This is a genomic window from Flavobacterium bizetiae, assembly GCF_024271895.1.
Taxonomy (GTDB): Bacteria; Bacteroidota; Bacteroidia; order Flavobacteriales; family Flavobacteriaceae; genus Flavobacterium; species Flavobacterium bizetiae.
On record NZ_CP091861.1, the window covers coordinates 1,272,228 to 1,329,898 of the forward strand.

53 protein-coding genes and 1 tRNA gene (2 of these 54 cut by a window edge) are annotated in these 57,671 nt (G+C 34.5%); 44 read left to right on the top strand and 10 right to left on the bottom strand.

Going from position 1 to position 57,671, the window contains the following annotated elements; translation table 11 throughout:
* The 13 genes from L0669_RS05735 to L0669_RS05795 all read left to right on the top strand — a co-directional run.
* Positions 1–100, top strand: partial view of a RagB/SusD family nutrient uptake outer membrane protein gene (locus tag L0669_RS05735; protein ID WP_263761985.1) — the end only. Its footprint begins 1,463 nt before the window's first position; 100 of the gene's 1,563 nt are visible here — the last part of the coding sequence; its start codon lies off the left edge, out of view; the stop codon is at positions 98–100.
* A gap of 150 nt (positions 101–250) precedes the next feature.
* Positions 251–1,798, top strand: coding sequence for an alpha-N-arabinofuranosidase (locus L0669_RS05740; protein ID WP_263761987.1), 1,548 nt, complete (start codon positions 251–253; stop codon positions 1,796–1,798).
* 10 nt (positions 1,799–1,808) lie between these two features.
* Positions 1,809–3,431, top strand: coding sequence for an arabinan endo-1,5-alpha-L-arabinosidase (locus L0669_RS05745; RefSeq protein ID WP_263761989.1), 1,623 nt, complete (start codon positions 1,809–1,811; stop codon positions 3,429–3,431).
* A gap of 227 nt (positions 3,432–3,658) precedes the next feature.
* The gene (locus L0669_RS05750; RefSeq protein ID WP_263761991.1) at positions 3,659–4,615 is read left to right on the top strand and encodes a glycoside hydrolase family 43 protein; all 957 of its coding nucleotides are present in this window, start codon (positions 3,659–3,661) and stop codon (positions 4,613–4,615) included.
* A gap of 177 nt (positions 4,616–4,792) precedes the next feature.
* Positions 4,793–5,776, top strand: a complete 984-nt coding sequence (locus L0669_RS05755; protein ID WP_263761993.1) for an arabinan endo-1,5-alpha-L-arabinosidase — start codon at positions 4,793–4,795, stop codon at positions 5,774–5,776.
* A gap of 15 nt (positions 5,777–5,791) precedes the next feature.
* Positions 5,792–7,777 (top strand): glycoside hydrolase family 127 protein, encoded by a 1,986-nt coding sequence (locus L0669_RS05760; protein WP_263761995.1) that lies wholly within the window; start codon positions 5,792–5,794, stop codon positions 7,775–7,777.
* Between the two features lie 393 nt (positions 7,778–8,170).
* Complete coding sequence (locus L0669_RS05765) at positions 8,171–10,156, top strand: alpha-L-arabinofuranosidase C-terminal domain-containing protein (protein WP_263761997.1); 1,986 nt, start codon at positions 8,171–8,173, stop codon at positions 10,154–10,156.
* Between the two features lie 168 nt (positions 10,157–10,324).
* The gene (locus L0669_RS05770; protein WP_263761999.1) at positions 10,325–12,016 is read left to right on the top strand and encodes a ribulokinase; all 1,692 of its coding nucleotides are present in this window, start codon (positions 10,325–10,327) and stop codon (positions 12,014–12,016) included.
* Entirely contained in the window at positions 12,000–12,701 is a 702-nt protein-coding gene (locus tag L0669_RS05775) for an L-ribulose-5-phosphate 4-epimerase (RefSeq protein ID WP_099710228.1), read from the top strand. Before L0669_RS05770 ends, L0669_RS05775 begins: the two co-directional genes overlap by 17 nt.
* An 84-nt stretch (positions 12,702–12,785) precedes the next feature.
* Complete coding sequence (gene araA / locus L0669_RS05780) at positions 12,786–14,294, top strand: L-arabinose isomerase (protein ID WP_263762001.1); 1,509 nt, start codon at positions 12,786–12,788, stop codon at positions 14,292–14,294.
* A gap of 280 nt (positions 14,295–14,574) precedes the next feature.
* Positions 14,575–15,759, top strand: a complete 1,185-nt coding sequence (locus L0669_RS05785; protein WP_263762003.1) for an aldose epimerase family protein — start codon at positions 14,575–14,577, stop codon at positions 15,757–15,759.
* Positions 15,760–15,989: 230 nt separating this feature from the next.
* Complete coding sequence (locus L0669_RS05790; protein WP_263762005.1) at positions 15,990–16,451, top strand: OsmC family protein; 462 nt, start codon at positions 15,990–15,992, stop codon at positions 16,449–16,451.
* Positions 16,452–16,585: 134 nt separating this feature from the next.
* Complete coding sequence (locus tag L0669_RS05795) at positions 16,586–16,726, top strand: hypothetical protein (RefSeq protein ID WP_263762006.1); 141 nt, start codon at positions 16,586–16,588, stop codon at positions 16,724–16,726.
* 59 nt (positions 16,727–16,785) lie between these two features.
* Here the strand turns inward: L0669_RS05795 and L0669_RS05800 are convergent.
* Positions 16,786–16,865, bottom strand: a tRNA-Leu gene (locus tag L0669_RS05800).
* 230 nt (positions 16,866–17,095) lie between these two features.
* Between L0669_RS05800 and L0669_RS05805 the strand changes: the two genes are divergently transcribed.
* The 4 genes from L0669_RS05805 to L0669_RS05820 all read left to right on the top strand — a co-directional run bounded on the left by L0669_RS05805 (position 17,096) and on the right by L0669_RS05820 (position 20,635).
* A complete protein-coding gene (locus tag L0669_RS05805; protein ID WP_173968746.1) occupies positions 17,096–18,037 on the top strand; it encodes a ribose-phosphate pyrophosphokinase in 942 nt (313 codons plus the stop codon).
* 72 nt (positions 18,038–18,109) lie between these two features.
* Positions 18,110–18,721 carry a 50S ribosomal protein L25/general stress protein Ctc gene (locus L0669_RS05810; RefSeq protein WP_173968744.1) on the top strand — a complete coding sequence of 204 codons (612 nt, stop codon included), beginning with the start codon at positions 18,110–18,112 and terminating at the stop codon, positions 18,719–18,721.
* Between the two features lie 537 nt (positions 18,722–19,258).
* On the top strand, positions 19,259–19,885 hold the full coding sequence (gene pth / locus L0669_RS05815; RefSeq protein WP_263762009.1) for an aminoacyl-tRNA hydrolase: 627 nt from the start codon (positions 19,259–19,261) through the stop codon (positions 19,883–19,885).
* 138 nt (positions 19,886–20,023) lie between these two features.
* Positions 20,024–20,635, top strand: coding sequence for a superoxide dismutase (locus L0669_RS05820; protein ID WP_263762011.1), 612 nt, complete (start codon positions 20,024–20,026; stop codon positions 20,633–20,635).
* Between the two features lie 846 nt (positions 20,636–21,481).
* Here L0669_RS05820 and L0669_RS05825 read toward each other — a convergent pair.
* The gene (locus L0669_RS05825) at positions 21,482–23,380 is read right to left on the bottom strand and encodes an amidophosphoribosyltransferase (RefSeq protein WP_173968741.1); all 1,899 of its coding nucleotides are present in this window, start codon (positions 23,378–23,380) and stop codon (positions 21,482–21,484) included.
* Positions 23,381–23,462: 82 nt separating this feature from the next.
* Positions 23,463–24,386, bottom strand: a complete 924-nt coding sequence (locus L0669_RS05830) for a PfkB family carbohydrate kinase (RefSeq protein WP_173968739.1) — start codon at positions 24,384–24,386, stop codon at positions 23,463–23,465.
* Positions 24,387–24,631: 245 nt separating this feature from the next.
* Between L0669_RS05830 and L0669_RS05835 the strand changes: the two genes are divergently transcribed.
* Positions 24,632–25,201, top strand: a complete 570-nt coding sequence (locus L0669_RS05835) for a hypothetical protein (RefSeq protein WP_263762013.1) — start codon at positions 24,632–24,634, stop codon at positions 25,199–25,201.
* A gap of 3 nt (positions 25,202–25,204) precedes the next feature.
* On the opposite strand, the gene L0669_RS05840 is transcribed toward L0669_RS05835, so the two are convergent.
* Both L0669_RS05840 and L0669_RS05845 read right to left on the bottom strand, forming a co-directional pair.
* On the bottom strand, positions 25,205–25,600 hold the full coding sequence (locus tag L0669_RS05840) for a hypothetical protein (protein ID WP_263762015.1): 396 nt from the start codon (positions 25,598–25,600) through the stop codon (positions 25,205–25,207).
* Positions 25,587–26,171 (bottom strand): RNA polymerase sigma factor, encoded by a 585-nt coding sequence (locus L0669_RS05845; RefSeq protein WP_263762017.1) that lies wholly within the window; start codon positions 26,169–26,171, stop codon positions 25,587–25,589. Before L0669_RS05845 ends, L0669_RS05840 begins: the two co-directional genes overlap by 14 nt.
* A 603-nt stretch (positions 26,172–26,774) precedes the next feature.
* Between L0669_RS05845 and L0669_RS05850 the strand changes: the two genes are divergently transcribed.
* Complete coding sequence (locus L0669_RS05850; protein ID WP_173968732.1) at positions 26,775–27,122, top strand: DUF6249 domain-containing protein; 348 nt, start codon at positions 26,775–26,777, stop codon at positions 27,120–27,122.
* 57 nt (positions 27,123–27,179) lie between these two features.
* On the opposite strand, the gene rnhA is transcribed toward L0669_RS05850, so the two are convergent.
* Positions 27,180–27,656 (bottom strand): ribonuclease HI, encoded by a 477-nt coding sequence (gene rnhA, locus L0669_RS05855; protein WP_263762019.1) that lies wholly within the window; start codon positions 27,654–27,656, stop codon positions 27,180–27,182.
* A gap of 143 nt (positions 27,657–27,799) precedes the next feature.
* Positions 27,800–28,363, bottom strand: a complete 564-nt coding sequence (gene purN, locus L0669_RS05860; RefSeq protein WP_263762021.1) for a phosphoribosylglycinamide formyltransferase — start codon at positions 28,361–28,363, stop codon at positions 27,800–27,802.
* A 175-nt stretch (positions 28,364–28,538) separates the two neighbouring features.
* Here purN and L0669_RS05865 point away from each other — a divergent pair, with 175 nt between their 5' ends.
* From L0669_RS05865 to L0669_RS05960, 20 genes are all read left to right on the top strand, one after another.
* A complete protein-coding gene (locus L0669_RS05865) occupies positions 28,539–28,775 on the top strand; it encodes an acyl carrier protein (RefSeq protein WP_007137004.1) in 237 nt (78 codons plus the stop codon).
* A 240-nt stretch (positions 28,776–29,015) separates the two neighbouring features.
* Positions 29,016–30,269, top strand: coding sequence for a beta-ketoacyl-ACP synthase II (fabF, locus tag L0669_RS05870; RefSeq protein WP_263762023.1), 1,254 nt, complete (start codon positions 29,016–29,018; stop codon positions 30,267–30,269).
* A 9-nt stretch (positions 30,270–30,278) separates the two neighbouring features.
* On the top strand, positions 30,279–31,019 hold the full coding sequence (gene rnc, locus L0669_RS05875; RefSeq protein ID WP_173968725.1) for a ribonuclease III: 741 nt from the start codon (positions 30,279–30,281) through the stop codon (positions 31,017–31,019).
* A gap of 125 nt (positions 31,020–31,144) precedes the next feature.
* Positions 31,145–31,633 (top strand): IPExxxVDY family protein, encoded by a 489-nt coding sequence (locus tag L0669_RS05880; RefSeq protein WP_173968723.1) that lies wholly within the window; start codon positions 31,145–31,147, stop codon positions 31,631–31,633.
* A 5-nt stretch (positions 31,634–31,638) separates the two neighbouring features.
* Positions 31,639–33,069 carry a pyruvate kinase gene (pyk, locus tag L0669_RS05885; RefSeq protein ID WP_263762025.1) on the top strand — a complete coding sequence of 477 codons (1,431 nt, stop codon included), beginning with the start codon at positions 31,639–31,641 and terminating at the stop codon, positions 33,067–33,069.
* A 521-nt stretch (positions 33,070–33,590) separates the two neighbouring features.
* Positions 33,591–35,237, top strand: a complete 1,647-nt coding sequence (locus tag L0669_RS05890) for an arylsulfatase (protein WP_263762026.1) — start codon at positions 33,591–33,593, stop codon at positions 35,235–35,237.
* Positions 35,238–35,309: 72 nt separating this feature from the next.
* On the top strand, positions 35,310–36,320 hold the full coding sequence (locus L0669_RS05895) for an HAD family hydrolase (protein ID WP_263762027.1): 1,011 nt from the start codon (positions 35,310–35,312) through the stop codon (positions 36,318–36,320).
* A gap of 230 nt (positions 36,321–36,550) precedes the next feature.
* Complete coding sequence (locus tag L0669_RS05900; RefSeq protein WP_263762028.1) at positions 36,551–37,381, top strand: hypothetical protein; 831 nt, start codon at positions 36,551–36,553, stop codon at positions 37,379–37,381.
* Positions 37,382–37,411: 30 nt separating this feature from the next.
* Positions 37,412–38,758: a DUF1214 domain-containing protein gene (locus L0669_RS05905; RefSeq protein WP_263762029.1), complete on the top strand. Its 1,347-nt coding sequence runs from the start codon at positions 37,412–37,414 to the stop codon at positions 38,756–38,758.
* 30 nt (positions 38,759–38,788) lie between these two features.
* Positions 38,789–40,264, top strand: a complete 1,476-nt coding sequence (locus L0669_RS05910) for a DUF1254 domain-containing protein (RefSeq protein ID WP_263762030.1) — start codon at positions 38,789–38,791, stop codon at positions 40,262–40,264.
* Between the two features lie 21 nt (positions 40,265–40,285).
* Positions 40,286–41,692: a DUF1254 domain-containing protein gene (locus tag L0669_RS05915; RefSeq protein ID WP_263762031.1), complete on the top strand. Its 1,407-nt coding sequence runs from the start codon at positions 40,286–40,288 to the stop codon at positions 41,690–41,692.
* Positions 41,693–41,839: 147 nt separating this feature from the next.
* Positions 41,840–42,541, top strand: a complete 702-nt coding sequence (locus L0669_RS05920; protein WP_263762033.1) for a DUF2490 domain-containing protein — start codon at positions 41,840–41,842, stop codon at positions 42,539–42,541.
* 5 nt (positions 42,542–42,546) lie between these two features.
* Positions 42,547–43,947 carry a DUF2252 domain-containing protein gene (locus L0669_RS05925; protein ID WP_263762035.1) on the top strand — a complete coding sequence of 467 codons (1,401 nt, stop codon included), beginning with the start codon at positions 42,547–42,549 and terminating at the stop codon, positions 43,945–43,947.
* Positions 43,948–43,976: 29 nt separating this feature from the next.
* Positions 43,977–44,717, top strand: coding sequence for a DUF2092 domain-containing protein (locus L0669_RS05930; RefSeq protein ID WP_263762037.1), 741 nt, complete (start codon positions 43,977–43,979; stop codon positions 44,715–44,717).
* 20 nt (positions 44,718–44,737) lie between these two features.
* Positions 44,738–45,490, top strand: a complete 753-nt coding sequence (locus L0669_RS05935) for a DUF6515 family protein (protein ID WP_263762039.1) — start codon at positions 44,738–44,740, stop codon at positions 45,488–45,490.
* 254 nt (positions 45,491–45,744) lie between these two features.
* Positions 45,745–46,329 (top strand): DUF4136 domain-containing protein, encoded by a 585-nt coding sequence (locus L0669_RS05940; protein ID WP_263762040.1) that lies wholly within the window; start codon positions 45,745–45,747, stop codon positions 46,327–46,329.
* 142 nt (positions 46,330–46,471) lie between these two features.
* Entirely contained in the window at positions 46,472–47,659 is a 1,188-nt protein-coding gene (locus L0669_RS05945; RefSeq protein WP_263762042.1) for a helix-turn-helix domain-containing protein, read from the top strand.
* A gap of 58 nt (positions 47,660–47,717) precedes the next feature.
* Positions 47,718–48,689, top strand: coding sequence for a SphA family protein (locus tag L0669_RS05950; RefSeq protein WP_263762044.1), 972 nt, complete (start codon positions 47,718–47,720; stop codon positions 48,687–48,689).
* Positions 48,690–48,766: 77 nt separating this feature from the next.
* Positions 48,767–49,951 (top strand): BamA/TamA family outer membrane protein, encoded by a 1,185-nt coding sequence (locus L0669_RS05955; protein ID WP_263762046.1) that lies wholly within the window; start codon positions 48,767–48,769, stop codon positions 49,949–49,951.
* Positions 49,952–50,120: 169 nt separating this feature from the next.
* A complete protein-coding gene (locus L0669_RS05960) occupies positions 50,121–51,176 on the top strand; it encodes a glycoside hydrolase family 130 protein (RefSeq protein WP_263762048.1) in 1,056 nt (351 codons plus the stop codon).
* Positions 51,177–51,218: 42 nt separating this feature from the next.
* On the opposite strand, the gene L0669_RS05965 is transcribed toward L0669_RS05960, so the two are convergent.
* Together L0669_RS05965 and L0669_RS05970 are read right to left on the bottom strand one after the other, a co-directional pair.
* A complete protein-coding gene (locus L0669_RS05965) occupies positions 51,219–52,079 on the bottom strand; it encodes a CPBP family intramembrane glutamic endopeptidase (RefSeq protein WP_263762050.1) in 861 nt (286 codons plus the stop codon).
* Positions 52,080–52,158: 79 nt separating this feature from the next.
* The gene (locus L0669_RS05970; protein ID WP_263762052.1) at positions 52,159–52,956 is read right to left on the bottom strand and encodes an AraC family transcriptional regulator; all 798 of its coding nucleotides are present in this window, start codon (positions 52,954–52,956) and stop codon (positions 52,159–52,161) included.
* Between the two features lie 243 nt (positions 52,957–53,199).
* Here L0669_RS05970 and L0669_RS05975 point away from each other — a divergent pair, with 243 nt between their 5' ends.
* The 5 genes from L0669_RS05975 (at position 53,200) to L0669_RS05995 (ending at position 57,448) form a co-directional block, all read left to right on the top strand.
* Positions 53,200–54,396: a C1 family peptidase gene (locus L0669_RS05975; RefSeq protein WP_263762053.1), complete on the top strand. Its 1,197-nt coding sequence runs from the start codon at positions 53,200–53,202 to the stop codon at positions 54,394–54,396.
* A gap of 310 nt (positions 54,397–54,706) precedes the next feature.
* Positions 54,707–54,895, top strand: a complete 189-nt coding sequence (locus L0669_RS05980; protein ID WP_263762055.1) for a hypothetical protein — start codon at positions 54,707–54,709, stop codon at positions 54,893–54,895.
* Positions 54,892–55,458, top strand: coding sequence for a hypothetical protein (locus L0669_RS05985; RefSeq protein ID WP_263762057.1), 567 nt, complete (start codon positions 54,892–54,894; stop codon positions 55,456–55,458). Before L0669_RS05980 ends, L0669_RS05985 begins: the two co-directional genes overlap by 4 nt.
* 2 nt (positions 55,459–55,460) lie before the next feature.
* Positions 55,461–55,685 carry an ABC-three component system middle component 6 gene (locus L0669_RS05990; protein ID WP_263762059.1) on the top strand — a complete coding sequence of 75 codons (225 nt, stop codon included), beginning with the start codon at positions 55,461–55,463 and terminating at the stop codon, positions 55,683–55,685.
* Entirely contained in the window at positions 55,676–57,448 is a 1,773-nt protein-coding gene (locus tag L0669_RS05995; RefSeq protein WP_263762061.1) for a DUF2326 domain-containing protein, read from the top strand. Before L0669_RS05990 ends, L0669_RS05995 begins: the two co-directional genes overlap by 10 nt.
* A gap of 120 nt (positions 57,449–57,568) precedes the next feature.
* On the opposite strand, the gene L0669_RS06000 is transcribed toward L0669_RS05995, so the two are convergent.
* Positions 57,569–57,671, bottom strand: the end of a protein-coding gene (locus L0669_RS06000; protein WP_263762063.1) for a helix-turn-helix domain-containing protein. It continues 287 nt past the right edge of the window; only the last 103 of its 390 coding nucleotides appear in the window; its start codon lies off the right edge, out of view; its stop codon occupies positions 57,569–57,571.

Sequence of the window (57,671 nt, forward strand, 5' to 3'; positions counted from 1 at the left end):
TGCTGAGTTTAATTCTTATACACCTGGAAGAGAATTTTATCCAATTCCGCAATTAGAAATGGATAATAATCCGGGAACAAAACAGAATGACAGTTATTAAGTTTTCAGTCCCAGTCCCAGTCGCAGTTTAAACTGGGAACTGAGACGGAAAACTGCGACTAAAAAATAGAATTTATTTGAATTAGTTAGAATACTTAACATCATGTGAGAGCTTAAAAACTTTCACATGATTTTATAAATTAAACATATCATGAAAAAAGTACTTGTAAGCACGTTTCTTTTTACCCTTTTCAGTCAGGTTAGTTTCGCTCAAAATCAAACCACAGTGGTTACGATTAAAAACAATGCAGATGCGCCAACAATCAACAAAAACATTTACGGACATTTTGCAGAACATCTGGGACGCTCTATTTATGGAGGTTTTTTTGTGGGAGATACATCCAAAATTCCAAATACAAAAGGGGTTAGAAATGATATTGTTAAAGCTTTAAAAGAATTAAAAATTCCAAATTTAAGATGGCCTGGCGGATGTTTTGCCGATACGTACCACTGGAAAGACGGAATTGGACCACAACAAGAAAGACCTACAATCGTAAACCAATGGTGGGGAGGAGTAACAGAAGACAACAGCTTTGGAACACATGATTTCTTAAACATGTGCGAATTGCTTGGAGCAGAACCATATTTATCCGGAAATGTAGGTAGCGGAACGGTTCAGGAATTGGCTGATTGGGTGCAGTACACCAACTTTAGCGGTAAAAGTCCGATGAGTGATTTGCGTAAAAAAAACGGAAGAACAGAACCCTGGAAAGTGAAATTCTGGGGAATCGGAAATGAAGCGTGGGGTTGTGGAGGAAATATGACAGCAGAATATTATGCTAATGAATACCGCAAATATGCCACTTTCATGTCAGATTGGGAAAACACAGGCGGAATTACTCGTATTGCATCAGGATCAAACAGCGCCGATTATAACTGGACAGAAGTTTTAATGAAAAACATTCCGATCAATATGTTAGGCGGAGTTGGAGTACACCATTATGCTGTAATCGACTGGGCTAAAAAAGGAGATGGCGTAAATTTTACTGAAGACGGATATTTTCATACCATGCAATCAGCGCTGAAAATGGAAGAATTGGTAACGAAACATTCTGCTATTATGGACAAATACGATCCGGAGAAAAAAGTAGCCATGATTGTAGACGAATGGGGAGCTTGGTACGAAGTAGAAAAAGGAACAAATCCTGGCTTCTTGTACCAGCAAAATACCATGAGAGATGCAGTTTTGGCCGGAGCAACACTAAACATCTTCAACAATCACGCTGACAGAGTTCGTATGGCAAACCTTGCGCAATGTGTAAACGTTTTGCAAGCTGTAATCCTTACAGATAAAGCAAAAATGATAACAACACCAACCTATCATGTCATGAAAATGTACAGCGTTCATCAGGATGCTAAATTATTACCAATAGATTTTCAATCACCATTATACACTTTCAACGGAGAATCACTTCCGGCAGTTTCAGCTTCAGCATCAAAAGATAAAAGCGGATTGGTTCATATTTCATTAGTAAATGTTGATGCCAAGAATAAAAACAAAATAGAAATCGATGTAAAAGATCTTGGTGTTAAAGGCTTTACAGGAACTATTATAACATCGGAAAAATTACAGGATTATAATTCATTCGATGCTCCAAACAAAATTGTACCAATAGTTTTTAAAGGTTTCGAAAATAAAAAAGGAAAATTAGAAATCACAATTCCTCCTTTCTCAGTAGTCGTGTTAGAAGGAAAATAACAAGCTAGAAATGAAAAAATCAAAATATATAATCAAAATCACTTCGTACATCGGGTTGGTTTTATTTGCTCTTGCCGCAGTGAGTTGTTCTAAAGACGATCCTGCAACAAATGAAACGAGTCCTCCGGTTGTAGTAGATCCTCCTGTAGTTACACCCGCTTTTCCCGGGCCAACATACGCAGATAATTATACGTCAATATCAGGTTGGGGAAGCAGAGCACAATGGAATTTAGCCAACGTACACGATCCATCTGTAGAAAAATCAGGTGAATACTATTATATGTATCAAACCGATGCTTCTTACGGAAATGCAACAGATGGTCACGGACATTTTTTTTACAGAAGATCAAAAGATTTAATCAATTGGGAGTTTATGGGATCATCAATGACCGAAGCTCCTGCCTGGGTAAAAGATTCTTTAAATAATAAAAGAGCCCGAATGTCACCGGCATTGCCACCAATTACAAATCCTAATTATGGATATTGGGCACCCTGCGTTCGAAAAGTGGGCAATATTTACAGAATGTATTATAGCATCGTAGTAACAAATCCTATTGTAGGAACAGACACCAATACTTCCTGGACAGAACGTGCTTTCATTGGCTTAGCCGAAACAAGTGATTTGGCTTCAAACAATTGGATAGACAAAGGAATGGTTGTTTGCTCTGAACCCGATGGCGTAAAAAGTTATGTTAGAAACGGAGGAAACGATTGGGATGCCTATTTTAAATTCAACGCCATCGATCCTAGTTTTATTCAGACTCCCGAAGGCGATCAATATTTAATTTATGGTTCATGGCATTCCGGAATTGCAGCTTTAAAACTGAACCCGGCAACAGGAAAACCGGATAAATTAAAAACAATTGACGATTACGGAGTACGTATCGCTGGACGCGGAAATGTAAATTCAAACCGTTGGCAAGCACTAGAAGGACCTGAAATTATTTATAATCCGGACACACAATATTATTATTTATTTCTGGCGTATGATGAATTATCAGTTGCTTACAATACACGCGTTGCACGTTCAAAAAACATTCTGGGACCTTATCAAACCATTAGCGGAACCAGCATTACAAGCGGAGCCGATTGTTTCCCAATGTTAACGCATCCATACTCTTTTAAAAATCATACCGGCTGGGTTGGAATCTCACATTGCGGAATTTTTCAAAACCCCGAAACCAAACAATGGTATTACGCATCGCAAGCCCGTTTGCCGGAAGGAGTTCCCGGAATTGCAGTTTCGAATGCAGTCATGATGGGACACGTTCGCGGTATTCAATGGACAGAAGATGGCTGGCCTGTAGTAGAAGCAGAACGTTATGCCGGAGTACCGGCAACAACGATTTCTGAAGCTAGTTTTATTGGAACATGGGAACAAATTACCATGAATTATCAATACAAAGCCATTCAAAAATCAGTTACCGTTTATTTAACCGGAGATAAAAAAGTGAGCGGAGATATTAACGGAACCTGGTCCTACGACAGCGCTAAAAAAATCTTAACCATAAACGGAATAAAATGTAATGTAACCGATGCCTGGGATTGGGAATCGGCCACCAGAAAAGTGACTTTGAGTTATTCAGGTTTAACCGGAACGGGATTACCAGTTTGGGGTAAAAAGATTAATTAGAAAATTATAAATTCCAATTTCTTAAATCCCAAATTCCAAGTATTAAATAATAGCCACAGATTAAAGAATTAAAAAGATTAAAAAATTTGCTCAAGAAAAATAAGCCACTAATTCCAAAAATTAAATTCGAGAAAATTGGTGCAATTCGTGGCAAAAAAAATAAAGCTAAGGTTAAAAAAATCATTTTAATCTTTTAATCTGTGGCAAAAAACACAAATCGTATCAGAATGAAAAATCTACTTACAAGCCTGTCTATTTTAATTTTAATTACTTCGTGCAAAGTAGTTGCTCAAATTGACCCGGTAAAATTCAATAATCCGATCATCAAAGATCAATATACAGGAGATCCTGCAGCATTGGTTTATAAAGATAAAGTCTATTTATACGCCGGTCATGACGAAGCACCAAACGATTTTAATTTTTATAAAATGAATGAATGGGTGGTGTATTCTTCTTCGGACATGAAAAAATGGGAATCGCATCCGGTGCCTTTAAAAGCATCTGATTTTGCCTGGGCAAAAGGAGATGCATGGGCTTCGCAGGTAATTGAAAGAAACGGAAAATTTTATTGGTATGTAACTGTTGAACATGGTTCAGTACATGGAAAATCGATCGGAATTGCAGTTTCAGACAGTCCAATAGGACCTTTTAAAGATGCTTTAGGAAAAGCCCTGATTACAAATGACATGACCAAATTTAGCGATATAAGCTGGGACGATATCGACCCGACAGTTTATATCGATAATGACGGACAAGCGTATTTGTTTTGGGGAAATACCGCTTGTCATTATGCCAAACTAAAAGAAAATATGTTAGAATTAGACGGGCCAATTCAGCACATTGATCTGCCACATTTTACCGAAGCACCTTGGATTCATAAACACAAAGACTGGTATTATTTATCATACGCTTATGAATTTCCGGAAAAAATCGCCTACGCCATGAGCAAGTCCATCACCGGGCCGTGGGAGTTTAAAGGAATTTTGAATGAAATTGCAGGAAATAGCAATACAAACCATCAGTCGATCATAGATTTTAAAGGACAATCGTATTTTATTTATCACAACGGAGCATCAATTCCGCATGGTGGAAGTTTCAGAAGATCAGTTTGTGTAGATAAATTATACTATAACAAAGACGGAACTATGAAACGTGTTGTAATGACATCTGAAGGAATTCAGTAGTTTTTAGTCTCAGTCTCAGTGGCAGTTTTCAAAATAACAGATCAAATTTTCACCATATAAGTTATATAAGTTCATTTAAAACCAGGTTTGAAAAAACTTATATGATTTAAAAAGTTTCCAGTCAACGCAAAGCTTAAATTATCTTATATGACTTATATGGTAAAAAAACATCAAAACATGAAATTTTATAAAAACATAAAACAGGCAATTCTAGCACTAATCCTTCTGATTGGTTCGGTTTCATTTGCGCAGGAAATAGTCGTTCACGATCCCGTCGTTATCAAGCAAAAAGACACTTATTATTTGTATTGCACCGGAAACGGAATCAGTGTTTTTAGTTCGAAAGATTTAAAAAACTGGAATCCCGAACCGCAGGTTTTCAAAGACAAACCCGTTTGGGCAGATGGCGTTGCGGCCGATTTCAAAAACCACATTTGGGCGCCGGATATTTCATTGCACAACAATGTTTATTATCTGTATTATTCGGTTTCGGCTTTCGCCAAAAATACATCGGCGATTGGCGTAGCGACCAATACAACATTAGATCCAAAAGACAAAAAGTACAAATGGGTCGATCAGGGAATTGTGATTCAATCACAACCCAATCGTGATATGTGGAATGCCATTGACCCGAATTTAATCTTTGATGAAAACAATACGCCGTGGTTATCATTCGGTTCTTTTTGGGAAGGATTGAAATTAGTAAAAATAAATCCCGATTTAAAATCAATTGCTCAGCCACAAGAATGGCATACCATTTCAAAACGAAAAAGAACCTTTGAATTACCGGATTCAGATCCCGGAGATGGCGCGCTGGAAGCTCCTTTTATATTCAAGAAAAATGGCTATTATTATCAATTTCTTTCTTGGGATTTATGTTGCCGGGGAGAAAAAAGCACCTATAAAGTCGTTGTTGGAAGAGCTAAAAATGTAACAGGACCTTATGTCGATAAAGACGGAAAATCTTTAAATGAAGGCGGAGGAAGTATTGTTGTTCAGGGCGATGAAAATTACTTTGGCGCAGGCCATAACAGCGCTTATACTTTTGATGGCAAAGATTATATTTTTTATCACGCTTACGAAAAGAAAACCAACGGAACACCAAGATTAGTCGTTAAAGAAATGCTTTGGGACAATGATTTATGGCCCGTTTTAAAATAGAATAAAAATAATATAATGAAAAAATACACTTTCCATATTGTAACAGTTTTTCTATCATTCCTAATTTTTGTTTCCTGTAAAGAAACCAGAAATGACGTCGTACAATCGAATAAAACATCGGCTCTAAAAGCAGGCTACGAAATTGAACCGGTCAACATTCAAAATGTAAAACTGACCGATTCTTTTTGGTTGCCTATTATAAAAAGAGTACAGGAAATTACAATTGCATATGCCATTCAAAAATGTAATGAAGAAGGACGTTTTGAAAATTTCTTAATTGCGGGAAAACAAAAAACCGGAACAGTAAGAGGAGAAATGCCATTTGATGATACTGATGTTTATAAAATTATCGAAGGCGCATCGAATACCTTAATTAGCGCACCAAATCCAAAACTTGAAAAAGTATTAGATTCCTTGATTGCCATTGTAAAAATTGGTCAGGAAAAAGATGGATACCTAACAACCTGGAGAACCATAAATCCTGCAAAACCACCAGCGCCTTGGGTTCCGGTTATTGAAGGAAAACGTTGGGAATCATTGCAAATTAGCCACGAATGCTACAATGCAGGACATTTGATCGAAGCTGCTGTGGTACATTATGAAGCAACCGGAAAAAGAAATTTCCTTGATATTGCCATCAAAAATGCCGACTTATTAGTAAAAACTTTTGGTGATAAACCAGGTCAGGTAAAAGGAGTTCCGGGGCATCAAATTGTAGAAACAGGTTTGATCAAATTGTATCAAATTACAGGAAAAGAAGATTATCTAAAACTGGCAAAATATTATTTAGACAATCGCGGAAATCCGAACAATCATAAATTATATGGCGAATATGCACAAGATCATATTCCGGTTATTCAACAAAATGAAGTGGTTGGTCATGCCGTAAGAGCCGTTTATATGTACGCTGGAATGACAGATATTGCTGCCATGACAAAAGACAAAGGTTATACCGATGCAGTGAATAATTTGTGGAGCAATATGGTAAACAAAAAAATGTACATCACCGGCGGAATTGGTTCCAGACACGACGGAGAAGCTTTTGGAGACAATTATGAATTGCCCAACTTAACCGCTTATAACGAAACCTGCGCTGCAATTGGCGATGTTTACTGGAACCACAGATTGCACAATTTATACGGAAAATCAGAATATTTTGATGTAATCGAAAGAACCATGTACAACGGATTAATCTCCGGAATTTCATTAGACGGAAAAGAATTTTTCTATCCAAATGCTTTAGAATCTGATGGTGTTTTCAAGTCAAACAGAGGATCTTGTACTCGTCAGGCTTGGTTTGATTGTTCTTGTTGTCCAACAAACTTAATCCGATTTGTGCCTTCAATTCCGGGTCTTATTTATTCGAAATCAAAAGACGCGCTTTATGTCAATTTGTATGCTTCAAACAACGCCTCTTTCACTTTAGGAAAAACCGATCTACAGATTTCTCAGCAAACCGGATATCCCTGGAACGGAAAAGTAAACATTTCGGTTAACCCGAAAAAAGAAAGCCAATTCACAATCAAATTGAGAGTTCCGGGTTGGGCAAGAAATGAAGTTTTGCCGGGAGATTTATATTCTTATAAAAAAGCTTCAACTCAAAAAGCAACCATTAACCTGAATGGAGAAATATTGGCACTTTACCCAAAAGACGGTTATTTCACCATTACAAGAAATTGGAAAAAAGGAGACAAAATCAATCTTAATTTTCCAATGGAAGTTCAGGAAGTTGAAACCAATGCAAAAGTAGCAAGCAATAAAAACAAAGTCGCTTTAGAATATGGTCCAATTGTTTATGCTGTAGAAGAAGTTGATAATAAAAACAATTTCGACAAAATAAATGTAGCATCAGGAGACACTTTCAAAGTAAAAAAAGAACCTAATTTATTGCAAGGTGTAAACGTAATCGAAAATTCAAAATTCAAAGCAATTCCGTATTACAGCTGGTCAAACAGAGGAGTTGGGAAAATGAAAGTTTGGTTGGACTATAAAACCAATTAAAAATTAAGAATTAAAAATTAAAAGTTCCGGAGGGATGAAGCATATTGTAGCGACGGATTTTAATCCGTTGAACATTTAGAAATAAAAATAGCCACAGATTAAAGAATTAAAAAGATTAAAAAATCTGCTCGATCTGCAAAATCTGCGAGAGAAATATTTAAACACATAGAAACATAGATTTCTAAATGAATAAAAAAGAGAATAAAACAAATCTGGATTTGCACACATAGCTATGTTTTTTTAGATAAATGAAATGCCTTTTAAGAAATCAAAAGCTATGTTTCTATGTGTTTAAAAGTCAAAGTATAGAAAATAAAAATCCGTTTTTATCCGCGCTTTCACTTTAGTGAATCAGTATAATCCGCGTGCCATAAAAACACAAACATAATAAAAATGAAGTCCAATTTAATTACAAAAATTACCCTTTGCGGTTTGATGCTTAACGGCTTTTATGCTTCGGCACAAAAAAACAATCTTCAGGTAGACGTTGCAAAATCGATTACCAAAATTCAACCAACCATGTACGGAGTGTTTTTTGAAGATATCAATTTTGCTGCTGATGGAGGATTATATGCCGAGATGATCAAGAACAGATCGTTTGAATTCGAAACTCCAATGATGGGATGGAACGAACCAAACAGCGACCGACACAAACTAAACCTTCAATCCGGAATCGCGAACATCGTTCAATATTCTCAAAAAGGAACCAATCATAATTATTGCCGAGTTACAATAAACGATGCAAACGGTTATGAATTGATCAATGAAGGTTTCAGAGGAATGGGAATCAAGAAAGATCTGAAATATAATTTATCGCTAAAAGCTTCAAAAATATCTGGAAATGTTTCGAAGATTAAAATTCAATTCATTGATAAAAATAAAAAGGTTTTAGGCGAAACTTCGATTGTTCCAACATCAAAAGACTGGACAAATTATACAGCTCAATTAACTGCAACGGCAACAGAAGCAAAAGCTCAAATTAAAATCACTTTTGAAGGAAGTGGAGTAATCGATTTAGATCAGATTTCGTTATTTCCGGAAGATACCTGGAAAGGCAGAAAAAACGGAATGCGTGCTGATTTAGTGCAATTATTATACGATTTGAAACCAGGATTTTTACGTTTTCCGGGCGGATGTATTGTTGAAGGAAAAACGTTGGCATTGCGTTATCAATGGAAAAAATCGATTGGAAATGTTGAAGACAGGGAAACAATGATTAACCGTTGGAATACGGAATTTGCGCATAAACCTGCACCGGATTATTTCCAGAGTTTTGGTTTGGGATTCTATGAATATTTTCAACTTTCAGAAGATATTGGAGCTGCACCTTTACCAATTTTAAGCTGCGGAATGGCCTGTCAGTTCAACACAGGAGAATTAGTTCCTATGGATCAATTAGATCCTTATGTGCAAGATGCTTTAGATTTAATTGAATTTGCAAATGGCGATCAAACAACTGCTTGGGGAAAAGTTCGTGCTGATATGGGACATCCAAAACCATTCAATTTAAAACATATTGGAGTTGGAAATGAGCAATGGGGACCAGATTATATCGAGCGTTTCAAAGTGTTTCAAAAAGCAATAAAAGACAAATATCCAAACATCATTATTGTTTCGGGAACAGGACCATTTCCTGACGGAGATTATTTTGATTACGGCATGAAAGAACTTAAAAAACTAAATGCAGAAATTGTAGACGAACATTATTATAAAGATCCGGCCTGGTTCCGTAAAAACGTAACTCGTTACGACAATTATGACCGAAAAGGACCAAAAATTTTTGCAGGAGAATATGCAGCACAAAGTGTAGCGATTGCAAGTCCGGATAATAAAAACAACTGGGAATGTGCTTTTTCTGAAGCCGCTTTTATGACCGGAATGGAACGTAATGCTGAGGTAGTTCACTTAACATCTTATGCGCCTTTATTGGCTCACGTAGAAGGATGGCAATGGACACCGGATATGATTTGGTTCAACAATTTACAATCGTACGGAACGCCAAATTATTATGTTCAGAAATTATTCTCCAACAATAAAGGAACAGATTTAATCAATATTACAAAAGACGGAAAAGCCATTACAGGACAAAACGATTTGTTTGCATCGGCAGTAAAAGATGTGAATTCTAAAGAAGTTATCCTGAAAATTGTGAATGCTTCGGCATCGGCACAAAATGCTTCGATTGATGTAAAAGGAACAAAATTAGATACAAAAGGAACGGCAATAATCTTAAAAGGAGACGGAATAAATGATGAGAACTCTTTTGCATCTCCAACTAAAATTAGTCCAAAAGAAAGCGAATTTAAAGTAAACGGAAACAAGGTTCAATATGATTTTCCGGCTTACTCAGTTACCGTTTTGAAGATAAAGATGAAATAATCGCAAGAGAATAAATGTAAATTCAACGTTTGTTTTCTGTTTTGATTCTAAACGACTGTTTTGATGCATTATTTGCAAAAATTAAAAGGCTTATTTTTATTAAGTGTTTTTTGTACACTTATAAAATTTTTATATTTATATTTGTCATTATTATAAAAAGAATTTCGAATGAAAAATTACGTTATAGGATTGGACTACGGAACAGATTCAGTTCGAGCGATGCTAATAGATACTGAAAATGGGCAAGAGCTGGCATCAAATGTTTCTCATTACAAAAGATGGAAAAACAAGCAATATTGTGACGCAGCTGCAAATCAGTTTCGCCAACATCCTTTAGACCATATTGAAGGTTTAGAAATCACCATTCAAACCGTTATAAAAGAAAGTAAAGTCGATCCTTCGCAAGTACGCGGAATCTGCATTGATACAACAGGATCTTCTCCGGTTCCGGTAACCAAAGAAGGAATTCCGTTAGCATTGACAAAAGGTTTTGAAGAAAACCCAAATGCGATGATGGTACTTTGGAAAGATCATACTTCGATAAATGAAGCAAACGAAATCAACGAATTGGCAGTAAGCTGGGGCGGAGAAAATGTAACGAAATATGTAGGCGGAATTTATTCATCAGAATGGTTTTGGGCAAAAATCCTTCACATTGCAAGAGAAGATGAAGCAGTTCGAAATGCTGCGCACACCTGGATGGAGCATTGCGATCTAATGACCTATTTATTGATAGAAGATAAAGATTTAAAAACTTTCAAAAGAAGCCGTTGTGCTGCAGGACACAAAGCAATGTGGCACGAGGACTGGAATGGTTTACCGCCAGTTGAATTCTTAGAAAAACTACATCCTTATTTGGCTCAACTTCGTGGTAATCTTTATGATGAAACGTATACATCAGATGTAGTTGCCGGAAATTTAAGCAAAGAATGGGCAGATCGTTTGGGACTTTCTACAGATACTGTTGTAGCCGTAGGAACTTTCGATGCACATTCTGGAGCAGTTGGAGCTAAGATTGGTGAGAATACTTTAGTTCGCGTTATGGGAACTTCAACCTGCGATATTTTGGTAGGTTCAAAAGAAGAAGTAGGAACTAAAACCGTTCGCGGAATCTGCGGACAAGTTGATGGTTCTGTGATTCCGGGTTATATTGGATTAGAAGCCGGACAATCTGCTTTTGGAGATTTACTGGCTTGGTACAAAGAGTTATTGCTTTGGCCAACAGATCATTTATTAACTGCTTCGACAGTTTTAAATGATGCTCAAAAAGAACAATTAAGAGAAGAATTCAGCGATAAACTAATTGTAGAATTAACTAAAGAAGCAGAGAAAATTCCAGTTTCAGACAGTCTTCCAATTGCATTAGACTGGATTAACGGAAGAAGAACTCCAGATGCTAATCAGGAATTGAAAAGCGCAATTTCGAATCTTTCTTTAGGAACAAAAGCACCACATATTTTTAAAGCTTTGGTAAACGCAATTTGTTTTGGAGCGAAAAAAATCGTGGATCGTTTTGAAGAAGAAGGAGTAAAAATTGACAGCGTAATCGGAATTGGTGGCGTTGCCCGTAAATCTCCTTTTATCATGCAGACTTTGGCAAATGTTTTAAACAAGCCAATTAAAATTGCAGCTTCAGACCAAACTCCAGCTTTGGGAGCGGCGATTTATGCAGCAGTAGCAGCCGGAATTTATCCAAATGTAATTGAAGCAAGTCAAAAAATAGGAAGCGATTTCGACGGAGAATATTTCCCTCAATTAGAAAAAGTAGCAGCTTATCATAAACTGCTTTTGGCATACGATCAATTAAGTGCTTACGAAGATCCAACTATTAAAATTTCGCAACATGAGTTCTCTTTATAAAGATTTAAAACAGGAATGTTATGAAGCCAATATGCAGTTAAATGCATTGAATCTGGTCGTATATACTTTCGGGAATGTGAGTGCTGTCGATAGAGAAAATGGTGTTTTTGCCATTAAACCAAGCGGCGTTCCTTACGAAGATTTAAAACCCGAAGATATTGTGATTGTCGATTTTGATAATAACATTATTGAAGGTTCGATGCGTCCGTCATCAGATACAAAAACGCACGCTTATTTGTATAAAAACTGGCCAAATATTGGAGGCGTTGCGCATACACACGCCACTTATTCGGTAGCCTGGGCACAATCACAACGCGATATTCCGATTTTTGGGACTACGCATGCAGATCATTTAACAGCTGATATTCCGTGTGCTCCGCCAATGGCAGATGCGCTTATAGAAGGAAATTACGAACACAATACCGGAATTCAGATTTTGGATTGTTTCAAAGAAAAAAATCTTTCGTACGAAGAAGTAGAAATGGTTTTGATTGGAAATCACGGTCCATTTGCATGGGGAAAAAATGCTGCAAAAGCAGTTTATAATAGTAAGGTTCTTGAAGTAGTAGCCGAAATGGCCTACCTGACTTTACAAATAAATCCAAACGCACCAAGATTAAAAGATTCCCTAATAAAGAAACATTACAATCGTAAGCACGGAAAAGATTCGTATTACGGACAATAATAATTTTAGATTTTAGAATGCAGATTTTAGATTTTTATAACCTGCAAACGATTAAACAATTCAACAAATAAACGATTAAACAGCATGATTGATATATCTCAAAAAGAAGTATGGTTTGTAGTAGGAAGCCAGGAATTATACGGTGAAGAAACATTAAGAAAAGTTGCAGAACATTCACAGCTAATTGCAAAAGGATTAGACGCATCATCTAGTATTCCGGTAAAAGTGGTTTATAAAGATGTGGTAAAATCTCCTGCTCAGATTTTAGATGTTTGTTTGGCAGCGAATTCAGAAAAAAACTGTATTGGGATTATTGCTTGGATGCATACTTTTTCTCCAGCTAAAATGTGGATTGGCGGATTAAGTATTTTAAAGAAACCATTATGCCATTTACATACACAATATAATGCTGAAATTCCGTGGGGAACTATCGACATGGATTTCATGAACCTGAATCAATCGGCACACGGAGATCGTGAGTTTGGTTTTATCATGTCAAGAATGCGTAAAAAGCGTAAAGTTGTGGTTGGACACTGGGAAGATCCTCGCGTTTTGAACAAACTTGGTGTTTGGACAAGAGTAACATTAGGATGGGACGAACTTCAAAACCTAAAAGTAGCTCGTATTGGAGACAATATGCGTGAAGTTGCCGTTACAGAAGGTGATAAAGTAGAGGCTCAAATTCGTTTCGGAATGTCGGTTAACGGATATGATTCTTCAGATGTTACCAAGCATATCGAGAAAGTTACAGAGCAACAACTAAACGATTTATTAGCCGTTTATGAATCTTCTTATTCTTTGACTGATGCTTTAAAAGAAGGCGGCGCGCAAAGAAGTTCATTAGTAGAAGCAGCAAAAATAGAGTTAGGTTTAAGAGCTTTTCTTGAAGAAGGAGGTTTTGGAGCCTTTACAGATACATTTGAAAACCTTGGAGTTTGGAAACAATTGCCAGGGATTGCAACACAAAGATTAATGGCCGATGGTTATGGTTTTGGTGGAGAAGGAGACTGGAAAACCGCTGCAATGGTTCGTGCACTAAAAGTAATGAATGTTGGTCTTGAAGGAGGAACGTCTTTCATGGAAGATTATACGTATCATTTCACTCCACAAAAATCATATGTTTTAGGATCTCACATGTTAGAAATTTGTCCATCTATTGCAGAGGCAAAACCTTCTTGCGAAGTTCATCCGTTAGGAATTGGAGGAAAAGAAGATCCTGCACGTTTGGTATTTAATTCACCAGCCGGAGATGCAATCAACGTTTCGTTGGTCGATATGGGGAATCGTTTCCGTTTGATTGTAAACGAAGTTGAAGCGATTAAACCATTAGCAGATTTACCAAAATTACCTGTTGCAAGAGTTTTATGGGATTGTAAACCAAACCTTGATATCGCAGCAACAGCATGGATTCTTGCCGGAGGAGCGCATCACACCGTTTACAGCCAGGCGATCACAACAGAATATATGGAAGATTTTGCAGATATTGCCGGAATCGAATTATTGGTTATTGATGAAAAAACTACTGTAAGAGACTTTAAAGATAAGATCAATGCAAACGAAGCTTATTATCATTTGTTTCAACATGGATTGTAGTCTGAGATACTAAGGTTCTAAGTTGCTTAGGTTCTAAGTTTTTGTTACTTTTAACTTGTTGGGTAATAAATTAACTTTTTGAAAATAGAACACTGATAAAACGGATTTGCTAACGCAAAAGCGCAGATAAAAACGGATTTTTGATATTAAAAATCCGTTTAAATCCGCGTCTTCGTGAAACGAATCTGTTTAATCCGCGTCAAAATATAGCGTTTTTTATTACGTCTAGCAGATTACTTTTAACATCTAACATTTCACAATAACCACAAAATTATCATTTATGAATGTATTAAAACGTTGTCTTTTTGGAATCAGCCTTTTGAGTTTGGCAGCAATTTCAGTTCAGTGCAAAAGCGATAAAAAAACAGATACTACAACAGTTTCTTCTGATGAAAAAGCTACAGTTACAATCGAAAAATCTTCTTACGGAACTACTGCAAAAGGAGAAAAAGTCGATAGCTATAAGCTGAAAAATCAAAATGGGATGGAAGTTGATATCATCACTTTTGGAGGAAGAATTACAGAATTGAAAGTACCCAATAAAGACGGTGTTTCTGAAAATGTAGTAATTGGTTTTAGTTCTTTGGCACAATACGAAAAAGAGAATCCATTTTTTGGAGCTTTGATCGGAAGATACGGAAACAGAATTGCTAAAGGAAAATTCACCTTAGACGGAAAAGAATATCAATTGGCCATCAACAATGCGCCAAATGCTTTGCACGGAGGGCCACAAGGATTTTTTAATGTTGTCTGGAAAGCCGATGAGGTAAAATCAGGAAGTACAGCTTCTTTGAAATTATCTTATTTAAGTAAAGATTTAGAAGAAGGATATCCAGGAAATCTACAAGTTTTTGTAACGTATACTTTGACAAATGATAATCAGTTAGAAGTTTTGTATGAAGCAACAACTGACAAGAAAACAGTCGTAAATCTAACGCAACATTCTTATTTCAATCTATCAGGAGATTTTACAAAAACAATCTTAGATCACGAATTGACATTAAATGCAGATAAAATTGTTCCGGTTGATGCGACTTTAATTCCAACAGGAAAATTAGAAGATGTAGCCAATACGCCATTTGATTTTAGAACGCCAAAATTAATTGGAAAAGATATCGAAGTTAAAAACGAACAATTAGAAAGAGGAAAAGGTTATGATCATTGTTGGGTATTGAACAATCCTGAAAAAGGAAAAACAATCATTGCAAAAGTATACCACTCAGCAAGCGGAAGGGTGATGGAAATGACAACAGACGAACCTGGAATTCAGTTTTACTCTGGGAATTTCCTTGACGGAACTTTACCAACACCTAAAGGCGGAACATTTGCACACAGAACAGGATTATGTTTAGAAACAGAACATTATCCGGATTCTCCAAACCAGAAAAATTTCCCAACAACGGTTTTAAACCCGGGAGAAAATTATAAAACTAAAACTACTTTTAAATTCTCAGTAAAAAAATAGTTTTAGAATTCTGTTTATTCGTTTAGTAATTTTAAGAAACCTCGTAATTGATGCTTGCGAGGTTTTTTTATTTGTAACTTGAATGTAATTAAAGTAAGTTTTTTAAAATCGCGCAAAGTCGCAAAGTTTTTTGAGCTTTTTTAATTTTCTTTGCGTCTCTGCGGCTTTGCGCGATTAATTCATTTACAGCTTATAAAATTCTTAATTTAGCAAGAGCAAACGAAAACAAAATGAAACACCTATTCAAAGCAGCAATAAACTGGACTTCCAAACAAAATCCAATCAATTCAACAAAGAGATTCTACAGCAAAAGCCATCAAATAAAAATTGAAGGAAAACCGGTTTTAGATGTCTCTGCCGCAAAAGCTTTCAAAGGCGATCCGGAATTATACAATCCAGAAGATTTGCTGTTGAGTAGTTTGGTTTCGTGCCATATGATGTCCTATTTATATGTTTGTTCTCAAAATAAAATAGAAGTAATTGAGTATTCAGACAACGCCGAAGCTACTCTAGAAGTTTCCGAGAACGGAAGCGGGCGTTTTACAGAAGTACGATTAAAACCAAAAGTAAAAATCTCAAATCCAGACCAAATTGAACTTGCTTTAAATTTACATTTTAAAGCCAATCAATTGTGTTTTATTGCCAATTCGTGCAATTTTCCTGTTTTGCATGAGGCGAGTTGTGAGGTTTAAAACATATTTATTGTATTAAATTGAATAAGGTATGGTTTTCCGTAATATCTTAAAGTCATTATTAAGGTTATTTGTATTGTAAAGACTTTATTAAGTTTTGCAAAATAATTTTATAACCTTAAAATAATTAAACTATGGAAACAATTGAAGCAATTAAGCCGGGGCCAAAACCAAAGACGCCAGATGGTACACCAGATGAAAGAAGAAGGGTTACACCACCTAATCAGCCAAAATATCCTGATTTAAAGCCTCATATTCATAAGCCAAAGGATTAAAAAGGGCAAAATAGAAAGCTTTAAAACCAAAAAAACCTCTTCTTTCGAAGAGGTTTTTGTACCCGGAGCCGGAGTCGAACCGGCACGGTTTCCCACAGGTGTTTGAGACCAGCGCGTCTACCAATTCCGCCATCCGGGCTTAGCAGACGAAAAAATAATCAAATAAATCAATTATCCTAACGCAATAGAATAAGTAATTATGTTGCCATAACTGTGCTTATTCCTTTAACACGGTGCAAATGTAAAAAATAAAATTAAATGTTCTACTAAAAATACTTAAATTTTTTCTTTCAGTGTCCAATAAATTTTCTAAATTTGCACCTCGTTAAAACGAAGCACACACAACTAACTACAAAACAACAAATTATAATGTCGCACCTAGAACCAGAAGCTAAAATTTTTGCTTGTTCACAAAGTGTTTATCTTGCAGAAAAAATTGCAGAACAATACGGAATTCCGTTAGGAAAAGTAACGATGTCAACGTATAGCGATGGAGAATTTCAGCCATCATACGAAGAGTCAATAAGAGGTTTACGCGTTTTTATCGTGTGTTCAACTTTCCCAACTGCAGATAATTTGATGGAATTGTTACTAATGATTGATGCAGCAAAACGTGCATCAGCCAGACACATTACAGCAGTTATGCCTTATTTTGGTTGGGCAAGACAAGATAGAAAAGATAAACCAAGAGTTCCGATTGGAGCAAAATTAGTAGCTAATTTATTAGATGCTGCCGGAGCGACAAGAGTAATGACAATGGATTTGCACGCAGATCAAATTCAGGGGTTTTTCGAAAAACCAGTAGATCATTTATTTGCATCTACAATCTTTTTACCATACGTAAAAAGTTTAAATTTAGACAATTTAACTATTGCATCTCCGGATATGGGAGGTTCAAAAAGAGCATATGCTTACTCTAAGTTTTTAGAATCAGATGTAGTAATCTGTTACAAACAAAGAAAAGCAGCCAACGTTATCGACACTATGGAACTAATTGGTGAAGTAAAAGGGCGTAACGTAATATTAGTAGACGACATGATCGATACTGGTGGTACATTAGCGAAAGCAGCAGATTTAATGATCGAAAAAGGAGCATTAAGCGTTAGAGCAATTTGCACACACGCCATTTTATCAGGTGACGCATACGAAAAAATCGAAAACTCAAAATTAAGCGAGTTAATAGTTACCGATTCAATTCCGTTAAAGAAAGAATCAAAGAAAATAAAAGTAGTGAGTTGTGCACCTCTTTTTGCAGAAGTAATGCACATGGTACACCACAACAATTCCATTAGTGGAAAATTTATAATGTAGTCATTGCGAGGAACGAAGCAATCTCACTACAATAAGAATTAGAATATTTATTAATAACTATATTTTTTTACAATGAAATCGATTACAATTAAAGGATCAGAAAGAGAAAGCGTGGGCAAAGTGTCAACTAAAGCCTTACGTAATGCTGGAGCGGTTCCTTGCGTGTTATACGGAGGAAATCAAGCAGTACACTTCTCAGCAGACGCTGCAGCGTTCAAAAACTTGGTTTACACTCCAAACGCACACACAGTTGTGATTGAGCTTGGAAAAGGAAAATCATTCAATGCAATTTTGCAAGACATTCAGGTTCACCCAGTATCTGACAAAATTTTACACATTGACTTCTTTCAATTATTTGATGACAAAGAAATCACTATGGAAGTTCCAGTAAAAATCGTTGGTACATCTAAAGGTGTTCTTGCAGGAGGTGTTTTACGTTTAAATCAACGTAAATTAAAAGTTAAAGCTTTACCTAAAGATCTTCCTGATTTTGTTGAAGCTGACATTACTCCACTTGAAATGGGTAACAAATTATACGTTACTAAAGTTGGAAAACCAGAATACAAAGTTATGCACCCAGAGAACACAGTTGTTGCTCAGGTAAGAATTTCTCGTGCTGCTATGAAAGCTGCTCAAGAAGCTGCAAAAGCTGCAAAAGCTCCTGCAAAAGGAAAGAAAAAATAATTTTTTTCAAATTCAATACAAAAAGCATCAATCGAAAGATTGGTGCTTTTTTTTTGAGGTTCTGAGATGCTGAGGTATTTAGGTTCTAAGTTTTCTAGATTAAAGTTGTATGAACTGTGAGGTTGAGCAAAGTCAAGTTTTTGTTTTGTTTTCTAAAAAAAATGGAATTTGGAATTTTAAAAATTTGGAATTTAATTTTCAGGAGCAGAAATCTTCGGTTTTCTCAAGACCTGACGTTCCTGCCATCCGCTATATCTTTTCCTGTCCGCCGCGGCGGACAGAAAAAGGATGCCGCTTCTGTCAGGGCTAGCCAGAAGTTTGTTTTTTTTATAAGTTTCTAAGATGCTAAGTTGCTGAGGTGCTAAGGGAAAAAGTCTTCAGTTTCATTTAGTCTGGTAAAAAGAGAAAAAATAATCCGCGTAAATCCATTCAAATCCGCGTCATCAGCGTGCTATTATTTGCAGTTAAAGCCGCGCACAAACCAAATTATCTAATGATCTAATTGCCACATTATCTAATTAACCTTATTTTTGTATCATGATAAAATGGATAACAAAACTGTTTTCATCAACACAAAAAGAAGAGAACATAGATAATATGAAGAAATATTTAATTGTAGGTTTAGGAAATATTGGTGCCGAATACGTAAATACAAGACATAATATTGGATTTAAAGTATTAGATTTTTTAGCCAAAAAAGAAGGACTTTCATTCGAAACCGTAAAACTGGGCGCTTTGGCAGAATATAAATTCAAAGGCAGAACCTTTTTTCTGCTTAAGCCCAATACCTACATGAATTTAAGCGGCAAGGCTGTAAAATACTGGATGGACAAGGAAAACATTCCATTAGAAAACATTTTGGTCATTACGGACGATTTAAACCTCTCATTCGGAACCATAAGAATCAAACCAAAAGGAAGCGACGGAGGCCACAACGGATTGAAAAATATCAATCTTGTTTTAAATACACAACAATACACCCGTTTTAGATTTGGTATCAGCGATCAGTTCAAAAAAGGACAGCAAATCGATTATGTTTTAGGAGAATGGGATGAAGAAGAAAAAGCAAAATTGCCGGAACGTTTAGAAGTTTCTTCAGAAATTATCAAATCATTTGGAACCGCCGGTTTAGAAAACACGATGACTACATTTAACGGAAAGTAAAGAATTACAGCTGTTTAACTGTTAAATAATCAAATTATCAGTTAATTATATTCAATTATAACGAAATAGTATTTTCTATTCCAAAGTTAAATGTCTAAATTTGAAATAAATTATTATAAATCATAAAATCATAATATCATGGCTTTTGAATTACCACAATTACCTTATGCATATGATGCATTAGAACCACATATTGATGCTCGTACAATGGAAATCCATCATACAAAGCACCACAATGCTTATACTACAAATCTTAACGCTGCAATTGCAGGAACAGATTTAGAAGGTAAGACAATAGAAAATATCTTAATTAACTTAGATAAAACAAACGCAGCAGTTCGTAACAATGGTGGAGGTTTCTACAACCACAATTTATTCTGGACTGTAATGTCTCCAGACGGTGGCGGATTACCAACAGGTGATTTATTAGCAGCAATCGAAGCTTCTTTTGGAACTTTCGAAGAATTTAAAGCTAAATTTGCTAAAGCCGGAGCAACTCAATTTGGTTCAGGATGGGCTTGGTTAACAGTTCAAAAAGGAGGAAAATTAGAAGTTGTTGGTACTCCAAATCAAGACAATCCATTAATGCCGGAAGTTGCTGGTAACGGTGGAACTCCAATCTTAGGAATGGACGTTTGGGAACATGCTTACTACTTAAACTACCAAAACAGAAGACCAGATTATATTGAAGCTTTCTTCAGTGTAATTAACTGGACAGAAGTAGCAAGAAGATATGCTTTAGATAAATAGTCTAAGAAAATAGAAAATAGAAAATAGAAAATAGATTATAGAAAAAAGACGAGTGCCGAAATAGGTTACTCGTCTTTTTTTATCTCTATTTTTGTGTTTTTCTAGAACCTCTTTTCTATATTCTATTCTCTTTACTCTATCTTCTTTATTCTATTCTCTTAAAAAAAAAAAGAAAATAAAAAAGGCGGAATCTCTTCCACCTTTTTTGCCCCAAATCTACCATAAACTTAACCTACTAATGTTATGGTTTAGTAAATGTATGATAGCTGTTCTTATGAAAAAAACTTTTTAGACGAATGGTAAATATATCCGACTAAGTAAGAGAAAGATAGGGAAATGTAGTAAAGAATATAGAGAATAGAATAAAGACGAAAGATTACTGAATAAAGAAATAAATAGGGTAGAGTTAAAGAAAGTACTTTTTGATTATTTATCTGTTATAAAAGTCTTTAGTCTATATTCTATAATCTATTCTCTAAAAAAAGAAAATAAAAAAGGCGGAATTTCTTCCACCTTTTTTGCCCCAAATCTACCATAAACTTAACCTACTAATGTTATGGTTCAGTAAATGTATGATTGCTATTCTTGTTTAAAAAACTTTTCAGATGAATGGTCAATATATCCGACCAAAAGAAGATAATGGTCTTAAATTGAAATACTTGAGTTTATTCCAATAAAAAAGGTGGAATTGCTTCCACCCTTTTTGCCCCAAATCTACCATAAACTTAACCTACTAATGTTATGGTATCTCAAAAGTATTGTAGCTTTTCAATTTTACCAAACATATAGGATGAACGGCAAAAAAAACCGATGAAATGCACAAATTAACCTTTTGTTAGTATTTTTTTAATATGCTCTTGCGTCTTTTCCCTCATAGAAATTCATGAAAGCCCTGTTTACAACACGATTACCTCCTGGTGTAGGATAATCTCCCGTAAAGTACCAATCGCCTAAATTTTTAGGACATGCAATATGCAAATCTTCTACTTTCTGGAAAATGATTTTTACTTCGGCATTGATTTCAGGAGAACTCAACATTTCAGCAATTTTATCTGAAATTTCTTCAGGAGTAAACTGATCGTAAATTGCCGTAACATAATTCACAACATCACTATCTAGATAGTTTTCCTGTGCTTTACATTTTGCGTAAACTTCATCAACAATATGATATAGATTTCTTTCTTTCAATAAAGCCAAGGCTGCTCTAAAAGCAACAAGACCTTCTAACTTAGCCATGTCGATTCCGTAGCAATCAGGATAACGAATTTGTGGCGCCGATGAAACGATTACAATACGTTTAGGATTTAAACGATCCATCATTTTTATAATACTCATTTTAAGCGTCGTACCACGAACAATACTGTCATCGATGATAACAAGGTTGTCTGTTGGTTTGATCACTCCGTAAGTAACGTCATAAACGTGTGCAACAAGATCATCACGGCTACTATCCTCAGTAATAAAGGTTCTAAGTTTAGCATCTTTAATCGCAACTTTCTCAGTACGTATTTTTACTGCCAATAATTCTTGTAAAGTTTCGGCTGTAAGTGTATTTCTGTTGGCTAAAATATAATTGTTTTTTCTCTGATTCAAGAAATCCTGAGCTGCTTCGACTAAACCATAAAATGAAGTTTCGGCAGTATTAGGAATATAAGAGAAAACAGTATTGTCTGTATCGCTGTCAATAGAATCTAAAACCGCAGGTAAAATTAATTTACCTAAGTTTTTACGTTCCTGATAGATTTCAGCATCACTTCCTCTTGAGAAATAAATTCTTTCAAAAGAACACGCTTTTTTTACCGTTGGTTCTAAAATTTGTTCCATCGAAACTTTTCCGCTTTTCTTGATAATCAAAGCATTTCCCGGATCAATTTCCTGAACACTTTCAAACGGTACATTAAATACAGTCTGAATAACCGGTCTTTCAGAAGCTACAACCACTACTTCATCATCCTGATAAAAGTAAGCTGGACGAATTCCTGCTGGATCTCTAAAAACAAAAGCATCACCATGACCAAGTAATCCGGCCATTGCATAACCTCCGTCAAGATTCTTAGCAGAACGTCCTAGTATTTTAGCAATATCCAATCGGTCTGCAATTACCGGAGAAGCTTCTCTTTTAGAGTAACCTTCGGCTTTACAATCCTGGTACAATTGCATTACTTCTTTGTCTAAGAAGTGACCAATTTTTTCCATCACCGTTACAGTGTCGGCCATTTCTTTTGGGTGTTGTCCAAGTTCTACTAAATTTTCAAAAAGTTCTTTAACATTCGTCATATTAAAGTTACCTGCCAAAATTAAGTTACGGTGCATCCAGTTACTCTGACGTAAAAATGGGTGAACACTTTCGATGCTGTTTTTCCCGAAAGTTCCGTAACGAACGTGTCCTAAAAATAATTCACCAACATACGGAATTTCAGATTTTATTTTAGCAACGTCATCACCAATTTCTGGCTTTGCTTTTAGCTCTTCACTGATTCTTTCGTTGATTTGTTTGAAAACATCTTGTATTGGCTGCGAGTGATTTGAACGAACTCGGCTTATGTAACGTTGTCCTGGTTCAACATCTAGTTTAATGCTTGCAAAACCAGCACCATCTTGTCCGCGGTTGTGCTGTTTTTCCATCATTAAGTACATTTTCTGAATTCCGTAGAAAGCAGTTCCGTACTTTTCTTTATAATATTCAAGCGGTTTAAGAAGTCTAACTAAGGCTATACCACATTCGTGTTTTAAAGCGTCGCTCATTGTTTTTTGTATTTGTGTTGTTGTTGTAAGTTGTGCGTAATAACGTAATAAAAAAGCCCCGTTTTATCGAGGCTTCAGGGCATTATATTTCTATGTCAAACTGAGTTAACGACTTAAATTGTTGTAATCGAATCGCTACTTCTGCTTTGCTTAATGTTTCCATCCTTTCGGTTCCAAATTTCTCTACACAAAATGAAGCTAAATTAGATCCGTAAATAATTGCGTTTTTCATGTTGCCAAACGAAATGTTTTCGCTTTGTGCAATAAATCCTGAAAAACCACCTGCAAAAGTGTCTCCTGCTCCTGTTGGATCAAAAACATCTTCTAATGGTAAAGCCGGTGCAAAGAAAACTTCTCTGTTATGGAATAAAAGCGCTCCGTGTTCTCCTTTTTTGATCACCACATATTTTGGTCCCAATTCCTGGATTTTGTTGGCAGCTTTTACTAATGAATATTCTCCAGAAAGTTGTCTTGCTTCTTCGTCATTGATTGTGATAACGTCTACACGTTTAATTACATCTAGTAATTCTGGTAAAGCGCAATCCATCCAAAAGTTCATAGTATCTAAAACTACTAATTTTGGTTTTTTCTCTAATTGATCTAAAACACTGCTTTGTACTAAAGGATGTAAGTTTCCTAACATCACAACATCAGCATCTTTATAATTTTGAGGAACCTTTGGTTGAAAATCAGCCAAAACGTTTAATTCCGTTACCAATGTGTCTCTGGAGTTAAGATCGTTGTGGTATAAACCGCTCCAGAAAAAGGTTTTCCCGCCTTTTACAATTTCGATACCAGAGATATCAATATTTCTTGAAGTTAAAAGATCTAAATGTTCTTGAGGAAAATCGTCGCCAACTACAGAAACAATGGCCGATTGTAAGTTAAAAAATGATGCTGATAAACCAATGTACGTTGCAGCACCACCTAATATTTTATCTGTTTTTCCGAAAGGAGTTTCAATCGCGTCGAAAGCAACCGTTCCAACAATCAATAATTTATTCATTTTATGAATTTCGAATTAGGGTGCAAAGATACTTCATAAGTTACAATATTGCAACGGTTTAGGTTCGCAAAATTTTCATAAAAAAAGAATATCGTTTGCGGAGCTAAAACTATTGTAAATGAATGAATTAAAATTGATTGCCCTGAGTGCTTAAAATATGTTTTTTGGATTTAAAATACAATATTTATTTTTGAAAAAAGCATTGAAGATTTTAGTTAGATTTGTTTAAAGATCAAATCTTATTTATGAAGAAAATTCTAACCTTATTAATATTCCTTTGTTTTTTGATTTCCTGTGAAAGAAAAGAACCCAATTTTTCTGAAGAAATGATTGAGAAGTTGGCCTTTCATAACGATAGTAAAGATTCTTTATTAACAATAAATAATTATTCATTTATAGATTTATACATTCTAACAAACGAGAATGAAATTTTTGTTACAAATGGCGAGCTCTTATATCAATCGTATAAAATGTATTTTCAAAAGGAGTATAAAACGTTTAAAGAGTTTTTAGAAATTGTTTTGAGTGAAGATTATGTTTTTGATGCGCTACACCAAAAGGTAATACTTTTGCAAAATTTTAAATTGAATCCAAAAATAGAAAAAGAATATAATAGTTTAGGATTTGATAAATTTTTGAAAAAATACTCAAAACCGTCACTCAGTGAAAATAATGATGAACTTAATACCTTAATTATTAATCCTGACGAGTTTTTTACAATATCGTATTTATTATATTTAAATAGATACGATCTTAGAGTAGATGATATTCAAGCAAGATATTCTATAATTAAAAGAGAAGATTCTTTCAAATAAATTTTACAACTCATACTTCTTATCAAAATAATTCTTCAAAACCCCAATCTGAATTAAAACCATAAACGGAACGACCAATAAAGCGTAAAGCACATTTGTAGAAAAATGAATTCCTGAAAATAGGGCAGAAGCTTTATCAGAATATGTTTTAGCTATTTCAAAATTATAAATGTCGTTATTGAAGTAAATAGTGTAAGCTGTTAAAGCAGCTAAACTGATGCCAATAAATATCCAGGCCGATTTAGAAATCAACGGTTTGTAAGCTTTGATTTTGCTTTGTTCAGCCACTAAAACCTGAGACATTATTTTTGAAGTAAAGTCGAAAGATGGCGATTCCAAAGTGTTTTCGCTCATCATTTTTTCAATCAGATTTTCTATTTCTTTATCATTTTCTTTCATAACATTCTATTATTTCTGGTTCTAATTGCTTTTTCAAAATTACAGCTAATTTCTGTCGGCTTCTAAATAATTTTACCTTTACATTATTAGCATTAATGTTCATGACTTTTCCTATTTCTTCTAAACTCTGATCTTCAAAATAAAATAAAGTTAGCAAGAAATTCTCTTCACTTGGTAATAAATTCAAACAATTCTGAATCGTTTGCTTTCGTTCTTTATCTTCTAAAGCGCTCAAAGCATTATCCATCGTTTTTATTAAATGAGCCGAAAATTCATCGATAGATATATTGTTGTCTTCTTTTTTGTTTTTCTTTAAACGATCAAGACACGTATTATAAGCAATTTTATAAATCCAGGTTGAAAATTTAGAATCTCCTTTAAACTTTACTAAAGAATTATACGCTTTAATAAAAGTATCCTGAGCAACCTCTTCAGCCTCTTCTCTGTTTTTGATCATTTTTATAGACAATGTAAAGATCATATCTTTATAACGATCTACCAACACGGCAAAAGCATTTGCATCACCCTGCAGAATTTTATCGATATAATGTTGATCAGTTATTGTGCTCATATTATGTAAGACGACACGTTTTGCGTTTAGGTTACAAGAAATTGAAAATAAATTCCAATATTTTTAAAATTCCAAATTCCAACTTAAATGTATGGTTTAAATTCCAATCTATATATGTATAGAATTTTGTCAAAGTTTTAAACTTTGACAAAGATTACGGCGACGTTACATTATACGCAATTTTGTCATCTCGACGAAGGAGAGATCACAATAGAAGTTCCGCAAACTAGATCACCAATCGTTGACGAGTTTCGTGTGTGATCTCTCCTTCGTCGAGATGACAAACTACACGAAAAGCTTGTTATGAAAATGATTGCCCTAGCCCCGATAGAAGTGGAAATCCTTTTGTGGCGGTGTTCGCCACAAAAGATTGGAACGAATAGCGGGATTAGCTCCTAAAAAAAACTAAATAACAGTATTATGGTTACTTTATATAAAAGATTTATCGTTTCTCGAAAATAATTTTAAACTCAAAATTAACTCATAATCAGCAAGTTTTGGAATTTGGAATTTAAAAATTGAAATTTTTTATAAAAAGTTGTAACCTCAATTCAAAACATGTCGTCATATGGAGTATCAATCAATTATAAAAACATAAAAATTATGGGAGCACAAATTTTAGTACCAATCAGTCTTTTCTTAATGATCTTCGGAATAGTCTATCTTATTTATTCAACAAGAAACAGAGAACGTTTAGCGCTTATAGAAAAAGGAGTCGATGCAAGTATTTTTTTAAAAGGAAGAACTAATGGAGTTCCGGCCTGGAAAATCCTTATTTTAAACACGGCTTTTCTTTTAATCGGTATTGGACTTGGATTTTTTATTGCTTTATTTCTTTCTACTTATACACAAATGAATTCAGATGTGATTTATCCGGCAACTATTATTACAATGTCAGGAGTAGGTTTACTTGTAGGATTTCACAGAGCTAAAGATTTAGATAAAGAATAAAAAAATTGTAATGAAAATGAAAAACGCGCCAGAACAAATGTTTCTGACGCGTTTTTTTTATGATTTAGATCCTATAGTTTCGTAATAAACATCTATAGAAAGATTTTTTTGCATTGATGCCATAACGGCCAGTTCGTCGCAGCGCTCGTTTTGAGGATGATTATTATGACCTTTAATCCATTTAAAATCGACTTGGTGTTTGCGGTAGATAATCAAAAAACGTTTCCATAAATCCGGATTCTTTTTGCCGGTATAGTTTTTTTTCTCCCAGCCAAAAACCCATTTTTTAACCACAGAATCAATAACGTATTTAGAATCTGAAACCACCAAAACCTTCATATTCGGGTTTTTTAATTTTTCAAGACCCACAATTACGGCCAAAAGCTCCATTCGGTTATTTGTAGTTAAACGAAAACCTTCGTAAAATTCTTTTTTATGTGGCGTTCCCACCAGTTCCATCACTACACCATATCCTCCATTTCCGGGATTTCCTTTCGCAGCGCCATCAGTATATATATGTACTTCGTGATTCATTGTCGTTTTTTTTTACCATATAAGTTATATAAGTTCATTTAAATAATGCAGCTTATATTTCTTTGTCAAATATTAAAAGAATTAATAAGAGTCCAACTTATATCTTCTTATATGACTTACATGGTTTAATTTTTTTTGAAAGTCTAATCCTCTAATAGTCTCGAAATAATTTCCGGGAAATACTTTTGCTCCAGTTCGTGAATCTTTTCGGCCACAGTTTCCGGCGTATCTTCTTCTGTTAGTGCTACATTTTTCTGGAAAATGATACCGCCTTCATCATAATGTTCGTTTACATAATGAATAGAAATTCCGGTTTCTTTCTCTTTATTATTTACTATAGCCCTGTGTATGTGCATGCCGTACATTCCTTTACCTCCGTAATTTGGTAAAAGTGCCGGATGTATGTTGATTATTTTATTAGGATATTTCTCGATTATATGATCCGGGAATTTCAATAAAAAACCAGCCAGAACTATCAGATCTGGGTCGATTTCTTGTATTTTTTGTAAGAGGTTACTTTTTAAAAGTTCGGTTTTTGAGAAGATTTCGGTTGGAATTTGATGATTTTTTGCTCTTTCGATGACTTTTGCCGCAGCATTATTCGTAAAAACCGAAACGACTTTTGCAATTTTGGTTTTCGCAAAATATTTTATGATGTTTTCAGCATTAGTTCCTGATCCTGAGGCAAAAACAATAATTTTTTTCATAATCGAATGTAATTTTAGAATGCAAAAAACGGAATAAAAATCCAAAATAAATAGTATTAAAAGGGCTTTCTTGAAATTAATTTTATAAATTAGTGTTACATTTATAAACTAAATCGTGGTTTTAAAATAAAGTTTTTTATTTTTGCCAACAAATTAAATTCTAAAATTAAAGATTATGTCAGACATTGCATCAAGAGTAAAAGCGATTATCGTAGACAAATTAGGTGTTGACGAAAACGAAGTTGTAACAGAAGCAAGCTTCACTAATGATTTGGGAGCTGACTCATTAGACACTGTTGAGCTTATTATGGAATTCGAAAAAGAATTTGATATTCAAATTCCAGACGATCAAGCAGAAAACATTGCTACTGTTGGTCAAGCTATTTCTTATATCGAAGAAGCTAAAAAATAATAATACCGCACCCGAATTTTTTAAAATTCCAACTTTGAATACCCAAATTCCAAAATTGGGATTTGTATTTTAAAAAATTGGAATTTTAAAAAATCGGGTGTTATTATTTTTTTAAAATTTAAATTTCGATTGGTTTTCAATCAAAAAGATATATTTATATTGTAATGCCCATGGCTCTTAAGTAACAATACTGTTAAGAAAGCGTGGGTTTTATTTGTTTAAAGTACAAAATACATATTTATGACGTTAAAGCGAGTTGTTGTAACAGGATTAGGTGCTCTTACTCCGATCGGGAATAATATTCAGGATTATTGGGAGGCACTTGTGAATGGAGTTAGCGGAGCCGCTCCTATCACGTATTATGATACAGAGAAGCATAAAACGAAATTTGCCTGTGAAGTAAAAAACTTCAATATTGAAGATTACATGGATCGCAAGGAATCTCGAAGATTAGATAAATTCGCTCAATATGCTGTCGCTGCAAGTGATGAAGCTATTAAAGATGCCGGACTTACTGATGATAATATCGACAAAACAAGAGTTGGTGTTATCTGGGGAGCTGGAATAGGTGGTTTAGAGACTTTTCAGGATGAAGTTATTTATTATGCAAAAGGAGACGGAACACCAAAATTCAATCCGTTTTTTATTCCTAAAATGATTGCCGATATTGCTCCAGCACACATTTCGATGCGTAATGGCTATATGGGACCAAATTATACTACTGTTTCTGCATGTGCATCTTCTGCAAATGCATTAATTGATGCTTTTAACTACATTCGTTTAGGAATGTGTGATGTTATTGTATCAGGTGGTTCAGAAGCTGCCATTACTATTGCAGGTATGGGAGGTTTTAACTCTATGCACGCTTTATCTACAAGAAACGAAAGTCCGGAAACGGCTTCAAGACCTTTTGATGGAACCAGAGATGGTTTTGTTTTAGGAGAAGGAGCAGGAGCTTTGGTTCTTGAAGAATACGAACATGCTAAAGCCAGAGGAGCAAAAATTTATTGCGAAATTGGCGGTGGCGGAATGTCATCAGATGCTTACCACTTAACTGCACCACATCCGGAAGGAATTGGAGTTATTGCAGTAATGAAAAATACATTAAGAGATGCCGGAATGAATCCTGAAGATGTTGATCATATCAATACTCACGGAACTTCTACTCCGTTAGGAGATGTTGCTGAATTAAAAGCAATCAGCGCTGTTTTTGGTGATCATGCAAAAAGCATCAACATCAACTCTACAAAATCAATGACAGGACACTTATTAGGTGCAGCAGGAGCTATTGAGGCTATTGCTTCTATCCTGGCAATGAAATATGGTATTGTTCCTCCAACTATCAATCATACGGTAGTAGATGAAAACATTGATCCATCATTGAATCTTACCTTAAACAAACCTCAAAAAAGAGAAGTAAATGTTGCTATGAGTAACACTTTTGGTTTTGGTGGACACAATGCTTGCGTATTGTTTAAAAAATTAGTTGACTAATTTCTGTATATGAATTTTATCAAAAAAATATTTTCTAAATCCCGTTCTCTAGAAGACGGGATTTTTTTTGACACTATTCAGAAAATACTTGGTTTTCAGCCTGCTACAATCGAATTTTATAAGAAAGCTTTCACACACAGGTCTTCTAATAAGCTCGACGAATCAGGACATCCCATAAATTATGAGCGATTAGAGTTTTTAGGAGATGCTATGTTAAGTGCCGTAATTGCAGCACATTTATTTAATAAAGCACCAAATGGCGACGAAGGATATTTGACTAAAATGAGGTCGAAAATTGTAAGCCGCGAACATTTGAATGAGCTGGGTAAAGATTTAAACCTGGTTCGTTTTGTAGAAAGCAAAGTGCCAATTCAGCATTTTGGAGAAAATATTCATGGTAATATTTTCGAATCACTTGTGGGCGCAATTTATCTGGATAAAGGATATTCGTTTTGCGAAAAGTTTATTCAAAAACGAGTTGTAGCTCCTTATGTTGATATTGCACGACTTGAAGGCAAAGTAATTAGTTATAAAAGTTTGGTTATCGAATGGTGTCAGAAAGAAAAGAGAGTCTTTCATTACGACATTTTTGAAGATAACGGTATTGACGGTCAGCGCTTATTTGGCGTTAAATTAAGTATAGACGATAAAGTAATCGCACGAGCGCGAGCCACTTCAAAAAAGAAAGCAGAAGAGAAAGCTTCACAAAGAGCATATTTTGCATTTCAGGAAAAAATAGACAAGAAATAGCTACAATTTTGTTGTAAGTATCTTAAAGCTATAACGTTTTCGTTTATAAATTAATAAAAACAAGCACATCTTAACTATTTAAGCTCCGCTAGAAATAGTATATTTACACCTTGATTTTTCATGACATGGCTATTCATAGATTGGATTTAGACGAATTTGACGAAATTGATTATTATTTAATGGCAATTCATACTTCATTAGAAGATTATAGATTGGCCTATTTTATCAATAAAAACCTTCCGATAAACTTAAGTAAGAGCAAAAACGAGATCCATGCTCAGACTAAAGAAGGCGAGGCAAATTTCTCGAGATTCTATTATTATGATGCTGAGAAAACAGTTTCATGGAATTTAATTCAGAATAAAAATGAAATCATTTCAACGAGTAGAAATGATTCCCAGGATTTGTTTTCCAATGAAACAAGTGAGGTTTCAACAACAATTCATTTACTTCCTGAATTCAAAAAAGTAGATTTTTTCCTGAAAATAGAGAATAGTGAAGAGACTATTGATTTTTCAGAAATTCAACAACAATTAAATACCATCGAGAGTATTGCGGCTATTTATGCTGTAGATACTGATAAAATAAAATCAAAAAACAATCTAATTTTTTAAAAAAAATGTTAACAAACAAAAAAACCAAAATTGTCGCTACACTTGGTCCTGCATGTGGTACGAGAGAGATCATCAAAGATATGATCGATGCAGGGGTTAATGTGTTTAGAGTTAATTTTTCGCATGCTGATTACGAAGGTGTAAAAGAGAAAATTAATATTATTAGAGGTCTAAATGAAGAGTTTGGTTACACAACTGCAATCCTTGGAGATTTGCAAGGACCAAAACTTAGAGTTGGTGTGATGGAAGAAGGAACTGTTGTTCATGATGGTGATTTAATCACTTTTACAACAGCAGAAGATATTTTAGGAACAGCTCAAAAAGTGTTCATGAAATACCAAAATTTTCCAAATGATGTGAATCCGGGAGAGCGTATTTTGCTTGACGATGGTAAATTGATTTTCGAAATTATTTCTACTGATAAAAAGACTGAAGTTGTTGCTAAAGTAATTCAGGGTGGAGAATTAAAATCTAAAAAAGGAGTTAATCTTCCAAACACTAAAATTTCTTTACCAGCTTTAACTGAAAAAGATATTGCAGATGCTATTTTTGCTATCGAGCAAAAAGTAGACTGGATCGCACTTTCGTTTGTAAAAACACCGCGCGATTTACAAGACTTACAAGAATTGATCGCGAAACATTCTGAATATAAAATTCCGATTGTTGCTAAAATTGAAATGCCGGAAGCTTTAGAGAACATGGATAAAATTGTAGCATATTGCGACGCTTTAATGGTGGCTCGTGGAGATTTAGGAGTTGAACTTCCTGCACACGAAGTACCATTGGTTCAAAAAGATTTGATCCGTAGAGCTAAAATTGCAAGAATTCCTGTTATCGTTGCTACACAAATGATGGAGACAATGATTACAAGTCTTACACCAACAAGAGCTGAAGTAAATGACGTTGCAAACTCTGTAATGGATGGAGCTGATGCTGTAATGTTATCTGGAGAAACTGCTACAGGAAATTATCCGGTACAGGTTATTCAAAGAATGACACAAATTTGTGAAGCTGTAGAGGATTCTCCGCTAATTCAGGTTCCACAAAATACCCCACAAATTAAAACAAAACGTTTTGTTACTAAAACAGTTTGTCATCAGGCAGCTTTATTGGCTAACGAAATCAAAGCAAAAGCAATTTGTACATTAACAAATAGCGGATATACTGCTTTCCAGGTTTCGGCTTGGAGACCATCTGCACACATTTTGGTATTTACTTCAAACAGAAGAATCTTAACTCAATTGAATTTATTATGGGGAGTAAAATCATACTTCTATGATAAAGACGTAAGTACAGATGATACTGTAACTGATGTAAATAAAATTGCTGTTGAAAAAGGATACGCTGCAAAAGGTGATTATTTAATTAATCTTGCAGCTATGCCAATTAAAGATAAAGGAATGGTAAATACCATGAGAGTTTCTGAAATAGACTAAGACTTTATTATTATATAAAAAAGCCATTCGACAATATCGAATGGCTTTTTTTTTGGCTTAAACTTTTTGTGTATCTATATAGTAAGACTTGTGATAAAATTCATGAGTCTTTTTTTTGGTTCATTTTAATAAAAAAAGTCATATTTAACAAAAAGTGTTATTCGGACACTTTTATTAATAAGATAAAAACCAAAATATATTTTGCTAATTGTTTGATTTTTAAGAGTTAAATTTTATCAAATGAGACGCTCAGAAGCAAAATAAAGCATTTTTATTGTTTCATTTTATAAAATGAAACCATGTCAGACCGTATAAATGATATTCTTAGACTTTTTATTAGTTAATTTTGAGATAGTTAAATAAAAGTTAAGAAAATTCTTGTTTCAATTTTCCCCCAAATAAATTTCAAAAACTGAAATAAACAAGATTTTTTAATGTTCCCCGCACAAATCAATTATTAGTAATGTTTTTCTCGTATTCGAGGTTGATTAATAAAAGAATTATTAACAAATTTTATTACCATGAAACAAAGTAAACTTAAAAATGGATTTAGAAATTCGATAATGCTATTTGCATTGGCTTGCTTTTCGATAACGCAATCACAGAATACAAAAAAGCCCAATGTGCTTATAATTTGGGGAGATGATATTGGTATAAGTAACATTAGTGCTTATAGTAGTGGATTAATGGGGTATATGACGCCTAATATTGATCGAATTGCAACTGAAGGTACACGTTTTTTACAATATTACGGTGAGCAAAGTTGTACTGCAGGTCGCGCAGCTTTAATTACTGGTCAACATGGTATTCGTACAGGATTGACTAAAGTAGGATATCCTGGAGCTCCAATGGGGATGAGTCAATTAGATCCTTCTATTGGTGGAATCATGAAAAACTTAGGCTATGCAACCGGGCAATTTGGTAAAAACCATGTGGGAGATCGTAATGAAAACCTGCCAACAGTAAACGGTTTTGATGAATTTTTTGGAAACCTTTATCACCTAAATGCTGAGGAAGAGCCGGAATTACCGGATTATCCAAAAGATCCTGCATATTTGGCAAAATTTGGACCAAGAGGAGTTTTAAAATGTACTGCAACGACAACAGATGACGGAACAGTAGATCCTCGTTTTGGGAAAATTGGAAAACAAAGAATTGAAGATACAGGACCTCTTACCAAAAAAAGAATGGAAACTGTTGATGATGAAACATCAGCGGCGGCTATTGATTTTATTAAAAGACAAACTGCTGCTGGAAAACCATTTTTCTGCTGGTGGAATGGAACACGTATGCACCTGCGTACGCATGTAAGAGCTGAAAACCGTGGTAAATTTACACATGGAGATAGTGAATACAATGATGGTATGATAGAACATGATATTACTGTTGGAACATTGTTGAAAGCGTTGGATGATCTGGGAATTGCAGATAATACAATTGTAGTTTATTCTACAGACAATGGTCCTCACATGAATAGTTGGCCAGATGCAGCAATGACTCCTTTCCGTTCAGAAAAAAATACCAACTGGGAAGGTGCTTTTAGAGTTCCCTGTGTAGTTAGATGGCCAGGCGTAATTAAACCAGGACAGGTTACTAATGAATTAATGTCACATAATGACTGGTTGCCTACTTTAGCATCGATTGCAGGAGAACCAGATTTAAAAAATAAACTTTTAACAGGCTATAAAGCCAATGGTAATAATTATAAAGTGCATTTAGATGGATTTGACCAATCTAACTTACTACGAGGAACAGCAAAAAGCTCCAGAGATAAATTCTTTTATTCTGATGATGATGGTCTGTTAGTGGGTTTACGTGAGGGAGACTATAAATATGTATTTGCAGAACAACGTATGCAGGGAACTATGGGATTGTGGGCAGAACCTTTTACTAAATTGAGACTGCAAAAAATATTCAACTTGTATATGGACCCTTACGAAAGAGCCGATATAACTTCTAATACGTATTGGGACTGGGTATTAAACCACGTACAGTTAGCATATGGAATGATTTCCGATGTTACTGAATTTGCAATGACTTTTGAGAAATATCCACCAAGATCTATACCGCCAAGTTTCTCTCCTTACACAATTATGGATGAGGTGTTACAAGATATAAAAATGAAAAAAGTTATCGAAAGAGATACACAAGCTCCAAAGAAAAAATAAAAATATCATTAGTAAAAAATAGCTTGAGTTACCCCCTAACTCAAGCTATTTAATAACATAAAAATCAATATTATGTATAAGAAAAGATATATATTGCCCCTATTTTTATTGTTGCTGGTTTCGTTTAATAAAGCTGATAGCGCTGCTATAGATAGTTCTGACCCAATAAATTTTGTAAAAATCTCAGATCCGCTGCCAAGTTGGAATGATGGTGCTTTAAAAAAAGAAATTATTGCTTATATAACTAAAGTAACCAAAAAAGGAGGCCCGGATTTTATTCCGGTTGAAGACAGAATCGCCACTTTTGATAACGACGGAACTCTTTGGGCTGAAAAACCTTATGTTCAGGAATTGTTTGCTTTTTACAGAGTAAAGAAAATGGTAGAAGCCAAACCCGAATTAGCTCAAAAACAACCTTTCAAGGCCGTTGTCGAAAAAGATAAAACGTATTTTGAAACTGGAGGCGAGAAAGCATTAATAGAGTTAGTGGCTGCAACCCATACCGGTATGACCGAAGATGAGTTTGAAGCAGCAACAAAAGATTTTTTTGCAGGAGCTAAATATCCGGGAAAAAATGTTCCTATTAAACAAATCAGATACCAGCCACAATTGGAATTATTAAACTATTTGCGTGCAAACGGATTCAAGACTTTTATTGTAACCGGAGGAACTGTAGAATTAGTTCGTGCTATTTCTCAGGATTTTTATGGTATTCCAAAAGATCAGGTTGTTGGAACTTCTTTCAAATACAAATTTGATGATGCGACAAACAGCATTCAGAGAGAACCAGCTTTAGACCTTTTAAATGACAAAGAAGGAAAGCCTGTAGGCATACAATTGCATATTGGGCAACGACCTGTTTTTGCCTGCGGAAACGAAGGCGGAGCCGGCGATCTGGCCATGCTAAGATATTCTTCAGGAAGTAAATATCCTTCTTTTCAAATGATTGTTAATCATAATGATGCTGCCAGAGAATACAGTTATCAGGAAAAAGATAATTTATCATTAGATACTGCTGCAAAATACAAATATCATGTAGTGAGTATAAAAGACGATTGGAAAAAGATTTTTCCGGACAAATAATTTGAATTAGTTAGAATTGAAATGAAACAACTTTTTACGAGTAAGTTGTTTCATTTTGATTTTAACAAAGAATAAAAAGATTTAAATCAAAGGACTAATGAGTCAAAGAACTTCCATTTGTTTTAAAAAAGAAAGAAAATATTTACTTTTTACTTTTGTAATTATTAAAGTAGTATTTTTATTATTAAATAGTTTAATCTTTTTTAGATGAAAACTTAAATTAAAATATTATGAAAAATACAAGATTTTATGTTGTTTCAAAGTTGTTGTTTAGTACAACTTTTTTTCTTTTAAATTTTGCAGCTTTTGCTCAGGAAGCACCTCCAAAATCAGGTTCAAGTGCTCAGGAATTAGCAGACAAATTAGCAAATCCGGTAGCAAGTTTAATTAGTGTTCCCCTACAAAACAATCTAATTTATGGAGTTGGTCCTTTCAACGGATCAAAATACACCATTAATGTTCAGCCCGTTATTCCGTTTAAATTAACAGAGAATCTAAATTTAATAACACGTTATATTCTTCCGGTCGTAGATCAAAGGGATATAACAGGAGAAAACACACATCAGTTCGGATTAAGTGATGCAACCGTAACAGCTTTTTTTGCACCTAAAACCAAAGGATTAATTTTAGGATTTGGACCTGCTTTTTTAGTACCAACTGCTACGGATAAATTATTAGGAACAGAAAAATTTGGAGTAGGGCCAAGTGCATTAGTGATGCATCAGGGGAAAGGACTTTCTGTAGGTTTTATAGCCAACCAAATCTGGTCTGTGGCCGGTAATGACGATCGTGCTGATTTTAATCAGTTTTACACCCAAATATTCCTGACGCATAGCTATAAAAGCGGTGCCACTTTAGGTATAACTTCAGAAATTACTCAAAATTGGGAAGGAAACACAACCCTTATAACCCTTAGTCCCAATATAGGGGCAATTTCAAAACTAGGTGATCAGGCGGTTCAGTTTGCCATTATGCCTTTAATTCCAATTGTTGGGCCACGCGATCAAAGACCAGACTGGGGATTGAGAGCGGTATTGGCTTTTGTGTTTCCGGGTTCGTAAAACAGTTCTAAAAATTTTAAAATAATTCAAATGAAAAAAGCAATTCTTATTTTAGTTGTAAGTTTTCTATTCATTAGCTGTAAAAAAGAAGGATCTACTTCAACAGCAACAACTTCAACTTCAGAAAATAATGCAACTCCTTCAGATCAGGATATTATAGATGCTTATATCTATTTATATGCAAGATATTTTGTTATTCAACAGGAAAATTACGACATAAATGTCGAGAAAGTAGGTTATAATAAAATCAAATACAATCCGCTTGGATCTGCACAATTTGTTAATCCAAATTTAGACGTAGCTTATCTTGAAGCATGGATTGCAGTTGATGCAGCTCATGCTGTGATATTAAATGTTCCTAAAATAGAAGGACGTTATTATACCGTTCAACTTCTTGACGGTTGGGGAGAAGTAATTGTCAATATCAACGAACGTAATTTTCCTAAAACGCCTTACGGAAAATTTGCTTTGGTTTTAAAAGGAACGAATCCTACAATTCCGGCAAACGCTCTGAAGATAGAATTACCATCAGAAAAAGTTAAAATGTTGGCTCGCGTTGAGCTGAAAGGAACTCCGGCTGTAGCTCAAAAATTACAGCGGCAATTTACATTTGATGTTCCTGACGGAATCAAAATTGCATCACCTATAACTATTCCTGAGTTTACTCCTAAAAAACCAATTGGAACCGAAATATTTGATAATGCGGCTGAAGTAATCGCATCTTATCCGGATGTAATGCCAAAAGCAAAAGAATATCAGTCAAAAGTAGCTGCTGTTGAAGCGTACCGCAAAAAAGATGACAAAGCTAAAGCGCATGTCGACGAAATTGTAAAAACCAAAGCTATTCCAGCTTTTTTATCAGGAGCAAAAGGTTTTGGAACTCAAAAAGGAGGATGGTCTGTATCGTATGCTGCAGGTAATTTTGGTAATGATATACTCGCTCGGGATATCATCAATTATGGAGGATTATGGGCTAATAGAGTAGAAGAAGCTATTTATTTTGTAGGGCTTACAGATACTAATAAACAATTATTAAGTGGTGATAAAGTCTATGAAATAAAATTTCCAAAAGATCAAATTCCGGATTTAATGGTTAATGCATTTTGGTCAGTAACCTTATACAGCGTTCCTGATTACAGAGTGGTTGATAATAAATTAAAAAGATACAATCTGAATAATGTTTCGGGATTAAAGAAAAATAGTGATGGATCATTAAGTATCTGGCTAGGTTCTTCATTGCCTAAAGGTGCAATTGAAAGTAATTGGCTGCCAACTCCGGCAGGCAAAGGCTTTGCTTTAACCATGCGTATGTATGTTTCTAAAAAAGAAGTTCTCGACGGAAAATGGTTTCCTGCTCCAATCGAACAAAAAAACTAATTGTTTCTGTAATTATAAAAAATTAAAATCATGAAAAATAAAACTCTTGTTATTCTGGTAGTTTCTAGTTTTATATTCGCTATAGGATGTAAAAAGAATACAGAAGAAAATAATGTAGTATCAACTTCAGTTTCACCAGCTGGTACCGAAATAAAAATGGATGGTGAATTGCCGTCAAAAGAATCAATTCCGGCTTTATTTGACGAGATGGATTTTCAACAGGCAACTCAAACTTATTTATGGGCATTGCCCATTGTGGCTTTCGCCGAATGGCAGCAACAACATTATAAAGTATTCAATGCCTCAAGTAATGATCTTGTTCTTTACAATTCGTATCACGATCGTTTGGGTATTCTTACCGCAAATGCTACCACGCCATATATCATGACTTTTATAGATCTTGCTGCAAATGGACCAACTGTTATCGAAATGCCTGCCGGACATACTGCCGGAGGACTTGCTGATTTCTGGCAACGCGAGCAAGCTGTAATTGGAGAAATGGGACCTGATAAAGGAAAAGGGGGCAAATATATTTTGGTACCACCTACAATGAAAGACTTTAAACCAGCCGGATATTTTATCGTTCCATGTAATACAGTTAATATGTTTTTTGGCTTCAGAGCTTTAGATCCAGACCCGAAAGTGACTGAAACGTTGTTGAAACAAGTAAAAATTTATCCTTATGATAAACGTGCAAATCCTACACCAACAAAAGTGGTAAGCCCGCCGGCAGATAAAAAGTGGTACGGAATTCAGCCTGCCGGAATTGCATATTGGGAACGTCTTCACGCTATTTTACAAAATGAACCGGTTGAAGATCGTGATCGTTTTTTTATGGCCTGGCTTAAAAATTTAGGGATAGAGAAAGGAAAACCTTTTGCTCCGGATGAACGTCAGAAGAAAATTTTAATCGCTGCTGCTGAGAAAGGACAACAAATGGCAATGGCCAATTCTTTTAATAAACGCTTTAAGGATGTAAAACACTGGCCGGATAAAAAATGGGACTATGTAATGATTATCAAAGACCCATCGCAACATGCTGATAGTTATGATGAATTCTTTGAAAGAACTTCTTATTTCTACGAAGCTGTTACTTACTCAAAAGCTATGATTACCAAAATACCAAATGTGGGCCAGGCCTATTTAGGATCTTATTATGATAATAATGGAAACTGGCTGGACGGAAGTAAAAATTATACGCTAAATGTTCCTGCAAATCCACCTGCAGTAAATTTCTGGTCGATTACGATTTATGATTCAGCAACACGTTGTTTGATTGATAATCCCCAACAAAATGCCGATTTATCTTCCCGTAAGGATTTAATAAAAAATGCTGACGGATCTATCGATTTGTATTTTGGTCCAAAAGCACCGGCCGGAAAAGAGAAAAACTGGGTACAAACTTTACCCGGAAAACATTGGTTTACCTATATGCGTTTCTACGGACCAACAACAGCTTATTTTGATAAAAGCTGGAAAATGGATGATATAAAAGAAGTGAAGTAAAAGTCTTTAATACAACTAAATATGAAAAAGATACTTTTTATAACAATAATAGTAATTTCTTTTTTTTCATGTAAAAAGAAGGAAAGCTTAAATAATGAAGTTGCGACAACGGATATTGCCATCACAAAATCGGCAGATTCGGCGAAAGCCATTGCAAAAGAAGCCTGGACTTATATTTTTCCGTTAGCGATGAATTACAGAACGATGCGTTTATATGCTTTAGACAAAACCTATCCCGATTATGCAGGAGGTTTTAATAAGTTTAAACATTACGATAAAATCTTTACTCCGGCAGATACCGCAGTAGTAACGCCAAACAACGATACGCCATATTCATGGGCAATTTTAAATTTGGCTGATGAACCAGTACTATTAGAAGTCCCAGAGATTAAAAACAGATATTATTCGTTTCAGTTTGTCGATTTATATACGTTCAATTTTGCGTATATAGGAAGTCGTGCCACTGGAGATAAAGCAGGGAAATATCTTATTGCCGGACCAGATTGGAAAGGCGAAAAACCTGCCGGAATTGACAAAGTGATTCAGTCCGAAACGAATTTGGTTACTCTATTAGGCAGAACCGAATTGAAAATGGGACAAGGAGATATTGAAAATGTAAAAAAAGTACAATCACAATATAAGTTGACTCCGTTTCATGAATTTGCAAAAATTACCGCGCCGGAACACAAAGAATTTGCTTTGCCTTTTCCTGAATTTAAACAGGCAGATTTAGGTTCAGCTGAATTTATTGGTTTAGCGAATAATCTATTACAATACACTTCTTTAAACCCTACAGAATCAGACTTAAGGAGGAAATTTGCCAAGATTGGACTTGTTCCAGGTAAAAAGTTTGATCCGGCTGCATATTCCCCGGAAGTATTAAAAGCGATTAACGAAGCTGCACTGGAAGCCGGAAAAGAATTAGAAGATGGCGCTAACAAACTTACAAATGCAACCGATTTGTTTGGAACAAGAGAGGAATTAAACGGCGATTATACTAAAAGAGCTTTAGGCGCTGCAGCAGGTTTATTTGGTAATACAAAGGAAGAGGCAATATATATTGGAACAAGAACAGATAAAGCAAATAATATTTTATCAGGAAAAAATAAATATGTAATTCGTTTTCCAAAAGGACAAACTCCAAAAGCTAAATATTTTTGGAGTATTACGATATACGAATTGCCAAGTCGCTATTTGATCAATAATCCAATTAACAGATATTCTATTGGTGACAGAACAACAGGTTTAAAGTATGAAGCGAATGGAGATTTGATTATTTATATTCAAAATGAAGTTCCAAAAGGAAAGGAATCAAATTGGTTACCTGCTCCTAAAGATGCATTTTATTATTTGATCCGAATTTATGGGCCTGATGAATCAATACTAAACGGAACCTGGAAAGCGCCACAACCAGAACTTGTTAAGTAGAGGTCTTTAGAGGCGATTATATTTAAAGCAGCATTCATTAAATAAACTAATCTGATTGACCCCATGAAGAGAACCAATATTTATAAAAGGCTATTTGTTTTAATTGTATTGACTCTTTTTTGCAGCGCTGAAATAAACGCTCAAAAAATGGCTCAAAATGTTGCCGCCTGGGTAGGTTACGAAATGTATTTACCTTTTAAAGAAGACGGAAGATGGGGTTTATTGCTTGAAGGATATTCTAAAGGAAATGATTTTGTATCAGAACTTCAGGGCTCTTTTTACAGAGCAGGCGCCAATTATTATCTTAAAAACGGAAATCGTTTAGGAGCCGGAGTTGCGTACCAATGGGATTTGCCTTATGATGAAGTTTCATTGCCCTACAACAATCCTGATTACAGGATTTACGAGCAATTTATCTGGCGTATCGTTAAAAAAGAAGGAAATGAAGTATGGTCGCAACGTTTTAGAATGGAGCAGCGCTGGTTAGGCCGAAAAGACGATCCTAACAGTACAAGCGATCATTTTGATTATTACAAATTCGAAAATACATTCCGGTATCAGGTGCGCTATCAATATTGGTTTAAACCGAGATGGGCAGCCGTTATTTATGATGAACTTCATATCAGAACCAATGCTGCGAGCAGTAACGAAAACTATCTGGATCAAAACAGATTGTATTTAGGTGGAGCGTATAGTCTGGACAAACGAAGAGAAATCAGAATGGAATTGGGTTATATGAATCAGATTTTTTTTAAATCACCAGATACGGAAGGTGGCTTAAGCCGAATGAACCATACCATCCGAATTACATTAACGACCGATTTGCCTTTTAAAAGAAAAGAAAATTAAAAGTTATGACTGACGAATTTAAAGAAACCAGCGAAGACAGATTTGATCCTGCAGTATCAAAAGCACATCGTTTTGATCAGGGCGTTGCGATCAGAAAAGTTACGCCTCGTTCTCACCATCAGGAATGGAATCCGTCAGAGAATCGGGAAGATCCGGTTGACGTTTTAATAAAAACCAGCATTGGAAGAATCGAAAGTTTATTACCCATTCGATATACCCGAATGATGGAATCGCCTTTTGCATTCTTTAGAGGATCTGCTGCAATTATGGCGGCAGATTTAGCACAAACGCCCAATACAGGAATTGATCTTCAGCTTTGTGGGGATTGTCATTTAATGAATTTTGGAGGTTTTGCCACTCCGGAGCGTAAATTGGTTTTTGATATTAATGATTTTGATGAAACGCATCCAGGACCGTGGGAATGGGATGTAAAAAGACTCTCTGCCAGTTTTGTAATTGCCGGACGATGGAGAAAATTTTCGGATAAAACCTGTAAAGAATTTGCCTGGAATGTAGCAGACAGTTACAAGAGACACATGTTAGAATACAGCAAATTATCGGCACTTCAAATTTGGTATGCTGATATCGATCTGGCTGAACTTATTGAAAGGGGTGAAGACGAAGAGATAAAATCATTTCAGCAAAAACGAATTAAAAAAGCGGCAGAATATACCGCTCATGAGAAAGAATTTGCAAAAATGACCTATCAGGAAGGACCTCGGGCAAGAATAAAAGATGATCCGCCTTTAATTTATCATCCAACAGGAGAAGGAGCAAAACGAATTTTAGAAGAAGCAGAAACCGTTCATAACCGTTACCTGAAAACATTATCTGACGAAAAAAAAGTATTGTTAAGCAGGTATACGTTGCACGATATAGCCATAAAAGTGGTGGGTGTAGGAAGTGTAGGAACACTTTGCGGTATTAGTTTATTAATGTCGGCTACGGGCGAACCTATTTTTTTACAGTTTAAAGAAGCCCGAAAAAGTGTTCTGGAAGAAAATGTAAAAGCAAAAAGCAAATACACGCATCAGGGCGAGCGAATTGTACGAGGACAAAAATTAATGCAATCTGCCTCGGATATGTTTTTAGGATGGACAAATGATGATAAGGATAAGTACTTCTACATCCGTCAGCTTCGTGATGCCAAAGTAAAACCGGTTCTCGAAATCATGAAAGCCAAAAACATGACCGATTATGCCAAAGCATGCGGATGGGCACTGGCAAGAGCACACGCCCGTACAGGAGATCCTTCTGTATTATCAGGTTACATTGGGAAAAGTAATGAATTTGCCAATGCCATTTCGAGATTTTCTATTTCGTATGCCAATCAAAATGAATTGGATTATAATAAAATGCTAGAAGCTATAAAAGAAGGACGATTGCCAATTTCGGCAGAAGTCTAATCTTTTATTAATTAATAAAAATAGAATATATGGGTAAAAAGTTTCTCTTTTTGATGGCCTTAGTGATCTCCGCAATCACAACCAATGGCCAGACACAGCGTATAGATTCTACGGCTGTTTATCTCTTACATCGAACTGGCGAAACATTGCAGGATATCAAGTCGTGCAGTTTTACAGCGATTACAACGTATGACGTCCCCAATGAAAGTTTAGGGCTTATCAAGCACGCCATAAACGATAAAGTGGCTATAAAATTTCCTGATAAAATGAAAGTAACTTCAACAGGAGATAAAGGCAACCGCGCTTTGTGGTACAATGGTAAAAAGCTTAATTATTATTCGCTCGACAATAACACTTATGGTTTTACAGCTGCTCCCGAATCAGTTATTCAAACTATAGACGAGGCGAGCAAAAAATACGGAATTGAGTTTCCCGGCGCTGATTTTTTCTATCCAACCTTCTTGCAGGATTTACTCTCAGAGCAAGGCAATTTAATTTATTTAGGAAAAACAATAGTCGACGGACGTGAAAGCTACCATATCGCGGGAAGTGATAAAACAAAAAGTTTTCAGTTCTGGATAGGAAATGATGATTTGTTTCTCCCTGTAAAATTGGTCATTGTGTATACTTCGGATAAGGACAAACCCCAATACGAAGCCCTTTACAAAGACTGGACCATAAATATTGATTATCCGGATTCAATGTTTGAATTTACGACACCTCCAAAAGCTACAAAAGTGAAGTTAGCGGCTAGAGAAAACACTAAATAATTTGATTAAACTCCATAATTATGAAATCATATCAACCCAAAAATAAAATGGCAGTCATAATTATTGCATTTTTTGCATTATTAATTCTGATTCCAGAGGAGGTATCCGCACAACGTTTTGGTCATTTTGCACCTCCAAGACCCATGCCAATGCCACGCCCGATGCCTATGCCGGCTCCAAGGCCAATTCCACCAGGACCAAGACCAATTCCGCCGGCCCCACGTCCGCTTCCGCCAAGGCCTTTACCGCCAGCGCCGTTGCCACATCCTTACCCGCATCCTTATCCGGTGCCTTTTCATCCTTATCCGGTGCCATTTCCTTATGCTTACCATCCTTTTGTACCCTACGTTTGGGGACCAACATGGTATCCTGTAGGTTTCTTTTTAACCACATTAACAACAGCAGCCATAGTATTATCCGTAGAAAATACGAATTACAATTATGATGATGGTGTTTATTACGTAAAACAATCTAATGGATATCAAGTTGTACCCGCACCACTTGGAGCAACAATTTCAGAATTACCAACTGGATATGTTACAGTAAATGTATCAGGAACAGATTATTACTATTACGGAGGAACTTACTATTCTAAAGTTTCTGATAAATATAAAGTAGTAAATGCACCCGTTGGAGCCGTTGTTTCGCATCTTCCGGAAGGAGCAGAAGAAAAAACAATAGACGGTCAAAAATACATGATTTACAATAATGTGTATTACCAGCCCATTTCTAAAGACGGACAAGACAGTTATGTTGTTGTACAGGGAAAATAACAATTAAAAAGCTCAGAACAGTCTATTTTAATCTCGATAAACTGTTCTGATTAAATAAGTAAGAAATTTACATGTACAGTAATGTAAATTGAATAAAATAATTTATCTTTGAGTGTTAGGTAAGATATTGTGTAGTAGGTATTTGAGAAAATTTAAACAAATATTTAACATGACTTCCCGTATATTCAGGATTTAAGCAAGATTTTAGAAATTTCGATTCAAACTAATTTAATCATTAATTTAAATACCACAAGATGAATATTAAAACAAAGATTTTTCGTATAATTCCAATGATGTTATTGGGATTAATTTACAGTTGTTCTCCAACGGTTAAAGTAACAACTGATTATGACCATTCGGCTAATTTTGGCGAATACAAAACTTTTGCATTTTATGATTTAAAAGCTCAGGAAGGCCAGATAAATCAATTGAATGTTGATCGTATTACAAAAGCAATTCGTTCTGAATTAATCAACAAAGGTTTCACAGAAACTACTACGAATCCTGATTTAAAAGTAAATGCAATTACCATCTTAAAAAATAAAACATCTGTCTCTGCAAACACTGATTTTTATGGTTATGGCGGAATGTACCGTCCCTACGGATATTGGGGTGGCGGCGGAGCCATGATGGGCAATGCCAATACAACATTTAATTCCTACGATTATGTTGATGGATCACTGATCATTGATATTGTATCTTCAAAAACCGGGAAACTGGTTTGGCAAGGAATCGGTAACGCTCAAATTGATAGTAAACCAGACAATCCGGAAGAGTTTGTGGGTAATTCTATCAAAAAAATTCTGGCTGGTTTCCCTCCCGGCTTAGCAAAAAAATAGCTTTATAGATAATTGTTTCAGGACTATACGTATCCTAATCAAATAGGTATAGTTCTGCAGCAAATAATAAAAAAACTTTCTTTTTTAAAATTTTATTTTAAAAGAAAAAAGGATACGTACAAATAAATTAAGCTCACAAACCATGATCGATATAGTACTTTCACTTTTCTTTTTTATAGCAACAATAGTAGGTTTTGCAACATCATCGATGGTCCTGTTTTCAAAAAAAAATTATTCTAAAAGTTTTTTTTTAGGGCTGTTTTTATTTAGCCTGGCCGTTGTTAGCGTATATAACTTTTATTTGTCTGCCAATAGTCGTCAGGAATTTCCCGATTTATTTATGATCGCAAAATCATTTATTTTTCTGGTTGCTCCTTGTGCCTTTTTGTATGTCAGAAGTATTTTGTTTTCGGGCAAATTGTTTAAAAAATACGACTGGCTGCATTTTTTACCTTTTGTGATCTATTTTAGTTTAACCCTTTTGGTATGGATCGGAAATTTTATCGACCTTAAAATTATCGACTATATTTCTGTAAAAATAAATAGTCCTTTTTCGATGTTAAGTCTTAGCGTTTGGCTCTTATATGCTTTTTGCCAGACGATGATGATTTTAAATTACGATCTGAAAAAATTCAAAGAAAATACTTTTAACAGAATAAAAATTTTAAGCTGGATCAGGGTATATAATTTAATGATATTGTTTTTGTTCTCAGCCCTTTTCGTTCATTATTTTTTAATTAGCAGGGTTGATAATATAGATTTTTCATGTTATGTATTAATATCATCAGTTTTGGTTTTTACAGTAGGCTGGCTCTACTTTAAACCGCAAATTTTTTATGATACAAATGAGGTTCCTGAGTTTGTTGAAACCACATCAGAAATACTGGAGGCACACGAAAATAAAACGACTTTGCCACTTGTTAAAGAATTAACTCCCGAAAAAAAATTACTGTATCTCACTAAATTAGAGAACATTTTTTCATCCAAAGAACTCTTTTTGAAAAAAGATCTGGTAATCCGCGATATAGCTGATGAAACTGGAATGTCAGTGCATCATATCTCAAATTTAATCAATTCAGAGTTTAATCTTCATTTTCAGGATTATGTCAATCTAAAAAGGATTGAATATTTTAAAGAAAAAATAAACGATCCCGAATGGAAAGATTTATCACTTGAAGGTATGGCCTGGGGATCTGGTTTTAAGTCCAGAACAACCTGTTTTAGAGCCTTTATAAAACATACCGGAAAATCACCTTCTGAATATTTTAAAGTCATTAGAATTAATCCTGAGAAAACCAGTACTTACTTCTTTAAACAAGCTTCAAGCTAAAAACAAATAGTTTGTAATAAGAAGCTGTGTCGTCTCATTAATTTTTTAAAATAGTAATATGAAAACGAAATTTAATATAAAAAGACACACCATAAAATCAGTTTTTACCATAGTATTGCTGCTAATTTCCTTTTTTAGTCAGGCACAGCTCAAAGGTGGTCATATTCTTGGAGCAATGGGATTACAGTCCGGAACCCAGACCCCTGAAAACACATTAAGTGTTTATGTACCGGGGTATTTTTACAGCGCTTCCTCTTTACGAAATGCCGATGGTGATAAATCGATTGCAAATCCTGACCTGAATATGTTCATTACAGGTGTTGGAGCATCTTATGTAAGCGATTTTAAAATTTTAGGAGCCAATTACGGAGCAACAGTTTTGCTTGCATTTGCATCCAACAGAATTCAGGGAAACACCCTCGACTCAAAAAGTCCTTTTGCTTTAACCGATACGTATGTAGTACCAATTCAGTTAGGCTGGCACCATAAACGAGCCGATTTTGTTTTTAGCTATCAAATTTATTTACCAACAGGTAAGTTTGATTTAGGAGCTTCTGATAATAGCGGTTTGGGTATGTTTATGAATGAATTTTCAGCCGGAACAACTTTATTTTTTAATGATAAAAAAACGTTTCATTTTTCGGCTTTGGCTTCTTATGAAATAAACGGAAAAAAGAAAGATACTGATATTAAAACAGGAGATCTTTTAAGTATTGAAGGAGGTTTGGGAAAAACATTTTATATGATGAATGCTGAAAAAACGGCTCCTAAAGGAATTTTAAACGCAGGATTGATTTATTATTTACAATATAAAGTAACAAACGATCAAATACCGGTTCCTGTTTTTGGCACTATCGAGACTGATAAAGATCGTGTTGGCGGTATAGGAGCTGAGGTAAATTATTTTCATATTGGGTGTAGTACTTCTGCAGGATTTCGCTGGATTGCTGAGGTCGAAGCGATAAACAGATTTCAGGGAAATACATTTTTTCTAACGCTCGCACATGTGTTTAGTTTCAAAAAAAAATAGTCAGCAACTACTAAATGCTGCTTTTTTATTGAAGTGAATAGTTTTGGATGAATGCAGTACAATCTAAATTACTTTAAATGAGAAATACATATTCAGATTATAGTATGAAAAACACGAAACTCTTTCAGAAAATTATTCTCGCCAATCTTTTCTTTATCTTATCATGTACTTCAATGATGGGACAAAAACCTCATATTAGCGTAAAAGATTCTCTCGACGGAGCATTCGATTTAAGCGATTATATCATTTATGCACACGGTTTTATCGTTGTTCCTACACTTATTACCGAGCCCGCTCTGGGAGGAATTGGAGGTGCGGTGCTCCCTATTTTTCTAAAAAAACACGATCCTGTTATTGATGAAAACGGAAAGAAAAGACTCGTAGATCCTGATATTACCGGAGCAATGGGAATGTATACCGGTAATAAAAGCTGGGTTGCAGGTGCCTTTAGAGCAGGAAGTTTTATAAAATCACGCATTATGTATCGCGTTGGGGCCGGTTACGGAGATGTAAACATGTCTTTTTATGAAAATTTACCCAGCGGAAAAGATAAAGAAATAGACCTTAATTTTAAATCCTTTGTTTTTTACTCCCGGGTTATGAAGCAATTTCGAAACGGAAAATGGAGTGCAGGACCACAATATTTTCTGTTAGATTCTAAAATTAATTTCCCTGATTTAAACAATCTTCCATCCTTTGCCAATTTAAAAGATATTAATAGTACCGTCAGTCAGTTAGGGGCAGCGCTTCAGTTTGACGGACGGGATAATATTTTTACTCCCGATAAAGGAATACGGCTTCAGTCAGACTTTTTTTGGTCAGATAAGGCGATAGGCAGTGATTACCAGGCCTGGCGATTAAATTTATCAGCAATAGGTTATTATCCCTTAACTAAAAAATTAATTGGAGGGCTCAGGCTCGAAGGAGAACAAGCTTTTGGACATCCCGCTTTTTATCTTCGACCGGGAATTAACCTAAGAGGAATTCCCGCTGCCAGATATCAGGGTAAAACCAGTATTGTTACAGAAGGCGAGTTAAGATGGGATTTATACAGACGATGGAGCCTTATGGGATATGGAGGTGTTGCAAGCGCTTTTAACGATTGGGACAAGGCCTTTGCCAAACCTGTTGTATACAGCTACGGAACAGGTTTTAGGTATTTACTGGCACGAAAATTCAAACTTCGTATGGGAGTTGACGTTGCAAAAGGGAATGAAGACTGGGCGTATTATGTAGTGTTTGGCAGCAATTGGTTACGATAATAGAATTACAATTAGTTAGTTTATATAGTAAGAGTCTCAATAGAATATTTTCTATTGGGACTTTTGTTTGTATATCAATAAAAACCTGACAGGATAGGTTTTTAAATAAAATACACCATTAAATAAAAAAATAAACTTACCTTTTAGCTACACTAATCCTGATACAGATATGAAAGATATAGCAAAACGTTTTAATGAAAATCCTTTACTATCGCCCTCTGATATACCCGCAAGCAGAGAAGGATTAGAAATTACCTGCCTCCTAAATCCGGGAGTATTTCAGTTTGAAAATAAAACCTGGCTCGTGGTAAGAGTTGCCGAAAGACCGCGACAAAAGGAGAACGTAATTTCTTTTCCAATACTAACAGAAACGGGCGCTATTAAAATCATTGAAATTCCTAAAAATGATCCCGACTTAATAGCCACTGATGCCAGAGTAATCAATTATAAAGGAGTCGATTATTTAACCACATTATCGCATTTAAGATTGTTGTGTAGCGAAGACGGACATAAGTTTTATGAGCCTGAAAATTATCCCCCTCTTGTGGGCGAAGGCATCTTAGAAACTTTTGGTATAGAAGATTGTCGTGTTGCTTTGATCGAAGGAATCTATTATTTAACCTTTACTTCTGTATCAGACAATGGTGTTGGAGTGGGTTTAAGAACTACCACCGACTGGAAAAATTTTAAAAAACACGGTATGATATTGCCGGCACACAATAAAGATTGTGCCATTTTCGAAGAAAAAATAAATGGTTTGTTTTATGCCTTACACCGCCCGAGTAGTGTAGATATTGGCGGTAATTACATTTGGTTAGCCTCATCTCCTGATGGTATTCATTGGGGAAATCATAAATGTATTATTAAAACCAGAAAAGGATTTTGGGACAGTAAAAGAGTTGGCGCAGGAGCCGCCCCTATAAAAACAGACAAAGGCTGGCTGGAAATTTATCATGGTGCCAATGAAAATCATCAATATTGTTTAGGCGCTTTTTTAATGGATCTCGAAGATCCTTCAAAAATTATAGCGCGAACTCTGGACCCCATTATGATCCCGACTACAAATTATGAATTAAGCGGTTTCTTTGGCAATGTAGTATTCACCAACGGTCATATTGTTGAACCGGATGGCGATACTGTTACCATTTATTATGGAGCATCTGATGAATTTGTTTGTGGAGCACAATTTTCGATAAAAGATATTTTTTTACTTTTAAGGGACTAATGCTGCTTAAAAGCAACAAACAAATCCACCAGATTTAGAGATTTATTTCTTCCAGTAAGGTGTAATAATCTTGTTTTGTTTACGGCTTACAATTAATAATATTAAGGTTCCTAAAGCGCAAAAAGCAATCGCTTGTATTGATCCTTCAGGGCCAAATGCTCCACCGGTAATAAATTCCGGTCCTTGTATTTTAGCTTCTAACAAGCTGTTTGTTTTTTCGTTTCCGGATGTGATCGCGCCAAAAATCCCGGATTGGGTAAAATTCCATGCAAAATGCAAAGCAATTGGCATCCATAAACTTCGGCTGTAAATAAAAGCAGCCCCCATCAAAAAACCTGCAGTAGTAATGCATATTCCCGAAATCAAAGTACCGTGAGGATTTGCCAGATGTAAAGCGCCAAATAGTAGCGACGAAATGGTCAAAGCAATATAGCTTCCTAATTTTTCTTCCATAATTCTGAATATAATGCCACGTACCAATATTTCTTCGATAATGGCCACTGTAAACATAAGGGCAAACGGAATCAGGATAAACGAAATGGGGTTGATGTTTACAACGCTGTAACTTCCGTTGAGGTACATTACTAATATAGTAAGTGATTGTAATACAAAACCAATTGAAGTACCGATAAGAAGATTTTTTGCCAATCCTTTTGCAGCAAATTCTGTTACGGTTCTTTTGTCATATTTTTTAAAGAAAAGAACATAGCTCCAAACACATGATGCCGAAACAAAAAGACCTTTTAGAAGATTGCGATAATCTTTGTCGAGCGAAGTTAACCCCAATAATTTTACGGCAATTTGCTGACCAATAATTACAACTGCCATAAAAGTCAATAAGGCAAGAATAATTTTGGTTACAGGAGAATTAAAAGTTCTTTGTTTTAAAGTAAGCGTTTCCATCTGATTTTGTTTTATGATTTAATGATGGAGCAAATGTAGCAGACATCAAAACCAAAAAATAGAATGAAATTTGCCTCTCTTATAATTTTTGAAATTGTTTGGGTAAAAATCCGGTTTGATTTTTAAAAGTTCTGATAAAATGGCTTTGATCTGCAAATCCGCATTGAAAACCTATTTCGGTCAGGTTAATTTGGTTAGAGGTTATCAGCGAAAGCGAACGGTCTATTTTTATACGGCGCATATATTCTCCTAAAGTGCAGCCAAAATATTTAGGAAAATGCTTGGATATCGTAATAGGATTTAAGTTTAAAACCTGAGCCAGATCCTGCAAATTAGGGTTTTCGTTCCAGCAATCATTCAACAATTCGTTTAAACTCTTTACCCAAAACGGACTTTTTTCGTAGCGTTCTAAATGAGTATTCGCATTAGACAATTGTGCAAATAACATATTAATAGTATCGCCCGAAAAAGGATCGGCAATCATAGATTCTTTAAAAATCTTTAAAATCAAAAATTTAGTAAGCGTAGTATTCCGGATCGATTTTTCGATAATAGCTTCAGAGATCTGAAGTTCCTTTAGCAGATTTTCCTCTATTTCGATATTAATATTTTTAGAAGGAAAAAGCGTATCCTGATTAAGATGCAATTCGTCGCTGTGGTAAAATAATAACGAACCCGGACCCACATGCGTACTGGAGTTTTTTCGTTTTTCGGCCGTTCCGCCTTTCAGGAAAAGTGTTATGTGCGCATTATGATGCGAATGCCATCCTTCGTAAACCTTTTGCTGATACTCTGTTTCGACAACCGCAATGCCTTGCTTGTTGTTGAATATATTTTTGGTATTACCCAAATATTTTTCTTTTTCGAGTTCGAACATTTTTCAGGATTAGGAGTGGCATTTACAGCAACCAAATTACTATATATTTATTAAAAGTAAAAATCATTTGTTTTTGATTCTGTTTGAGTTACGGTTTTGCATATTTTGTAAGAGATTATAGCTTAATAAAAATATTTTGTAAATATTAACGGTTAAACCTTAGCTTTTTTGTATAAAATTTAATTGTTTTGTAACAAAAAATAAATTACGACAACTAATTTATTAAATCATTAAATATATATTATGAATACATTTTCATTCAAATCAGTACTTGCTGCTTCGGTTTTTTTTGTTGGAGCAACCGGCTGTTTTGCACAAGACATTTTAGTGAATTCACTAAAGCTGAATGCAAGCGAAAAAAGTAAAGAAAACTTTAAATTTACTGACGTAATCAATTTAGGAACAACTTCTGTAAAATTACAAGGTTCTTCAGGAACATGTTGGAGTTATTCTACCAACTCTTTCTTAGAGTCAGAAATGATTCGTTTAGGAAAACAACCGGTAGAATTGTCGCAGATTTACTCAGCAAGAAACGTTTATGTAGAAAAAGGTGTTAATTATGTACGTATGCACGGCGCTGTTACTTTAGGTGACGGAGGGGCATTGCACGATGTAATTAATATGTATAAAAAATACGGAACTGTACCAAGAGAAGTTTACACAGGATTAAACTACGGAACAGACAAAAATAAATTTGGTGAAATGGCGGCTATTATCGAAGGAGTTTTGACAGCTGTTGTTAAAAACCCGAACGGAGAATTAACGCCAAACTGGAAAAAAGCATACGCTGCAGTTATCGATTCTTATTTAGGAACTGTGCCGGAAAACTTTGCATACAAAGGAAAAAACTACACGCCACAAACTTTTGCTAAAGAAATAGTGGGAATTAATCCTGATGAGTATGTAGAAATATCTTCGTTTACAACATCTCCGTATTACGAAAAAACAACGATGATGGTACCGGACAACTGGTCATTTGATCAGGTTTATAATGTAAAAGTAAACGATATGACCGATGTTATCGACAATGCTTTGAAAAAAGGATACACAGTAGCCTGGGCAACAGATGTAAGCGAGAAAAGCTTTAGCTGGAAAAATGGTGTTGCATACGTACCAACAAAGAAATTTGACGATATGACTGCCGAAGAAAAAGCAGACATGTTTAACGGACCAAAAGCTGAACCGGAAATTACTGCCGAAATGCGTCAGGCTGCGTTTGATAACTATACAACAACAGACGATCACGGAATGCACATTATTGGTCTTGCAAAAGATCAAACCGGAAAAGAATATTACATCGTAAAAAATTCCTGGGGAGCAACAAACGACTACAAAGGTTATTTGTTTGTAACTAAAAACTTTGTGAAATATAAAACAACTGCTTTGTTATTAAACAAAGGTGGAATTCCTACTGATATTGCTAAGAAGTTAGGGGTTTAATAAGTTTATATTTTTTAGAATATTGAAAAAGCGCTGCAAGAGATTGTAGCGCTTTTTTTAATAACTTTTATGCCGTCGGAAATATTATAGAGATAGAATTTTTAGGAAATATGAACCTAAAAGTTATTCTACTTTTTTCTTAAATTATAAAGCTCTGCAGTTTGGATTATGTTATTTTTTATAAAAATTAGTAAGAAATGTTTTTTTGCACAAAAAAAACTATATTTATTCTTTCTTAATTATTATCTGTTGTGTTTAGATAAGTTTGGGAGATTGTATTTTATAGATGAATGAATAAATAAATTTTTATATGGAAATCCTAAATATTATTGCAGCAGTTGCTACTATACTGTCTTTTATATTATCACTTTTAGTTTATACTAAAGTAAGCAAGATTGATAAAAGTATAAATGTAAAAAAAATTAAAAAGGGAAAAAAGAATGTAATAAAAGGAAAAGATAATGTTCTTTCTGGAAGAGATTCTAATATTTTAAGATGAAAAATAGCTCGGTTAAAGGAAAGAATAATATCGTTGCCGGTAGAGATGTCAATAATATATTTCAAATGCAAGCAAATACCCAAGAAGTTGAACTTGGAGTAATAAATGATATATTTGATTTCGTAATTAAAGAAGCTAAAAATCTAGATTTAGATGATAGTAAAAAGGCTTTTACATCGGATAGGCTGATACATATATTAAAAAAGATTAATATCAATTTTTGTGAAAAAAATGAAATTGTTGAGGTGAAACAATATTTTACTGATCTATATTCTAAAATACATAGTGTTGAAAAATCTTTTCAGGCTCTAAATGAAGATGATCAACAATCTATCCATTTCTATGTTTCAAGTAAATATTTTGATTTGAAACGATCTGAGATGAAACCAATAGAAATTTTGAAAACTTTAGCTGATATATTTATGCCTCCTAGTAACGTAAAAAATCCTACTTATGTGAGTATTGCCCAATCAATTGTACTTTTTTTCTTTGATGATTGTACTATATTTGAAAAAACACTAGATGAGTCAAATCAACATCTAGATCTTTTTGCAGATTTATAATTATGTTATTACCAACTAAACATCAAGATTTAAGCAATAATATTTTAGTATTAGGGGCTGATATTCTGTATTTTTTAAAGAAAGAAAGCTATACTCCTGAGGAAATTTTTCAGAAATTGAAAAAGGAGAAAAATGTAACATTAGAATATTTATTTGATGCTTTAACTTTTTTATGGTTAATTGAAGCAATAACTTTTACAGATAACAAAGTCACTAAATGTATTTAGAAAAAATTTACTCTGAACCACATGGCCTTTTTCAAACAACCGAATTTAGGAATGGTCTAAATATTATTTATGGTCAAAAAGAAGATCAAAGTCCTAAAGATTCCTTAAATAGTATTGGTAAGTCAACTTTCTTAGATTTGATAGATTTTTGTTTGTTATCTTCTTATCAAAAAAATCATAATCCAAGATTATTTGCAGCAAAACATTTAATGATTGGTTTTGATATTGTACTAGAATTTTCAATTAGTGAAACTAAATACATTATTAAAAGAAATGTTGAAAATCCAAATGTAGCTGAATTTGGTAAATATGGTGAAGAAGCTAAGATATATTCAATTGATAGTTTAAAAGAAATTTTTGGAATATTAATTTTTAAAACAAAAAATTATCCTGGTAAATTTAATGTTAAGTGGTACAGGCAATTGATGTCTTTTTATATAAAAATTCAAAAGTTTAAGCAAGCGAAATTTTTGGATCCAATAAAATATATTTCAGAACTATCAGAAGTACAATTAAACATATTTCATTTTTATTTATTAGGATTAGATAATTCTATTCCGTTTAAATTGTTTAAATATAGAATGGATCAAAAAGGATTGGAAACTTCTTTAATTGAAATTAAAAGATATGCAGAAGAGAAGTATGATTTAAAAAATCTTAAAGACACTCAAAATGAAATAAACAAGCTTAAAATTGAAATTGATAAATTAGAAATAGCAATTAGTAGATTTGAATTAGGTGAACAATATAGTGATGCTGAGACAGAAGCAAATCAACTTACTGAATCAATTAAAGGCAATTTATATCAAAGTTTTGTTGATAGAGAAAAGATTAAATCATATGAAGAGAGTTTTTTATTACCGGAAAAAGTTAATACAAGAAGAATTACTACAATGTATAAGCAAGTTTCTGAGGAACTGTCTCTTAAAATAAAAAAAACAATAGAAGAAGCTGTTGCCTTTAGAAATGAATTATCAAATTCAAGAAAAGAGTTTATTAGTAATGAAATTGATAGATTGAAGAAAATCATCAAAGAAAGGGAAGAAATTTTAAAGGATTTAGAAGAAAAGAGAGCAAAGTTGTTTTATTTTTTATCAGCAAAAGAAGCTATTTCTGATTTAACGGAAGCTTTTTTTAATTTAAGTGATAAAAAAACAAAATTATCTGAATTAGAATCAAATACTAAAGTTTTATTTGACTTAACAAGAGAGTTAAATGAGATAGAAACTGAAATTAATAAGCTAAAAAATGAATCATTAAATTATATAGATTCAATAGGTAAGCTTATTGCAGATTTTTATAAAAACTTTAATGATGTATATAATTCAATATATATAGGGAATAGTGAATTTTCTCGTTTTTCCATTACACAAAATTTAAAGAAAGATAGCTTAATTGAAATTGATATATCTTTACCTGATATGTTTGGAAAAGGTAAAAATCAAGGACGAACCTTAATTTATGATTTGTCAATTTTAATATCTAACATAATTAATACGGAAAATTTTCCTAGATTTTTAATTCATGATGGTATTTTTGATGGAGTTGATAAAGCTCATTTTGTTTCTGTTTGTGAGTTTATAGACGGTTTTGTAAGTGTTGGAAAAAAAATACAGTACATCACAACGATAAATGAAGAGGGGACATTAACCGCTGATAAATTTGGAGACATTGATCATGTAGATCCTAAATATATTGAAGAAAATTCAATTTTAATATTATCCCCTAAAAATAAACTTTTTGGTAGTGACTTTGGACAATAGTAATTGAAGAAACTATTTAATATATTCTAAAGATGAAATTTTAAAAAGGCAAAGGAAATAAGAAACAAAAAAAAGAGATATCAAATCTCTTTTTTTTATATATTTTCATAAAAAAGAAAATTACTTCCCTCCCAACAACTTCTCTAAATATTCCACTTTCTCTTTTTCAGCCAAAACCAAACGCTCATAAAGTTCTACAACTTTATCAAGTGGGTTAAACGTA

Excerpts from the sequence above, each read along its gene's own strand:
- L0669_RS05740 (WP_263761987.1), top strand. The coding sequence starts at position 251 with ATGAAAAAAGTACTTGTAAGCACGTTTCTTTTTACCCTTTTCAGTCAG.
- L0669_RS05745 (WP_263761989.1), top strand. The coding sequence starts at position 1,809 with ATGAAAAAATCAAAATATATAATCAAAATCACTTCGTACATCGGGTTG.
- L0669_RS05750 (WP_263761991.1), top strand. The coding sequence starts at position 3,659 with ATGAAAAATCTACTTACAAGCCTGTCTATTTTAATTTTAATTACTTCG.
- L0669_RS05755 (WP_263761993.1), top strand. The coding sequence starts at position 4,793 with ATGAAATTTTATAAAAACATAAAACAGGCAATTCTAGCACTAATCCTT.
- L0669_RS05760 (WP_263761995.1), top strand. The coding sequence starts at position 5,792 with ATGAAAAAATACACTTTCCATATTGTAACAGTTTTTCTATCATTCCTA.
- L0669_RS05765 (WP_263761997.1), top strand. The coding sequence starts at position 8,171 with ATGAAGTCCAATTTAATTACAAAAATTACCCTTTGCGGTTTGATGCTT.
- L0669_RS05770 (WP_263761999.1), top strand. The coding sequence starts at position 10,325 with ATGAAAAATTACGTTATAGGATTGGACTACGGAACAGATTCAGTTCGA.
- L0669_RS05775 (WP_099710228.1), top strand. The coding sequence starts at position 12,000 with ATGAGTTCTCTTTATAAAGATTTAAAACAGGAATGTTATGAAGCCAAT.
- araA (WP_263762001.1), top strand. The coding sequence starts at position 12,786 with ATGATTGATATATCTCAAAAAGAAGTATGGTTTGTAGTAGGAAGCCAG.
- L0669_RS05785 (WP_263762003.1), top strand. The coding sequence starts at position 14,575 with ATGAATGTATTAAAACGTTGTCTTTTTGGAATCAGCCTTTTGAGTTTG.
- L0669_RS05790 (WP_263762005.1), top strand. The coding sequence starts at position 15,990 with ATGAAACACCTATTCAAAGCAGCAATAAACTGGACTTCCAAACAAAAT.
- L0669_RS05795 (WP_263762006.1), top strand. The coding sequence starts at position 16,586 with ATGGAAACAATTGAAGCAATTAAGCCGGGGCCAAAACCAAAGACGCCA.
- L0669_RS05805 (WP_173968746.1), top strand. The coding sequence starts at position 17,096 with ATGTCGCACCTAGAACCAGAAGCTAAAATTTTTGCTTGTTCACAAAGT.
- L0669_RS05810 (WP_173968744.1), top strand. The coding sequence starts at position 18,110 with ATGAAATCGATTACAATTAAAGGATCAGAAAGAGAAAGCGTGGGCAAA.
- pth (WP_263762009.1), top strand. The coding sequence starts at position 19,259 with ATGATAAAATGGATAACAAAACTGTTTTCATCAACACAAAAAGAAGAG.
- L0669_RS05820 (WP_263762011.1), top strand. The coding sequence starts at position 20,024 with ATGGCTTTTGAATTACCACAATTACCTTATGCATATGATGCATTAGAA.
- L0669_RS05825 (WP_173968741.1), bottom strand. The coding sequence starts at position 23,380 with ATGAGCGACGCTTTAAAACACGAATGTGGTATAGCCTTAGTTAGACTT.
- L0669_RS05830 (WP_173968739.1), bottom strand. The coding sequence starts at position 24,386 with ATGAATAAATTATTGATTGTTGGAACGGTTGCTTTCGACGCGATTGAA.
- L0669_RS05835 (WP_263762013.1), top strand. The coding sequence starts at position 24,632 with ATGAAGAAAATTCTAACCTTATTAATATTCCTTTGTTTTTTGATTTCC.
- L0669_RS05840 (WP_263762015.1), bottom strand. The coding sequence starts at position 25,600 with ATGAAAGAAAATGATAAAGAAATAGAAAATCTGATTGAAAAAATGATG.
- L0669_RS05845 (WP_263762017.1), bottom strand. The coding sequence starts at position 26,171 with ATGAGCACAATAACTGATCAACATTATATCGATAAAATTCTGCAGGGT.
- L0669_RS05850 (WP_173968732.1), top strand. The coding sequence starts at position 26,775 with ATGGGAGCACAAATTTTAGTACCAATCAGTCTTTTCTTAATGATCTTC.
- rnhA (WP_263762019.1), bottom strand. The coding sequence starts at position 27,656 with ATGAATCACGAAGTACATATATATACTGATGGCGCTGCGAAAGGAAAT.
- purN (WP_263762021.1), bottom strand. The coding sequence starts at position 28,363 with ATGAAAAAAATTATTGTTTTTGCCTCAGGATCAGGAACTAATGCTGAA.
- L0669_RS05865 (WP_007137004.1), top strand. The coding sequence starts at position 28,539 with ATGTCAGACATTGCATCAAGAGTAAAAGCGATTATCGTAGACAAATTA.
- fabF (WP_263762023.1), top strand. The coding sequence starts at position 29,016 with ATGACGTTAAAGCGAGTTGTTGTAACAGGATTAGGTGCTCTTACTCCG.
- rnc (WP_173968725.1), top strand. The coding sequence starts at position 30,279 with ATGAATTTTATCAAAAAAATATTTTCTAAATCCCGTTCTCTAGAAGAC.
- L0669_RS05880 (WP_173968723.1), top strand. The coding sequence starts at position 31,145 with ATGGCTATTCATAGATTGGATTTAGACGAATTTGACGAAATTGATTAT.
- pyk (WP_263762025.1), top strand. The coding sequence starts at position 31,639 with ATGTTAACAAACAAAAAAACCAAAATTGTCGCTACACTTGGTCCTGCA.
- L0669_RS05890 (WP_263762026.1), top strand. The coding sequence starts at position 33,591 with ATGAAACAAAGTAAACTTAAAAATGGATTTAGAAATTCGATAATGCTA.
- L0669_RS05895 (WP_263762027.1), top strand. The coding sequence starts at position 35,310 with ATGTATAAGAAAAGATATATATTGCCCCTATTTTTATTGTTGCTGGTT.
- L0669_RS05900 (WP_263762028.1), top strand. The coding sequence starts at position 36,551 with ATGAAAAATACAAGATTTTATGTTGTTTCAAAGTTGTTGTTTAGTACA.
- L0669_RS05905 (WP_263762029.1), top strand. The coding sequence starts at position 37,412 with ATGAAAAAAGCAATTCTTATTTTAGTTGTAAGTTTTCTATTCATTAGC.
- L0669_RS05910 (WP_263762030.1), top strand. The coding sequence starts at position 38,789 with ATGAAAAATAAAACTCTTGTTATTCTGGTAGTTTCTAGTTTTATATTC.
- L0669_RS05915 (WP_263762031.1), top strand. The coding sequence starts at position 40,286 with ATGAAAAAGATACTTTTTATAACAATAATAGTAATTTCTTTTTTTTCA.
- L0669_RS05920 (WP_263762033.1), top strand. The coding sequence starts at position 41,840 with ATGGCTCAAAATGTTGCCGCCTGGGTAGGTTACGAAATGTATTTACCT.
- L0669_RS05925 (WP_263762035.1), top strand. The coding sequence starts at position 42,547 with ATGACTGACGAATTTAAAGAAACCAGCGAAGACAGATTTGATCCTGCA.
- L0669_RS05930 (WP_263762037.1), top strand. The coding sequence starts at position 43,977 with ATGGGTAAAAAGTTTCTCTTTTTGATGGCCTTAGTGATCTCCGCAATC.
- L0669_RS05935 (WP_263762039.1), top strand. The coding sequence starts at position 44,738 with ATGAAATCATATCAACCCAAAAATAAAATGGCAGTCATAATTATTGCA.
- L0669_RS05940 (WP_263762040.1), top strand. The coding sequence starts at position 45,745 with ATGAATATTAAAACAAAGATTTTTCGTATAATTCCAATGATGTTATTG.
- L0669_RS05945 (WP_263762042.1), top strand. The coding sequence starts at position 46,472 with ATGATCGATATAGTACTTTCACTTTTCTTTTTTATAGCAACAATAGTA.
- L0669_RS05950 (WP_263762044.1), top strand. The coding sequence starts at position 47,718 with ATGAAAACGAAATTTAATATAAAAAGACACACCATAAAATCAGTTTTT.
- L0669_RS05955 (WP_263762046.1), top strand. The coding sequence starts at position 48,767 with ATGAGAAATACATATTCAGATTATAGTATGAAAAACACGAAACTCTTT.
- L0669_RS05960 (WP_263762048.1), top strand. The coding sequence starts at position 50,121 with ATGAAAGATATAGCAAAACGTTTTAATGAAAATCCTTTACTATCGCCC.
- L0669_RS05965 (WP_263762050.1), bottom strand. The coding sequence starts at position 52,079 with ATGGAAACGCTTACTTTAAAACAAAGAACTTTTAATTCTCCTGTAACC.
- L0669_RS05970 (WP_263762052.1), bottom strand. The coding sequence starts at position 52,956 with ATGTTCGAACTCGAAAAAGAAAAATATTTGGGTAATACCAAAAATATA.
- L0669_RS05975 (WP_263762053.1), top strand. The coding sequence starts at position 53,200 with ATGAATACATTTTCATTCAAATCAGTACTTGCTGCTTCGGTTTTTTTT.
- L0669_RS05980 (WP_263762055.1), top strand. The coding sequence starts at position 54,707 with ATGGAAATCCTAAATATTATTGCAGCAGTTGCTACTATACTGTCTTTT.
- L0669_RS05985 (WP_263762057.1), top strand. The coding sequence starts at position 54,892 with ATGAAAAATAGCTCGGTTAAAGGAAAGAATAATATCGTTGCCGGTAGA.
- L0669_RS05990 (WP_263762059.1), top strand. The coding sequence starts at position 55,461 with ATGTTATTACCAACTAAACATCAAGATTTAAGCAATAATATTTTAGTA.
- L0669_RS05995 (WP_263762061.1), top strand. The coding sequence starts at position 55,676 with ATGTATTTAGAAAAAATTTACTCTGAACCACATGGCCTTTTTCAAACA.